Origin of the sequence: Pseudomonas sp. NPDC089554 (genome assembly GCF_050280645.1) — a bacterium.
GTDB lineage: Bacteria > Pseudomonadota > Gammaproteobacteria > Pseudomonadales > Pseudomonadaceae > Aquipseudomonas.
Genome location: NZ_JBNNVR010000040.1, coordinates 1 through 42,114 on the forward strand (window position 1 = coordinate 1; position 42,114 = coordinate 42,114).

40 protein-coding genes and 2 pseudogenes are annotated in these 42,114 nt (G+C 62.2%); 21 read left to right on the top strand and 21 right to left on the bottom strand.

Annotation, left to right across the window (positions count from 1 at the left end; translation table 11 throughout):
* Positions 1–68 precede the first annotated feature (68 nt).
* From ACQKPE_RS13710 to rplM, 4 genes and pseudogenes are all read right to left on the bottom strand, one after another.
* A pseudogene (locus ACQKPE_RS13710) lies at positions 69–164 on the bottom strand (hypothetical protein); the annotation flags it as partial.
* Positions 164–757, bottom strand: coding sequence for a ubiquinol-cytochrome c reductase iron-sulfur subunit (petA, locus tag ACQKPE_RS13715; RefSeq protein ID WP_427666608.1), 594 nt, complete (start codon positions 755–757; stop codon positions 164–166). The gene petA and the pseudogene ACQKPE_RS13710, both read right to left, overlap by 1 nt.
* A gap of 268 nt (positions 758–1,025) precedes the next feature.
* Positions 1,026–1,418, bottom strand: a complete 393-nt coding sequence (gene rpsI / locus ACQKPE_RS13720) for a 30S ribosomal protein S9 (RefSeq protein ID WP_003260797.1) — start codon at positions 1,416–1,418, stop codon at positions 1,026–1,028.
* A gap of 14 nt (positions 1,419–1,432) precedes the next feature.
* Positions 1,433–1,861: a 50S ribosomal protein L13 gene (gene rplM, locus ACQKPE_RS13725; RefSeq protein ID WP_375100755.1), complete on the bottom strand. Its 429-nt coding sequence runs from the start codon at positions 1,859–1,861 to the stop codon at positions 1,433–1,435.
* 261 nt (positions 1,862–2,122) lie between these two features.
* Between rplM and ACQKPE_RS13730 the strand changes: the two genes are divergently transcribed.
* A complete protein-coding gene (locus ACQKPE_RS13730) occupies positions 2,123–3,163 on the top strand; it encodes an NADP(H)-dependent aldo-keto reductase (protein WP_427666610.1) in 1,041 nt (346 codons plus the stop codon).
* Between the two features lie 280 nt (positions 3,164–3,443).
* Entirely contained in the window at positions 3,444–4,340 is an 897-nt protein-coding gene (locus ACQKPE_RS13735) for a GlxA family transcriptional regulator (RefSeq protein ID WP_427666668.1), read from the top strand.
* Positions 4,341–4,407: 67 nt separating this feature from the next.
* Here the strand turns inward: ACQKPE_RS13735 and zapE are convergent, their stop codons facing one another.
* The 3 genes from zapE to ACQKPE_RS13750 all read right to left on the bottom strand — a co-directional run bounded on the left by zapE (position 4,408) and on the right by ACQKPE_RS13750 (position 7,604).
* Entirely contained in the window at positions 4,408–5,502 is a 1,095-nt protein-coding gene (zapE, locus tag ACQKPE_RS13740; protein ID WP_427666612.1) for a cell division protein ZapE, read from the bottom strand.
* Between the two features lie 91 nt (positions 5,503–5,593).
* Positions 5,594–6,943 carry a tryptophan--tRNA ligase gene (locus tag ACQKPE_RS13745; protein WP_427666614.1) on the bottom strand — a complete coding sequence of 450 codons (1,350 nt, stop codon included), beginning with the start codon at positions 6,941–6,943 and terminating at the stop codon, positions 5,594–5,596.
* Positions 6,944–6,968: 25 nt separating this feature from the next.
* On the bottom strand, positions 6,969–7,604 hold the full coding sequence (locus tag ACQKPE_RS13750; RefSeq protein ID WP_427666616.1) for an alpha/beta hydrolase: 636 nt from the start codon (positions 7,602–7,604) through the stop codon (positions 6,969–6,971).
* A 139-nt stretch (positions 7,605–7,743) separates the two neighbouring features.
* Between ACQKPE_RS13750 and ACQKPE_RS13755 the strand changes: the two genes are divergently transcribed.
* Positions 7,744–8,181, top strand: coding sequence for a YhcB family protein (locus tag ACQKPE_RS13755; protein ID WP_427666618.1), 438 nt, complete (start codon positions 7,744–7,746; stop codon positions 8,179–8,181).
* 190 nt (positions 8,182–8,371) lie between these two features.
* On the opposite strand, the gene ACQKPE_RS13760 is transcribed toward ACQKPE_RS13755, so the two are convergent.
* Both ACQKPE_RS13760 and ACQKPE_RS13765 read right to left on the bottom strand, forming a co-directional pair.
* Positions 8,372–8,764, bottom strand: a complete 393-nt coding sequence (locus tag ACQKPE_RS13760; RefSeq protein WP_427666620.1) for a tail fiber domain-containing protein — start codon at positions 8,762–8,764, stop codon at positions 8,372–8,374.
* 153 nt (positions 8,765–8,917) lie between these two features.
* Positions 8,918–10,111 carry a methionine gamma-lyase gene (locus tag ACQKPE_RS13765; protein ID WP_427666622.1) on the bottom strand — a complete coding sequence of 398 codons (1,194 nt, stop codon included), beginning with the start codon at positions 10,109–10,111 and terminating at the stop codon, positions 8,918–8,920.
* 127 nt (positions 10,112–10,238) lie between these two features.
* Between ACQKPE_RS13765 and ACQKPE_RS13770 the strand changes: the two genes are divergently transcribed.
* The 5 genes from ACQKPE_RS13770 to ACQKPE_RS13790 all read left to right on the top strand — a co-directional run bounded on the left by ACQKPE_RS13770 (position 10,239) and on the right by ACQKPE_RS13790 (position 12,446).
* The gene (locus ACQKPE_RS13770; protein ID WP_427666670.1) at positions 10,239–10,718 is read left to right on the top strand and encodes an Lrp/AsnC family transcriptional regulator; all 480 of its coding nucleotides are present in this window, start codon (positions 10,239–10,241) and stop codon (positions 10,716–10,718) included.
* Between the two features lie 113 nt (positions 10,719–10,831).
* Positions 10,832–11,200, top strand: a complete 369-nt coding sequence (locus ACQKPE_RS13775) for a hypothetical protein (protein WP_427666623.1) — start codon at positions 10,832–10,834, stop codon at positions 11,198–11,200.
* Positions 11,201–11,257: 57 nt separating this feature from the next.
* Positions 11,258–11,578, top strand: a complete 321-nt coding sequence (locus ACQKPE_RS13780; RefSeq protein WP_427666624.1) for an S-type pyocin — start codon at positions 11,258–11,260, stop codon at positions 11,576–11,578.
* Complete coding sequence (locus tag ACQKPE_RS13785; RefSeq protein ID WP_427666626.1) at positions 11,575–11,859, top strand: bacteriocin immunity protein; 285 nt, start codon at positions 11,575–11,577, stop codon at positions 11,857–11,859. Before ACQKPE_RS13780 ends, ACQKPE_RS13785 begins: the two co-directional genes overlap by 4 nt.
* The gene (locus ACQKPE_RS13790) at positions 11,856–12,446 is read left to right on the top strand and encodes a DUF6088 family protein (RefSeq protein ID WP_427666628.1); all 591 of its coding nucleotides are present in this window, start codon (positions 11,856–11,858) and stop codon (positions 12,444–12,446) included. The genes ACQKPE_RS13785 and ACQKPE_RS13790 overlap by 4 nt, the downstream gene beginning before the upstream one ends.
* Before the next feature lie 92 nt (positions 12,447–12,538).
* Here the strand turns inward: ACQKPE_RS13790 and cysN are convergent, their stop codons facing one another.
* The 3 genes from cysN to ACQKPE_RS13805 all read right to left on the bottom strand — a co-directional run bounded on the left by cysN (position 12,539) and on the right by ACQKPE_RS13805 (position 16,290).
* Positions 12,539–14,440, bottom strand: a complete 1,902-nt coding sequence (gene cysN, locus ACQKPE_RS13795; protein WP_427666630.1) for a sulfate adenylyltransferase subunit CysN — start codon at positions 14,438–14,440, stop codon at positions 12,539–12,541.
* A 15-nt stretch (positions 14,441–14,455) separates the two neighbouring features.
* Complete coding sequence (gene cysD / locus ACQKPE_RS13800) at positions 14,456–15,373, bottom strand: sulfate adenylyltransferase subunit CysD (protein WP_009408193.1); 918 nt, start codon at positions 15,371–15,373, stop codon at positions 14,456–14,458.
* A 158-nt stretch (positions 15,374–15,531) separates the two neighbouring features.
* Positions 15,532–16,290, bottom strand: a complete 759-nt coding sequence (locus ACQKPE_RS13805; protein WP_427666632.1) for a Nif3-like dinuclear metal center hexameric protein — start codon at positions 16,288–16,290, stop codon at positions 15,532–15,534.
* Positions 16,291–16,530: 240 nt separating this feature from the next.
* Here ACQKPE_RS13805 and algW point away from each other — a divergent pair, with 240 nt between their 5' ends.
* The gene (algW, locus tag ACQKPE_RS13810) at positions 16,531–17,691 is read left to right on the top strand and encodes a Do family serine endopeptidase AlgW (RefSeq protein ID WP_427666634.1); all 1,161 of its coding nucleotides are present in this window, start codon (positions 16,531–16,533) and stop codon (positions 17,689–17,691) included.
* Between the two features lie 135 nt (positions 17,692–17,826).
* Here the strand turns inward: algW and ACQKPE_RS13815 are convergent, their stop codons facing one another.
* From ACQKPE_RS13815 to ACQKPE_RS13830, 4 genes are all read right to left on the bottom strand, one after another.
* A complete protein-coding gene (locus ACQKPE_RS13815) occupies positions 17,827–18,591 on the bottom strand; it encodes an amino acid ABC transporter ATP-binding protein (protein ID WP_375100740.1) in 765 nt (254 codons plus the stop codon).
* A gap of 10 nt (positions 18,592–18,601) precedes the next feature.
* Positions 18,602–19,699 (bottom strand): amino acid ABC transporter permease, encoded by a 1,098-nt coding sequence (locus ACQKPE_RS13820; RefSeq protein WP_427666636.1) that lies wholly within the window; start codon positions 19,697–19,699, stop codon positions 18,602–18,604.
* Between the two features lie 10 nt (positions 19,700–19,709).
* Positions 19,710–20,888 (bottom strand): amino acid ABC transporter permease, encoded by a 1,179-nt coding sequence (locus tag ACQKPE_RS13825; RefSeq protein ID WP_427666637.1) that lies wholly within the window; start codon positions 20,886–20,888, stop codon positions 19,710–19,712.
* 69 nt (positions 20,889–20,957) lie between these two features.
* Complete coding sequence (locus ACQKPE_RS13830; RefSeq protein WP_427666638.1) at positions 20,958–21,986, bottom strand: amino acid ABC transporter substrate-binding protein; 1,029 nt, start codon at positions 21,984–21,986, stop codon at positions 20,958–20,960.
* Positions 21,987–22,323: 337 nt separating this feature from the next.
* Between ACQKPE_RS13830 and ACQKPE_RS13835 the strand changes: the two genes are divergently transcribed.
* Positions 22,324–22,980, top strand: coding sequence for an alpha/beta hydrolase (locus ACQKPE_RS13835; RefSeq protein ID WP_427666640.1), 657 nt, complete (start codon positions 22,324–22,326; stop codon positions 22,978–22,980).
* A gap of 101 nt (positions 22,981–23,081) precedes the next feature.
* Positions 23,082–24,536: an ATP-dependent RNA helicase RhlB gene (gene rhlB / locus ACQKPE_RS13840; protein ID WP_427666642.1), complete on the top strand. Its 1,455-nt coding sequence runs from the start codon at positions 23,082–23,084 to the stop codon at positions 24,534–24,536.
* A gap of 49 nt (positions 24,537–24,585) precedes the next feature.
* On the opposite strand, the gene moaE is transcribed toward rhlB, so the two are convergent.
* From moaE to ACQKPE_RS13865, 5 genes are all read right to left on the bottom strand, one after another.
* Entirely contained in the window at positions 24,586–25,032 is a 447-nt protein-coding gene (gene moaE / locus ACQKPE_RS13845; protein ID WP_427666644.1) for a molybdopterin synthase catalytic subunit MoaE, read from the bottom strand.
* A gap of 2 nt (positions 25,033–25,034) precedes the next feature.
* Positions 25,035–25,280: a MoaD/ThiS family protein gene (locus ACQKPE_RS13850; protein ID WP_427666645.1), complete on the bottom strand. Its 246-nt coding sequence runs from the start codon at positions 25,278–25,280 to the stop codon at positions 25,035–25,037.
* Entirely contained in the window at positions 25,277–25,750 is a 474-nt protein-coding gene (gene moaC, locus ACQKPE_RS13855) for a cyclic pyranopterin monophosphate synthase MoaC (protein WP_427666647.1), read from the bottom strand. The genes ACQKPE_RS13850 and moaC overlap by 4 nt, the downstream gene beginning before the upstream one ends.
* A gap of 117 nt (positions 25,751–25,867) precedes the next feature.
* A complete protein-coding gene (locus ACQKPE_RS13860; protein WP_427666649.1) occupies positions 25,868–27,262 on the bottom strand; it encodes a PhoH family protein in 1,395 nt (464 codons plus the stop codon).
* A gap of 305 nt (positions 27,263–27,567) precedes the next feature.
* On the bottom strand, positions 27,568–28,683 hold the full coding sequence (locus ACQKPE_RS13865; protein ID WP_427666651.1) for a polysaccharide deacetylase family protein: 1,116 nt from the start codon (positions 28,681–28,683) through the stop codon (positions 27,568–27,570).
* A 121-nt stretch (positions 28,684–28,804) separates the two neighbouring features.
* Here ACQKPE_RS13865 and yaaA point away from each other — a divergent pair, with 121 nt between their 5' ends.
* From yaaA to ACQKPE_RS13915, 10 genes and pseudogenes are all read left to right on the top strand, one after another.
* Positions 28,805–29,584, top strand: coding sequence for a peroxide stress protein YaaA (gene yaaA / locus ACQKPE_RS13870; protein ID WP_427666653.1), 780 nt, complete (start codon positions 28,805–28,807; stop codon positions 29,582–29,584).
* Positions 29,585–30,396: 812 nt separating this feature from the next.
* Positions 30,397–31,713: a nucleotide sugar dehydrogenase gene (locus ACQKPE_RS13875; RefSeq protein WP_427666655.1), complete on the top strand. Its 1,317-nt coding sequence runs from the start codon at positions 30,397–30,399 to the stop codon at positions 31,711–31,713.
* Between the two features lie 61 nt (positions 31,714–31,774).
* Positions 31,775–33,256 carry a glycosyltransferase family 2 protein gene (locus tag ACQKPE_RS13880; RefSeq protein ID WP_427666657.1) on the top strand — a complete coding sequence of 494 codons (1,482 nt, stop codon included), beginning with the start codon at positions 31,775–31,777 and terminating at the stop codon, positions 33,254–33,256.
* A gap of 38 nt (positions 33,257–33,294) precedes the next feature.
* On the top strand, positions 33,295–34,461 hold the full coding sequence (locus tag ACQKPE_RS13885) for a PilZ domain-containing protein (RefSeq protein ID WP_427666659.1): 1,167 nt from the start codon (positions 33,295–33,297) through the stop codon (positions 34,459–34,461).
* A 12-nt stretch (positions 34,462–34,473) separates the two neighbouring features.
* Complete coding sequence (gene algK, locus ACQKPE_RS13890) at positions 34,474–35,901, top strand: alginate biosynthesis TPR repeat lipoprotein AlgK (RefSeq protein ID WP_427666661.1); 1,428 nt, start codon at positions 34,474–34,476, stop codon at positions 35,899–35,901.
* Positions 35,898–37,376 carry an alginate export family protein gene (locus ACQKPE_RS13895; protein WP_427666663.1) on the top strand — a complete coding sequence of 493 codons (1,479 nt, stop codon included), beginning with the start codon at positions 35,898–35,900 and terminating at the stop codon, positions 37,374–37,376. The genes algK and ACQKPE_RS13895 overlap by 4 nt, the downstream gene beginning before the upstream one ends.
* Before the next feature lie 10 nt (positions 37,377–37,386).
* Positions 37,387–38,946, top strand: coding sequence for a mannuronan 5-epimerase AlgG (gene algG / locus ACQKPE_RS13900; protein WP_427666664.1), 1,560 nt, complete (start codon positions 37,387–37,389; stop codon positions 38,944–38,946).
* Positions 38,947–38,959: 13 nt separating this feature from the next.
* Positions 38,960–40,402, top strand: coding sequence for an alginate O-acetyltransferase (locus ACQKPE_RS13905; protein WP_427666665.1), 1,443 nt, complete (start codon positions 38,960–38,962; stop codon positions 40,400–40,402).
* 7 nt (positions 40,403–40,409) lie between these two features.
* A complete protein-coding gene (locus ACQKPE_RS13910) occupies positions 40,410–41,513 on the top strand; it encodes a mannuronate-specific alginate lyase (RefSeq protein ID WP_427666667.1) in 1,104 nt (367 codons plus the stop codon).
* Positions 41,514–41,689: 176 nt separating this feature from the next.
* Positions 41,690–42,114 (top strand): annotated as a pseudogene (locus ACQKPE_RS13915) (MBOAT family O-acyltransferase); the annotation flags it as partial.

A 42,114-nucleotide genomic window follows, 5' to 3' on the forward strand; every position in this document is an offset into this window, starting at 1 on the left:
GCCTGTACCAGCGTGCTCACTGTTGCCTTGGGCAGTCTCATGTTTTCCGCTGCACGTGTGAACCCGCCATTGAAGTTCTTGGGCGCGTAATACTTGCTCAGGTGGTCTTCCCACATCTTGGTGGCGGGGAAGCGAGCATCAATCCAGTCCATGAACTTGCTCATCATGCGTTCTCCTGGTCGACGCCAACGACGATGATCTCGTCCGACTCGTACGAGTGCGGCGGCACGGGCAGGTTGAGAGGGGCAGGCTGCGATTTGTAGACACGGCCGGCAAGGTCGTAATGGGAGCCATGGCAAGGGCAGAAATAGCCCCCCACCCACTTCGGCCCGAGGTCAGCCGGTGCGACTTCCGGGCGGAAGGTCGGCGAGCAACCCAGGTGGGTGCACAGGCCAACGAGAATAAGAATTTCCGGCTTGATCGAGCGCACCTGCGGGTCGACATAGGTGGGCTGCACCGATGCCTTGGACTCAGGATCGGACAGGTCGCCAGCGATCTTCTTCAGGTTATCGAGGATCTCCTGCGTTCGTCGCACGATGAACACCGGCTGGCCGCGCCATTCGGCGACCATCTGCTGGCCAGGCTCGACCTTGGCGATATTGACCTTCACCGGTGCCCCTGCGGCTTTCGCCTTGGCACTGGGGAACCATGACCCCACGAACGGTACCGCAGCCCCCACTGCCCCCGCAGCCCCCACCACGGATGTGGCAGCTACAAGGAAGCGGCGCCGGCCTGCGTTGACGCCGTCATTGCTCATTCAGTCCTCTCCCATCAGCTTTCTTCTGGCCTGTTGAATCAGGCATCTACTTAGGTAATGTCTGTGGCGCTAAAAATTGGCCGCCATGGTAAGAAACAAATCCACACAATGACAAGGTGATTACCCCCTACCTGGGCTGTAACCCTCGCTTTGCTTGATCTGTGTCTATACCGGGCGTCGCCGTCGACATGCTGACAGGTTAGTTCAAGACATAAAAAAAGCCCGGTTCCAAAAAGGAACCGGGCTTTTTTCGACTGCCGAAGCGGTATTAACGCTTGGAGTACTGAGGACGCTTACGCGCTTTACGCAGACCCACTTTCTTACGCTCGACTTCACGAGCGTCGCGGGTGACGTAGCCAGCACGACGCAGGGCGCCACGCAGGGTTTCGTCGTATTCCATCAGGGCGCGGGTGATACCGTGACGGATCGCACCGGCCTGACCGCTGACACCACCACCGGAAACGGTGACGTAGATGTCGAACTTCTCGACGGTTTCGGTCAGCTCGAGCGGCTGACGAACAACCATGCGAGCGGTTTCACGACCGAAGAACACGTCCAGAGAACGGTTGTTGATGGAGATGTTACCAGTGCCCGGACGCAGGAATACGCGAGCGGTTGCGGTCTTGCGACGGCCAGTGCCGTAATTTTGAGTCGCCGACATAATGAACTATCCCGTTAGATCTTCAGTTCTTGAGGCTGCTGAGCAGTGTGAGGGTGGGTAGCACCCGCGTACACTTTCAGCTTGCGGTACATGTCGCGACCCAGCGGGTTCTTCGGCAGCATGCCTTTGACCGCGGTCTCGATGACGCGCTCAGGGGCCTTGTCGATCAGCTTCTCGAAGCTGATTTCCTTGATGCCACCTGGGAAGCCGGAGTGGGAGTAGTACATTTTGTCCGAAGACTTGGCGCCAGTAACACGAACCTGCTCGGCGTTGATGACGACGATGTAGTCGCCGGTGTCAACGTGAGGGGTGTATTCAGCTTTGTGCTTGCCACGCAGGCGACGAGCGATTTCGGTAGCCAGACGACCCAGGGTCTGACCAGCGGCGTCAACTACGTACCAGTCGCGCTTTACTGTTTCCGGTTTAGCAGTAAAAGTTTTCATTCTCTAAAGCCTCAGAGGCCGCCCAGCGAAAAATAGACGGCGAATCTTACTGGATAGTGCACAGCTTGCCAAGGGCAAGCGCGCAGCCTCGCATTGGGCGCTAAGTGGGGGCTCGGGTCGGCGCGACCAATGTTCGACAAGGTTCCTCCTGCATGGTGGTGCATCACTTCCGCCACACGGAGAGGGGCAGGATTATCCAGATTGCGCAAAGAATTTCAACCTGCTTTTATGATCTTCTTTAGCCAGCAGGAAGCCTTTGCAATGGAATACCGCACGCTTGGCCGTACCGATCTCGCTGTCAGCGCCCTGTGCCTGGGCACCATGACCTGGGGCGAGCAGAACACCCAGGCCCAGGCCTTCGAGCAGATTGCCTTGGCCAAGGCCCGCGGTATCAACTTCATCGACACCGCTGAAATGTACCCCTCGCCGCCCCGCCCGGAGAGCTACGGCGCCGCCGAGCGCATCATCGGCAACTGGTTCGCCGCCAATGGCGACCGCGACGACTGGGTGCTCGCCAGCAAGGTTGCAGGCCCCGGCAACGGCATCAGCCATATCCGCGACGGCCAGCTCAAGCACAACCGCCAGCATATCGTCGCGGCGCTGGACGCAAGCCTTGCGCGCCTGCAGACCGACCGCATCGACCTTTACCAATTGCACTGGCCCGAGCGCAGCACCAATTTCTTCGGCAAGCTCGGCTACCAGCACCTGCCCAACGACCTGTTCACGCCATTGGAAGAAACCCTGGAAGTGCTCGACGAACAGGTGCGTGCCGGCAAGGTCCGCCATGTCGGCCTGTCCAACGAAACCCCGTGGGGCACCATGAAGTTCCTGCAACTGGCCGAAGCGCGCGGTTGGCCGCGGGCGGTGTCGATCCAGAACCCCTATAACCTGCTCAACCGCAGCTTCGAGGTAGGCTTGGCGGAAGTCGCCATTCGCGAACAATGCGGGCTGCTGGCCTACTCGCCACTGGCCTTCGGCATGCTCTCGGGCAAGTACGAGAACGGCGCCCGCCCAGAACATACCCGCCTGACCCTGTTCAGCCGCTTTGCCCGCTACTCCAACCCACAGACCGTGGCCGCCTGTAGCCGCTATGTACAACTGGCCCGCGAGCACGGCCTGGACCCGGCGCAAATGGCCCTGGCCTTCGTTACTCGTCGGCCGTTCGTGACCAGCAACATCATTGGCGCGACCGACCTTGCGCAGTTGCAGGCCAACCTGGACAGCCTCAAGCTGCAACTGGGCGATGAGTTACTGGCTGCGATCGAGGCGATTCATCAAGGGCAACCGAATCCGGCGCCTTGAGCCAACATCTTCGTCAACCTTTTCGCGGGCAAGCCCGCTCCTACAAGGTTCTGCGAGACCTGTAGGAGCGGGCTTGCCCGCGAATGGAATCGCCGCGACGTCCGGGCTAGACACAATCGCCAAAAAATAAGACGATCCAGCCGGTACCTGACCTTTCTACCTTATAAGAACAATGACAATGATGTTTACCCAACCCTCCGCGTCGTTGCGGCGCGTCAGCATCCTGGCCATCAACAAGGTGTTCGCCTCGACCCTGATGCAGGCCAAGGATTTCTTCCACCTGGCCAGCCTGCGCTACAGCAAGCAGCTGGGCCTGGGCTTGCAGCCAATGTTCGAGATCCACCTGGTCAGCCCTGACGGCCAACCCGTGGACAGTTTCAGCGACGTACAGCTTCCGGTCGATGGGGGCCTGGACGCCGCTGACGTGATCATCCTCCCGGCGTTCTGGGAAGACTTCGACAACCTCTTGCAACGCTACCCGCAAGTACTGCCCTGGCTGCGCGAACAGCACGCCCGTGGCGCGGTGCTGTGCGGCGAGGCCAGCGGCGTGTTCTGGTTGGCCGAAGCAGGCTTGCTGGACGGCAAGGAAGCGACCACCTACTGGCGCTTCTTCAACAGTTTCGCCGAACGCTTCCCCAAGGTGCGCCTGAACCAGGACAAGCACCTGACCGACGCCGACAACCTGTATTGCGCCGGCGGCACCACCTCGGCCTGCGACCTGTACATCTACCTGATCGAGCGTTTCTGCGGCGCCAACGTGGCCCGGGCCGTGGCCCGCGACATCCTCTACGAAGTGCAACGCAACTACACCCCGGGCCGCATGGGCTTCGGCGGGCAGAAGCTGCACCAGGACCTGATCATCCTGCAAATCCAGCACTGGCTGGAGGAGCACTTCGCCGACAAGTTCCGCTTCGAGGACGTGGCGCGCAACCACGGCATGAGCATTCGCAACTTCATGCGGCGCTTCCAGAGCGCCACCGGCGACAAGCCCCTGCACTACCTGCAACGGCTGAGGATCGAGACGGCAAAGGGCTTGCTCTCGAGCACGCGCAAGAGCATCAAGACCATCAGCTACGAGGTGGGCTACGACGACGCGAGCTTCTTCGCCCGCTTGTTCCGCCAGCACACGGAACTGTCACCGAACCAGTATCGGCAGCAGTTCATGCAAGAAGCCTGAAGGCCTTCAGCGAACCAAACGAAAAAGCCAGAGCAACTGCTCTGGCTTTTTTCTTTAGAACCCGCCCTCAAGGCTTGTGCGCGCGCGCCAGGAACTCGTGGGATTGCATCTCCAGCAAGCGGCTCAGCGTGCGCTGGAACTCGAAGCTCAGGCGCCCGCCGGTGTACAGGTCCTTGAGCTCCACCTCGGCCGAGATGATCAGTTTGACGTTGCGGTCGTAGAACTCATCCACCATGTTGATGAAACGACGCGCGATGTCATCGGTGGCCACGCCCATCTGCTCGACGTTGCTCAGCAGCACGGCATGGAAGATCTTGCCCAGCTCGATGTAGTCGTTCTGGCTGCGCGGCCCGTCGCACAGGGCGCGGAAGTCGAACCAGGCGACGTCATCGCAGGTGCGCAGGGCATGGATCGGGCGGTTCTCGATCATCAGCACATCGTTTTCGACGGCGGCGGTGCACTCTGGCGTCAACGCCTTGAAGCTGGCCCGCATGCTCTGCTGGGCGGCGTCATTGAGCGGGAAGTGGAACAGCTCGGCCTGCTCCAGGTGACGCAGGCGGTAGTCCACGCCGCTGTCGACGTTCACCACGTCGGTGTACTGCTTGATCATGGCGATGGCCGGCAGGAAGCGCGCACGTTGCAGGCCGTCCTTGTACAGGCCGTCTGGCACGATGTTGGAAGTGGCCACCAGCGATACGCCGTTCTTGAACAGCTCTTCCATCAAGGTGCCGAGGATCATCGCGTCGGTGATGTCCGAGACGAAGAACTCGTCGAAGCAGATCACCCGGGCTTCCTGGGAGAAGCGCTTGGCGATGATGGTCAGCGGGTTCTTCTCGCCCTTGAGGGTTTTCATTTCCTCGTGCACACGCTTCATGAAGCGGTGGAAGTGGGTGCGCATCTTCTCCTGGAACGGCAGCGCCTCGTAGAAGGTGTCCACCAGGTAGGTCTTGCCCCGGCCTACCCCGCCCCAAAAATACAGGCCCTTGACCGGGGTCTGCTCTTTCTTGCCGAACAGCTTGCCGAACACGCCCGGCTTGTTGTTCTGCGCCGCGACCAGGTCGTCGTACAGACGCTGAAGATGACGCACCGCCGTTTCCTGCGCCGCGTCATGGAAGAAGTCTGGGCGTTTGAGATCTGCTTGATATCGTTCTAGGGGCGTCATGATTCGTTAGCGAGGCAACAAAAAACGGGCCGTCACTTTAGCGACAGGCCCGCATAATGGCAATGATGCATACGGCCAATGGCCTGCTCATTTAGTCCTGCTGTGGCTCCAACGCCGCACGCAGGCCCTGGATCGCCGCGTCACGAGCGCCTTCATCGGCAAACTGCGGGCCATCGGCGACCTGCTCGCCGGCCAGCCACAGGGAGAAGCCCAGGCCTTCGACGCGAATATCGGCATCACCGCCCTGCTGCAACTGCTTGCTCACCGCACCAGCGCTCTTGCCATCGGCGAAGCTGCGCGACAGCAGCAATTGCTCGCCATCGGCGGCCAGCAGGCGGAAACGGAAGCTGCCGTCGTCGTCGCGGAAACTGACGAAACGCGCACTCTTGGCCGCCTTCTTCTTGGTCTCGGCGCCCGTCTGCACAATGCTGCGGAACGACCGCAGGCCCACCGCCTCGCGCAGTTGCTCGAGGAACGGGCTGGCGGTTTTGCGGGCCTTGGCAGCCCCCGCCAGAAGGATGTCTTCCAGGTCCGCCGGACATGCGATCAACTGGTGGTAGCGCTCACGCGCCTCGCCCAGTTGGCCGTCGAGCAGTTGGAACAGGCGCTGCTTGGCCTCGCCCCAACCCATGCCCTGCATCAGTTCGTCGCGGAACTCGCCGGCCTGCGCCGGGGTAGAGAACGCCTGGAACAGGGTGAACAGGTGCGAGTTGTCGGCATCCTTCGGCTCGCCCGGGGCGCGCGAGTCGGTGACGATGCGCGAGATCGCATCTTTCATGTCCTTGGCGCTGGAGAACAACGGAATGGTGTTGTCGTAGCTCTTGGACATCTTGCGGCCGTCCAGGCCTGGCAGCGTAGCCACGGTCTCCTCGATGGCCGCTTCCGGCAGTACGAAGAACTCCTTGCCCTGGCCGAACAGGTGGTTGAAGCGCTGGGCGATGTCGCGGGCCATTTCCACGTGCTGGATCTGGTCGCGGCCGACCGGCACCTTGTGGGCGTTGAACATCAGGATGTCCGCCGCCATCAGTACCGGGTAGCTGAACAGGCCCATGGTCACGCCGGCGTCCGGGTCTTCGCCGTTTTCCAGGTTCTTGTCCACCGAGGCCTTGTAGGCGTGGGCGCGATTGAGCAGGCCCTTGCCGGCGACGCAGGTCAGCAGCCAGGTAAGCTCGGGAATTTCCGGGATATCGGACTGGCGGTAGAAGGTCACCTTCTCCGGGTCCAGGCCACCGGCCAGCCAGGTGGCGGCGATTTCCAGGCGCGAGCGCTGGATGCGCAGCGGGTCGTCGCACTTGATCAGCGCGTGGTAGTCGGCCAGGAAATAGAACGAGTCGGCGCCCGGTTGCTGGCTGGCGAGGATCGCCGGGCGAATGGCGCCGGCGTAGTTGCCCAGGTGCGGGGTGCCGGTGGTAGTGATACCGGTGAGGATACGCGTGGTCATGGGTGTTCGCTTATTCAGGCTTGGCTCAGTTCGTTAGGCGTGGCAGCAGCAGATCCTTCAGGTCGGTCAGCTTGCCATGGAAGAAGTGTCCGCATTCTGCCACTTTCAGCAGCTCATGGGGGCGCGTGAGCGCGTCGGACCAATCGTAAACCAGCTGCGGCGCCACCACTTCGTCGGTATCTGGCTGCACCACGGTCAAGGTGCAGCGCTCGGGCAACGGGAATTCAGCGCTCAGGCGCATCACCGCCGGGGCGATCATGAACAGCTGTTGCAGCTCGACACCACCAGCCTCCAGGCGTCCGGCCAGGCTGGCGGCGACGAAGCCACCGAAAGAGAAGCCCATCACGGTCAGCGCAAGCCCGGGATGCGTTGCCCGCAACCAGGCCATGGCGGCTTCGGCATCGGCCACTTCACCGGCGCCCATGTCATGGCTGCCGGTGCTCTGGCCAACGCCACGGTAATTGAAACGCAGGGTGATGTAGCCTGCGTCGCGGGCGGTGCGTTGCAAGGTCGAAACCACCTTGTTGAGCATGGTGCCGCCCTGGACCGGGTTGGGGTGGCAGATCAGCACGGCACCGCGGGGCTCGGCCACATCCAGGTACAAGGCTTCCAGTTGGCCGACAGGGCCATCGATGAACAAGGGGGTTTCACGAATAAGCAAGGCACAACTCCGTGACCTCGGAAGGGGTCGACTCGTCTAGCTGAGGTATTCTGTTCTGAAATATTTGCGATTGTTCGCGGTATACAGCGCAGGTCTGAGCCGTTAACGTAAAGCAAAGCCGTTTATAGAGGAAGGACTCGTGGAACACTCGCTCCTTGTTTGGTTGCTGCCGACCCTGGCCCTGGTCGTTGGTGTCGCCGTTGGTTTCGCGCTGGCCCGCCTGCTGCCCAACGCTGCCCCCAGCAGCACGCAACGCCAGCTGGACGACATCCAGCAGCGTTTCGACAACTACCAGAACGAAGTGGTCACCCACTTCAACAGTACTGCTGCGCTGGTGAAGAAACTCACCCAGAGCTACCAGGACGTCCAGGACCACCTGGCCGATGGCGCCAACCGCCTGGCACTGGACGAGCTGACCCGCCAGCGCCTGCTCGCGTCCTTGCACTCGGACGCCGCACAAGGCCCGCGTGACCGCCTGACGCCACCGAAGGACACCGCCGAAGTGCCACGCGACTACGCGCCCAAGGCGCCAAACTCGCCGGGCATGCTCGACGAAAGCTACGGGCTCAAGCGTTGAAACGCTGAACACCGACAAGGCCTCGCAAGGGGCCTTTTTTGTGGGCGCTATTGGCCCTTCGAGGTTGCAAGGCCATGGAAAAACAAAACGCCCGATGCAATGCACCGGGCGTTTTCAGGCTTTGCGGCCGACCTGACAGATGCGGGCTACTTCAGATGCAATTACCTGTAGTCGACGCCGACACTCTGGATCATTTAGCCGAAGCGCGGGCCTTTTCCAGCTCCTCGATACGCTGGTTCAGCTCGCGGATCGATTCGATCAGTGGGGCGGCCAGCTTATCGTAGTCGACCGTCAGGGCCTCGCCCTTGCCATTTGGCAGAGGCATCGGTTGAACCAATTGCGGATAGACCGCCTGTACATCCTGGGCGATCAGGCCGATGTCCTTTTTCTGGGTTTCTTTCCAGGTGAACTCTACGCCCTTCAGTTGCAGCAGTTGCGAAGTCGCGTTCTGCAGTTGAACTGGCGACTCCTTCAGGTTCGCATCGCTGAACGGGCAGCAATCTTTCTGAGCCATGGCGGCACCACTGGCAGTTACGGCAGCGAGGGCCAGGGCGAACTGAGGGATCATTTTGTTTAGTTTCATGACTCATGCCTATTAAGGTGAAATGGCGGTACGAGGAAAGATTCCCGCCCGAACCACTAGGCTAAGTGGCACGTCCTACGCCTCAAATACGAATAGTCACCTCCAGCAGAGCGAAAATGCCCAAAAAAGTAGGAGCAATTCGTATATCAAAGGCTATAGATGCTTAAGCGCTTGTTCGACATCAGCGACGAGGTCCTCGATATCCTCCAGCCCCACCGACAGCCGCACCAGCCCCTCGGAAATACCATGGTGCGCCCGCTCCTGCGCGGTGTAGCTGGAATGGGTCATGCTGGCCGGGTGTTGCGCCAGCGACTCGGTGTCCCCCAGGCTCACCGCACGGGCAAACAGTTCAAGAGCGTTCATGAAGCGTCGACCAGCCTCGAGCCCGCCCTTGAGTTCGAACGCGATCATTCCTCCCGGCTGGCGCATCTGTCGCTGGGCCAGCTCGTATTGGGGAAATGACGATAGTCCTGGGTAATGGATCAACTCGACCTGCGGCTGCCGAGCCAGGAATTCGGCCACCTGCTGGGCGTTGACGCAATGCCGGTCCATGCGCAGGGCCAGGGTCTTCATGCCGCGCATCAGCAACGAAGCATCGTGGGGTGAAAGCACTGCGCCAGTCATGTCCTTGAGCCCTTCCAGGCGGATGCGCTCGATCAACGCCCGCCGCCCCACTACCAGGCCGGCCGTGATGTCGCCATGGCCAGACAGGTACTTGGTGGCCGAATGCACGACAAGGTCCGCGCCCAGCTCCAATGGACGCTGCAAGTAGGGGGTGCAATAGGTGTTATCGACCACCGGGGTCAGGTGGTACTCACGCGCCATGTCAGCCACTGCGGCGATGTCCACCAGCTGCATGTTGGGGTTGGCCGGGCTTTCGAAGTAGATCATCCGGGTCTTCTTGCCGATGGCCGCCTTGAGCGCCGCCAGGTCGTTGAGGTCGACATGCCGGACCTTCACGCCGAACTGGCCGATACCGTGGTGCAGGTAGGCGAAGGTACAGCCGTACAGGGTATTGCCGACGATCAGTTCGTCGCCGGGGCGCAAAAGAGTCCAGAGCGTGGAAGTGATGGCACCCATGCCAGAGGCCAGGGCCAAGCCCGCCTCGCCCCCTTCCAGCGAGGCCATGCGCTGTTCCAGCAAGGCCAAGGTCGGGTTGGAAATTCGGCTGTAGAAATGCCCGCCCTGCTCGCCGGCAAAACACGCGGCGCCGTACTCGACCGTGGGGAAAGCATAGGTGGCGGTTTGGTACACCGGTGGCACCAAGGCCCCGCCGTGGGTTTGCGGGTCGTAGCCATGATGGATGGCCCGCGTTGAAAAACCGGTCTCGTGCTTGGCGCCAGGCATGACAACAGCCTCCTTGTTGTTTGTTCTAAGCTTATGCCTGCACGCACCCGAAATTTTTCCAATTTGGCCCACGCCAATTGCAGGATTTAAAACAAAAACAACAATTCCACCCATACAAGGGCAAACCATGCCAGCGCCACTCGACCGCACCGACCGCGCCCTGCTCGCTGCCCTGCAGGACAACGCCCGCCTTACCGTCGCCGAACTGGCCGACCAGGTATCACTGACCACCTCGCCGTGCTGGAGGCGGGTCAAGTTGCTGGAAGAGAACGGCTACATCACCGGCTACCAGGCCACCCTCTCGCCCAAGTCCCTAGGGTTCGGGGTGACAGCGTTCGTCAGCATCATGATGGAGTCGCACAACAAGGATGCCGCGCGAGCGTTCGAGCAGCGGCTGATGAACATTCCCGAGATCGTTGCCTGCCATAACATTTCGGGGCGGTATGACTTTTTGCTGGAGGTGTTGGCGCGGGACTTGGAGTCGTTTGGTGAGTTTGCCAGGGAGGTGTTGCAGACATTGCCCGGGGTGAAGGAGATTTATTCGAGTTTTTCTTATAAGGCAGTGAAAGAACGACGAATAATTCCAGTGGGCGGAAAACACATCTAGGAGACTTCTCACTCGGCACATCGCCACCTCCCACGCCAACGACAGAGGCAGATGACTTAGAAATCAAAGCGAATTTGACAAATTAACCATGTAGCTATCAGGAGGACGACTACATGGCTAAGCAAGGAACTTTATACACCGAGAACTCATACGTTTACCCAACAGATCCCGTTCCATCAGGCGGCACCCTCTATCTAACGGAAGGCCTTCACATCAGTGCCAATCCTGAAAATCGAAAACCCTTGCCACCTATTGATTCGTTAGGCGGTGGCGGTTTTGGCTTTGGAGGCTGGGGGCTTAATAGCGAGCAACCTCGTGGGACGGGGAGCCCAAATTCAAAAATTGGTAAAGAGCTGGCATGGCGAAGGGTATATCTTTGTAGAGTCGTTTACCGGCAGCCGGCACAGAAAAATCCTACAAAAATAACGAAATCAACTTACTGGAGCATAGGCAAGCAGGAAGTATCTCCTAGTGAGAATTGATGGGACCATATATTCATCGACTGTCAAAAACCCATCTCACCAAGGAAAGGTTGACTTATGGCTGCTCCTATACCCGCACATATCGCTGCAAAACTCGCAGGCCGAAGATTCAAAACCTTCAGCCACTTCTGTACAACGCTCTGGATGACCATCGCCGAAGACCCCGTCCTTTCCCAGCAATTCATCCCCGCGCAACTGAACAGGATCAAGAAAGGTTGGCCTCCCCGAGCCCCATTCAAAGACACCTTCGAGGGCATACGCTCCTATGAAATCTGCCATCTCACCCCTCCCGAACTCGGTGGCGAAGTTTATGACATAGACAACATGCGGATCATGAGTCTGATGCAATACACCCTGTCTTCGGAGATAAGCGAATGATCGATCTAAAACGCACTTTCACCGACTACACCGCTGATGAATTCAAGTCACTGGTAACTGTATTGACTGGTGCCAGCGGGTCTTCAGCCGAACAAGACCAACTGTTGGAGCACTTCATAGAATTGACCTGCCATCCATCGGGCTCGGACCTTATCTATCACCCGGCCTCCGGACGCCAGGAAACATCCGAGCAAATTCTCGAGCGGATCACCCAATGGCGTGAATCCATGACCCTGCAATGTTTCCCATCACCCAACTCCCCTATCGGAACCCGTGCATGAAATCGCTCCCCGAACTCATCATCGAACGCAGCCTGGCGCTGCCTGAAGGTGATGTACTGGCGCCGAAGGAGTTTCTCGGCATGGGCAGTCGTTTTGCAGTAGACCAGGCATTCTCCCGCCTGACCAAGGCAGGCAAGCTACAGCGCATCTGTCGCGGCCTCTACATTCGTCCCATCAGCAACAGCGGTAGCGAGCGCTCTCCAGCCCCTGAGACGGTCGTGCAGGCACTGGCTCGGAAAAGTAACGAAACCATCGTGCCGAACGGCGCACACGCGGCAAACGTCCTGGGCTTGACCCAACACACACCACTCCAGCAAGTCTTCCTCACCAATGGCCAATCACGAACCCTGAAAATCGGCCAGGCGAAAATACAGCTCCAGCACGCCCCTCACTGGATGCTGGCCACCTCGACTACCGGAGATGCCGCAAGGGCGTTCGCCTGGCTCGGCAAGCAGCAGGCAACCACCACCGCGCGTAACTTGCGCCAACGCCTGCCAGAACAACAGTGGCAGCAGCTTCTGGCCAGTTGCATCGCCCTACCCTCCTGGATAGCAGCCGCTCTAGGCAACGAGGCACTCAATGACTGATGCGTACAGGCATGTCACTGAACACGAACCCCTGAACAACAAAAAACCCGCCAGGCTTGCGCCATGGCGGGTTTTGTCATGCATGCCTTCGCTTAGATAGCGCCACGCTGACGCAACACATCCAACACCTGCTTCACACCCTCATCAACGCTGACCGACTGGGTATCAATCACCAGGTCCGCATCCAGCGGCACGTCATACGGGAAGCTTTCGCCTGGGATGTTATCGCCACCAGCGGCATACAACCCTTGCGGGTCACGCTCGCGGCAGGCAATCGGCGAGGCCTGGACATACACGGTAACCAAACGCTCCTTGCCGATCAGCGCCTTGGCCTGCTCACGGCCTTCGGCATCCGGAGCAACGAACGCGGCCAAGGTCAGCATGCCGGCTTCGTTGAACTGGCGCGCCACATGGGCGGCGCGACGCCAGTTCTCGGTACGGCCGGCGCGGTCCTGGGGCAGGCCCTTGTTCAGGTCGTGGCGCAGGTTCTGGCCATCGAGCACGTACACCGCACGGCCCATGTCGAACAGCTTGCGCTCAACGGCGTAGGCCAGTGTGCTCTTGCCAGCGCCGGACAGACCGCTGAACAGCACGGTGGCCGGTTGCTGGCCGAAGCGCAGGGCACGCTCCTCGGTAGATACGTGAGCCAGTTTGCCATGCTGGCCGGTACCGCCATGGGGCAGTACGGGCGGGGCGATGATCATGCCGGCGCCCACGGTGCCGTTGGTCAGGCGGTCGATGACGATGAACGCGCCGGTGGTGCGATTGCTGTCGTAGCCGTCCAGGGCGATGGCGGCGTCCAAGGCCACCTTCACACGGCCGATCTCGTTCAATTGCAACGCACTGGCAGCGCCCTGCTCCAGGGTGTTCACATCGACCTTGTGGGTGATGCTGGCGATGGAGCCCGGCACGTAGCTGGTGGCGCGCTTGATGTCGTACTTCTTGCCCGGAAGCATCGGCTCCTCGGCCATCCATACCAGCATGGCGTCGAACTGGTCGGCCACCTGCGGCACGTTGTCGGCATGCACCAGCAGGTCGCCGCGGGAGATGTCGATCTCGTCTTCCATGGTCAGGGTCACGGCCTGGCCGGGGCCCGCGCTCTCCAGCTCGCCCTCGAAGGTGACGATGGACTTGACCCGGCTGCTCTTGCCCGACGGCAGCACCACCACCTCATCGCCCTTGTGCACCACGCCACTGGCGAGGGTGCCGGCGAAGCCGCGGAAGTTCAGGTTCGGACGGTTCACGTACTGCACCGGGAAGCGCAGGTCGGTGACGTTGCGGTCGGCCGACACTTCCACGGTTTCGAGGATCTCCATCAGCGCAGGGCCCGTGTACCACGGCGAACGCTCGCTGCGGTTGACCACGTTGTCGCCCTTGAGCGCCGACATGGGCACGAAGTGCAGGCTCGATGGCTTGAGGTTGATGGCATCGGCGAACGTCTGGTAGTCGGCCTTGATCGACTCGAAGACCTGCTCGTCGAAGCCTTTGAGGTCCATCTTGTTGACCGCGACGACAATGTGCTTGATGCCCAGCAAGGATGCGATATAGCTGTGCCGGCGGGTCTGGGTCTGCACGCCGTAGCGGGCGTCGACCAGGATGATCGCCAGGTCGCAGGTGGACGCGCCGGTGGCCATGTTGCGGGTGTACTGCTCGTGGCCCGGGGTGTCGGCGATGATGAACTTGCGCTTGGCGGTGGAGAAATAGCGGTAGGCGACATCGATGGTGATGCCCTGCTCGCGCTCGGCCTGCAGGCCGTCGACCAGCAACGCCAGGTCGACTTCTTCGCCTGTGGTGCCGACCTTCTTCGAGTCGCGGGTGATGGCCTCGAGGTGGTCCTCGTAGATCATCTTGGAATCGTGCAGCAGGCGCCCGATCAGGGTGCTCTTGCCATCATCCACGTTGCCGCAAGTGAGGAAACGCAGCAGTTCTTTACGCTCGTGCTGAGCCAGATAAGCGAGGATGTCTTCGCTGATCAAATCGGATTGGTGCGACATGGAGTAACCCTGAAATTAGAAGTAGCCCTGACGTTTCTTGTCTTCCATGGAGCCTGCGCCATCATGGTCGATGACCCGGCCCTGACGCTCGGAAGTACGCGTCAGAAGCATTTCCTGGATGATGTCGGTCAGCGTTTCGGCTTCGGACTCGACAGCGCCCGTCAACGGGTAGCAGCCCAGGGTACGGAAACGCACCTTCTTCTTGACGATACGGGCCTTTTCCTCGTCGCTGAGGTGCTCGAGAATGCGATCGTCGTCGATCATGATCAGGGTGCCGTTCTTCTCGATCACCTCACGCTCGGCCGCGAAGTACAGCGGCACGATCGGGATGCCTTCGAGGTAGATGTACTGCCAGATATCCAGCTCGGTCCAGTTCGACAGCGGGAACACGCGAATCGACTCGCCCTTGTTGACCTTGCCGTTGTAGACGTTCCACAGCTCCGGGCGCTGGTTCTTCGGGTCCCAGCGGTGCTTGCTGTCGCGGAACGAATACACGCGTTCCTTGGCCCGCGACTTCTCTTCGTCGCGGCGCGCGCCACCGAAGGCGGCGTCGAAACCATGCTTGTCCAGCGCCTGCTTCAGACCCTGGGTCTTCATGATGTCGGTGTGCTTGGAGCTGCCATGGGTGAAGGGGTTGATGCCCTGCGCCACACCCTCGGGGTTGACGTGGGTGATCAGTTCCAGGCCCATCTCCTCGACCATCTTGTCGCGGAAGCGATACATTTCCTGGAATTTCCACTGGGTGTCGACATGCATCACCGGAAACGGCAGCTTGCCTGGGAAGAAGGCCTTGCGCGCCAGGTGCAGCATCACGGCGGAGTCCTTGCCGATCGAGTACAGCATCACCGGGTTGTCGAACTCGGCGGCCACCTCGCGGATGATGTGGATACTCTCCGCCTCCAGCTGTTTCAAGTGCGTCAGTTTGTCGACCATGGCTACTCACGAAAAACGATCTTATGGACGGCCAGCGGGCCGTGTTCGAGCGAGCCACTTTATCACAGCACCTGATTCTATTTAGGCGGCGGGCTAGATCGAAACGGTCTATGGATATGACTGGGGGTTTGGCCATGGCAGGCCACCGCCAAGCCAGATCAGATCGGGTTCGGGCAATCGATGAACAGGTGCTCGACGGCAAAACGCTTGGCCAGGTAGTCACCCAGCGCCTGCACGCCATAGCGCTCGGTGGCGTGGTGCCCAGCGGCGATGAAGCTCACGCCATTCTCGCGGGCGCTGTGGAAGGTCTGCTCGGATGCTTCGCCACTGATGAACAGGTCGACGCCCGCCGCGATGGCGTTGTCGATGTAACCCTGACCACCGCCAGTGCACCAGCCGACCCGGCGGATCATGCCCTCGCCTTCCACCACCAGTGGCTCACGCCCCATCACTTCGCGCACGCGGCGGGCGAAATCACTGGCCGACATCGACTCGGCCAACGACCCGACCAGGCCGACCACGCGCGGGTTGTCCGGGTCCAGCGGCCCTTCGACGATGATGTCCAGCTGGCGCGCCAGCTGCACGTTGTTGCCCACCTCAGGGTGCACGTCCAGCGGCAGGTGGAAGGCCAGGAGGCTGATGTCGTGCTTGAGCAGGGTCTTGATGCGGCGTTGCTTGATGCCGGTGATGCACGGACTCTCGCCCTTCCAGAAATAACCGTGGTGCACCAGCACCAGGTCGGCCTCGGCCTCCACCGCCGCGTCCAGCAGCGCCTGGCTGGCGGTGACGCCGGTGACGATGCGGCTCACCTGCGGACGCCCCTCGACCTGCAGGCCGTTGGGGCAGTAATCCTGGATCTTGTTGCTGGACAAGTAGCGCTCGGCTTCCTCGACCAGCTTGCTCAGGGCGACGGCCATTGAAAATCTCCTCGAATTCGGCACTTGCGTGGGCTCAAGGCCCCGTATAATGAGCGCCATTATGGGCTGTCACCCGGTTCGGGGGAACCGGCACGACGCCACGCGGGGGCCCTGCAAGGCCGCAGACAAGCGCTTACACCTTTGCAACAGACACCGCATAGGCACAGGTTGTATGATCGCGCGCGCTTCCCCCCTCGCACAACGCTGACAGGCCCCCGCCCCACTCCCAGGATTCGTTCGATGCTCAAGGTTCTGCGTTACTTTGGCTGGCCCCTGCTTACCGGTGTACTGATCGCCCTATTGGTGATTCAGCGCTTCCCTCAATGGGTCGGCCTGCCCAGCCAGGACGTCAACCTGCAGCAGGCACCGCAGAGCTCGCGCATCGTCCAGGGCCCGGTGTCCTATGCCGACGCCGTGACCCTCGCGGCTCCGGCAGTGGCCAACCTGTACACCACCAAGGTGGTGAACAAGAGCGCCCACCCACTGTTCGAAGACCCGCAGTTCCGGCGCTTCTTCGGCGACAACCTGCCCAAGCAGCGGCGCTGGGAGTCAAGCCTGGGTTCGGCGGTGATCATGAGCCCGGAAGGCTACCTGCTGACCAACAACCACGTCACCAGCGGTGCCGACCAGATCGTCGTGGCCCTCAAGGACGGCCGCGAAACCCTGGCGCGGGTCATCGGCAGCGACCCGGAAACCGACCTGGCGGTGCTGAAGATCGACCTGAAGAACCTCCCGGCCATCACCATCGGTCGCTCCGACACCATCCACATCGGCGACGTCGCCCTGGCCATCGGCAACCCGTTCGGCGTCGGCCAGACCGTGACCATGGGCATCATCAGCGCCACCGGGCGCAACCAGCTGGGCCTGAACAACTACGAAGACTTCATCCAGACCGACGCCGCGATCAACCCGGGCAACTCCGGTGGCGCGCTGGTAGATGCCAACGGCAACCTGATCGGCATCAACACCGCAATCTTCTCCAAGTCCGGCGGTTCCCAAGGCATTGGTTTCGCGATCCCGGCGAAACTGGCGTTGGAGGTGATGAAGTCGATCGTCGAGCACGGCCAGGTGATTCGTGGCTGGCTGGGCATCGAAGTGCAGCCGTTGAGCCAGGAGCTGGCCGAGTCGTTCGGCATGCAGGGGCGCCCAGGCATCGTCGTGGCGGGCATCTTCCGCGATGGTCCGGCGCAGCGCGCAGGCTTGCAGTTGGGCGATGTGATCATGAGCATCAATGGCGAGCCGGCTGGAGATGGCCGTCGCTCGATGAACCAGGTGGCGCGGATCAAGCCCACCGAGAAGGTGGCTATCGAAGTGATGCGTAATGGGAAACAGCTGAAGCTGGTGGCCGAAGTGGGGCTGCGACCGCCGCCTGCACCGGTGGCCAACAAGGAAGACAAGTAAGGCAGGCAACCGGAGCGGCCTTGTGTCGCGAAAAAGGCCGCAAAGCGGCCTCGAAGAATTCTGCGGCGAAGCTGAAACCACAGGCTCATCGCAACAAAAAGGCCGCTCCCACAGGATGGGAGCGGCCTTTTTGTTTTAGTGCAGGATCTGGCTCAGGAACAGCTTGGTGCGGTCACTTTGCGGACGGTCGAAGAAGTCGTCCGGCGAGGCCTGCTCGACGATTTCACCCTTGTCCATGAAGATCACCCGGTTCGCCACGGTGCGGGCAAAGCCCATCTCGTGGGTTACGCAGAGCATGGTCATGCCGTCTTCGGCCAGGCTGACCATGGTGTCGAGCACTTCCTTCACCATTTCCGGGTCGAGCGCCGAGGTTGGTTCGTCGAACAGCATGATCTTCGGTTTCATGCACAGCGCACGGGCAATTGCCACACGCTGCTGCTGACCACCGGACAACTGGCCTGGGTACTTGTGCGCCTGCTCGGGAATACGCACGCGCTCCAGGAAGTGCATGGCGATTTCCTCGGCCTTGCGCTTGGGCATCTTGCGCACCCACATCGGTGCCAGGGTGCAGTTCTCCAGGATGGTCAGGTGCGGGAACAGGTTGAAGTGCTGGAACACCATGCCCACCTCGCGGCGGATCGCCTCTATCTGCTTGAGGTCGTTGGTCAGCTCCACGCCATCGACCACGATACGCCCTTGCTGGTGCTCTTCCAGGCGGTTCAGGCAACGGATGGTGGTGGACTTGCCCGAGCCGGACGGCCCGCACAATACGATACGCTCGCCCTGGCGCACGTTCAGGTTGATGTCCTTGAGCACGTGGAACTGGCCGTACCACTTGTTGACGCCCTGCATCTGGATGATGCCTTCGGGGCCTGCAGGCTGCTTGATCGCTTCACTCATTTCGAAACTCCTAACGCTTGTGGCCAGTGTCCAGCTTGCGCTCCAGGTGCATGGAGTAGCGGGACATACCGAAACAGAAAATCCAGAACACCAGGGCCGCGAACACGTAGCCCTCGGTCGCCATGCCCAGCCAGGCCGGGTCGGCAGCGGCTTGCTTGACGCTGTTGAGCAGGTCGAACAGGCCGATGATGATCACAAGGCTGGTGTCCTTGAACAGTGCGATGAAGGTGTTGACGATGCCAGGAATCACCATCTTCAACGCCTGGGGCAGGATCACCAGGCCCATCGAGCGCCAGTAGCCCAGGCCCATGGCCGCAGCAGCTTCGTACTGGCCCTTGGGAATGGCCTGCAGGCCGCCACGCACCACCTCGGCGATATACGCCGACTGGAACAGGATCACGCCGATCATCGCCCGCAGCAGCTTGTCGAAGCTCATGCCTTCAGGCAGGAACAGCGGCAGCATCACCGAGGACATGAACAGCACGGTGATCAGCGGCACGCCACGCCAGAACTCGATGAAGGTCACGCAGACCACCTTCACCGCCGGCATGTTCGAACGCCGCCCCAATGCCAGCAGGATGCCTAGCGGCAGGGCGCCGACGATACCCACGGTGGCGATCACCAGGGTCAGCATCAGGCCGCCCCACTGGCTGGTCGGCACGGTCGCCAGGCCGAAGTGACCGCCATGCAGCAGGGTGTAGGCCAGGATCGGGTACAGCACCAGGAAGCCCAGGCCGTACACCGCTTTGCGCGGGAAGCGGTTGATGAACAGCGGCGCGGCGCCGAGCACGGCCAGCCACACGGTGAGGTCTACGCGCCAGCGCAGTTCGGTCGGGTAGTAGCCGTACATGAACTGGCCGAAACGCTGCTGCACGAACACCCAGCAGGCGCCTTCCTTGGTGCAGTCGGACAGGGTGGTGCCGGACCAGTTGGCGTCGATGATCGACCACTGCAACAGCGGCGGCAGGATCAGCCACACCAGGTACACCGCGAACAGCGTCAGCAGGGTGTTGAGCCAGCTGGAGAACAGGTTCGCCCGCATCCAGGCGAGCACGCCAACGGTCTTCACCGGTGGCGGCATGTCGGGTTTGAAAACATGGGACGTCATGCGCGTATCCTCACCGCTCGATCAGCGCGATGCGCTTGTTGTACCAGTTCATCAGCAAGGAAATGCTGATGCTGATAGCGAGATAAACACTCATGGTGATCGCGATCACCTCGATGGCCTGGCCGGTCTGGTTGAGCACGGTACCGGCGAACAGCGAGACCATCTCCGGGTAACCGATACCGGCTGCCAGGGAGGAGTTCTTCGCCAGGTTCAGGTACTGGCTGGTCAGCGGCGGGATGATCACCCGCAGGGCCTGGGGAATGATCACCTTGCGCAGGGTCGGGCCCTCGCGCAGGCCGAGCGAACGGGCCGCTTCGGTCTGGCCGTGGCTGACCGACTTGATGCCGGAACGCACGATTTCGGCGATGAACGCCGCGGTGTAGATGGTCAGTGCCAGGGTCAGGGCCAGCAGCTCGGGAATCAGCACCCAGCCACCGACGAAGTTGAAGCCCTTGAGCTCAGGCACCGTCCAGTGCACGGGGCTGCCGAACAGCAGCGCACACACGGTAGGAATGCCGATGAACATGGCAAGGCCAACCCAGAACTTGTGGAACGGCACGCCGGTTTCATCGAAGCGCTTGTTGGCGTATCGCACCATCAGCGCGATGCCGACGATTGCCAGTACCACAGACACCACGAATGGCCAGAAGCCCTCGGCGGCGGAGGCGCCGGGCATGTTCAGGCCACGGTTGCTGATGAAGAACATGTCGTCGATGTTGATGCTGCCGCGTGGGCCGGGCAACGTCAGGAACACCGCGAAGTACCAGAAGAGGATTTGCAGCAGCGGCGGAATGTTGCGGAACACTTCCACATACACGGTCGCCAGCTTGTTGATCATCCAGTTGGACGACAGCCGGGCCACGCCGATGATGAAGCCGAGCAGGGTTGCCAGGACGATACCGATGAAGGTCACCAGCAAGGTATTGAGCAAGCCGATGACGAACACTCGCGCATAGCTGTTCGACTCCACGTAGGGAATCAGGTGCTGGGCGATGCCGAAGCCTGCGCTGCGCTCGAGGAAGTCGAAGCCGGAGGTGATGCCCCGGTGTTGCAGGTTGGTCTGGGTGTTATGGAACAGGTACCAGCCCAGACCGACCACGAACACCACCGTGATGATCTGGAACAACCACGCGCGCACACGTGGATCGCTCAGGGAAAACCCCTTACGTGCGCCGATTTGATTTTGCATGAAATGCCCCGGAAAAAAAGGGAGTGGAACGACCTGCGGCGGCCGGATGCCGCCGCAGGGGTGCAGCTATCAGCGCACCGGTGGTGCGTACTGGATGCCGCCGTTGTTCCACAGGGCGTTCAAGCCACGGTCGATCTGCAGCGGGGTGCTCTTGCCGAGGTTGCGCTCGAACATCTCACCGTAGTTGCCGACCTGCTTGACGATCTGCACTACCCAATCCTTCGGCAGTTTCAGGTCCTTGCCGTATTCGCCGTCAGCGCCGAGCAGACGAGCGTTGTCCGGGTTCTTGGTGGACTTGGCTTCAGCCTCGACGTTCTTCGAGGTGATGCCAGCCTCTTCGGCGTTCAGCATGGCGAACAGGGTCCACTTGACGATGGCGAACCACTCTTCGTCGCCTTTACGAACCACTGGGCCCAGAGGCTCCTTGGAGATGGTTTCAGGCAGTACGACGTAGTCGGTCGGCGCGGCCAGCTTGGAGCGCTGGGCGAACAGCTGCGACTTGTCCGAGGTCAGCACGTCGCAACGGCCCGATTCCAGCGACTTAGCGCTCTCGTCGGAGGTGTCGAAGGTGATCGGGGTGTACTTCAGGCCATTGGCGCGGAAGTAGTCGGACACGTTCAGCTCGGTGGTGGTACCGGCCTGGATGCACACGGTGGCGCCGTCCAGTTCCTTGGCGCTGGCAACGCCCAGCTTCTTGTTCACCAGGAAGCCGATGCCGTCGTAGTAGGTCACGCCGGCGAATACCAGGCCCATGCCCGAGTCACGGGAGCTGGTCCAGGTGGTGTTACGCGACAGCACGTCGACTTCGCCCGATTGCAGCGCGGTGAAGCGCTCCTTGGCGTTCAGCTGGCTGAACTTGACCTTGGTGGCATCGCCGAAGACGGCAGCTGCGACCGCACGGCAGACGTCAGCGTCGATACCGACGATGGTGCCCTTGGCATCCGGAACCGAGAAGCCCGGCAGGCCATCACTCACGCCGCACTGTACGAAGCCTTTTTTCTGTACTGCATCGAGGGTAGCGCCTGCTTGTGCTACACCGACGGAGCCCAGGGCGGCGGCAGCGGTCAGAGCCGCCAGAGTGGTTTTCAACATCTTCATCTACAACCTCCAAATCGCTCTTGTTGTACCGAGCCGGAATTGCACCGCACCCTTATGAGGCGCATCCGACCCTTGTTGGCTTGTTTTTGGGTCAATTGGCGCAATGAGCTGTTCTATGACAGCCTGTCTATCAGCAGAAGGGTGTTACCGTTAAGGAGTCTTCCCGTCGCCTGCCAGGACATATAGCAATCCGCGTACCACAGTGGCCTGATTAAGCGTTAAAGCATTCGTCAAGTAGGTAAAGTTGCAGCGTTGCGACATCTTCTTGTGACATCACCCTGCTATCGCCTTTTTTTGATGCACGCCCTTGGCGCGCGCGCACACTTTCGGAGCAGTCATGACCCACCCATTGATTCTCGAGCCCCAGACCACCGCTGACGCCTGTGTGATCTGGCTGCACGGCCTGGGCGCCGACCGTTACGACTTCCTGCCGGTGGCCGAATTCATGCAGGAACGCTTGAGCAGTACACGTTTCGTGATGCCACAGGCCCCCACTCGTGCGGTAACGATCAATGGCGGCTATGCGATGCCCAGCTGGTACGACATCAAGGCCATGACGCCGGCCCGGGCCATCGACGAGGCGCAACTGGAGGAATCGGCCGAACAGGTCATCGGCCTGATAAAGGCCGAACAGGCCAAGGGCATCTGCCTGTCGCGCATCATCCTGGCCGGGTTCTCCCAAGGCGGCGCGGTGGTGCTGCACACCGCCTATATAAAGTGGCAGGAAGCACTGGGCGGGGTGATCGCCCTGTCGACCTACGCCCCGACCTTCAGCGACAACCACCAGCTCAGCGCCTGCCAGCAACGTACCCCGGCCCTGTGCCTGCATGGCGTGCATGACCCGGTGGTGATCCCGTCGATGGGCCGCACCGCCTTCGAACACCTGAACACCTGGGGGGTCGCCGCGCGCTGGCACGAATACCCCATGGAGCACGAGGTGGTAGTGGAAGAGCTGAGCGATATCCACGACTGGCTGAGCAAGCAACTGCAATAAGCCGAGTCTGCTTGTAGTTGTGGGCGCTTTCCGCTACGCCGCGCCTGAATCTTGCATTACACTGCCCGGCGTACATTCCTTAACCAGTTGACGAGACGATCGTGCTCAAGGCACTCAAGAAAATATTCGGCAAGGGAGACGCCGCGCCTCAGGCCGTCGAGCCCGCCACCTCCGTGATTGCGCCCGCGCAGCCTGCGCCCTCGAAGCCCAGACCGCCCCGCAAGCCCAAGCCTGCCAGCGAAGCGCGGGCCGAGCAGCCCCCCCAGGCCGAGCCGCGCAGCGAACAGCCACCTCGGGAAAAGCCGCGCCGCGCGCCCAAACCCAAGCCCCAGGCCAGCCTGTGGAAGCTCGAGGATTTTGTGGTCGAACCCCAGGAAGGCAAGGCCCGCTTCCATGACTTCAAGCTCTCCAACGAGCTGATGCATGCCATCCACGACCTCGGTTTCCCTTACTGCACGCCGATCCAGGCCCAAGTGATGGGGTATACCCTGCGCGGCCAGGATGCCATCGGCCGAGCCCAGACCGGCACCGGCAAGACCGCTGCGTTCCTGATCTCGATCATTTCCCAGTTGCAGCAGGTGCCGCCGCCCAAGGAGCGCTACATGGGCGAACCAAGGGCACTGATCATCGCCCCCACCCGTGAGCTGGTGGTACAGATCGCCAAGGACGCCGCAGCCCTGACCAAGTACAGCGGCCTGAACGTGATGACCTTCGTCGGCGGCATGGACTTCGACAAGCAGCTCAAGGCCCTGGAGTCGCGCCACTGCGACATCCTGGTCGCCACCCCGGGCCGCCTGCTGGACTTCCACCAGCGCGGTGAAGTGCACCTGGACATGGTCGAGGTGATGGTGCTGGACGAAGCCGACCGCATGCTCGACATGGGCTTCATCCCCCAGGTACGCCAGATCATCCGCCAGACCCCACCCAAGAGCGAGCGCCAGACCCTGCTGTTCTCGGCCACCTTCACCGACGATGTGATGAACCTGGCCAAGCAGTGGACCACCAACCCGGCCATCGTCGAGATCGAGCCGGAGAACGTGGCCAGCGAAACGGTCGAGCAGCACGTGTATGCGGTGGCCGGCAGCGACAAGTACAAGCTGCTGTACAACCTGGTGACCCAGAACAAGTGGGAACGGGTGATGGTGTTCGCCAACCGCAAGGACGAAGTGCGGCGCATCGAGGAAAGGCTAGTGCGCGACGGCATCAACGCTGCGCAACTGTCGGGCGACGTGCCGCAGCACAAGCGCATTCGTACCCTGGAGAACTTCCGTGAAGGGCGTATCACCGTGCTGGTGGCGACCGACGTGGCAGGCCGCGGCATCCATATCGACGGCATCAGCCATGTGATCAACTTCACCCTGCCGGAAGACCCGGACGACTACGTGCACCGCATCGGCCGTACTGGGCGGGCGGGCACCAGCGGCGTGTCGATCAGCTTTGCGGGCGAGGATGACTCGTACCAGCTGCCAGCGATCGAGGAACTGCTGGGTCGCAAGATCAAGTGCGAGATGCCGCCGGACGAGCTGTTGAAGCCGGTGCCGCGCAAGCAGCATTGACGCATGCCTGTTTGGGCCGCCCTGCGGCCCAACTCACCTTTGGACCACCCTACCAGCGCCCCGCCGCCTCCTGGTCGCTCTGCCTGCCTTCCACCCAGCGCGGCCCCGCCTCGGTGTTTTCCTTCTTCCAGAACGGCGCCCGGGTCTTCAAGTAATCCATGATGAAGTTGCAGGCATCGAACGCCGCCTGCCGATGAGCGCTGGCCACGCCGACGAACACGATCGGCTCCCCCGGCTCCAGCGCACCAATACGATGCACCACCTCGACCTTGAGCAACAGCCAGCGCTGCTCGGCCTCGACCACGATCTTGGCCAATGCCTTTTCGGTCATGCCCGGGTAGTGCTCGAGGAACATCCCCGCCACTTCATGGCCGTCGTTGAAGTCGCGCACATAACCGACGAAGCCGACCACCGCACCCACCCCGACATTGGCGGCATGCATCGCATTCACCTCGAAACCTGGGTCGAACGCCTGCTGCTGAACGCGCACGCCCATGCTCAACCCCCGGTCACCGGCGGGAAGAACGCGACCTCATCGCCCTCCTCCACCGGCTCGTCGAGCTTGCACAGCTCTTCATTGCGCGCGCACATCAGGTTCTGCTCGGCCAGCACCTGGTAGTCCCCCCCCTTGGCGACCAACGCCCGACGCACATCGTCGAGCACGCTGAAATCACCTTCGAGGCGCTCGCTGTCGAGCCCCAGCAGTTCGCGATAACGCGCGAAGTACAGTGCCTTGACCTTCATGGCGCCACCGCCTTGAAGTCGCCGCTCTTGCCACCGGTCTTCTCCAGCAGGCGCACCTGCTCGATCACCATGCCCTTGTCGACGGCCTTGCACATGTCGTAGATCGTCAGCGCCGCGACGCTGGCGGCGGTCAGCGCCTCCATTTCCACGCCGGTCTGCCCGGCCAGCTTGCAGCGGGCAAGGATATGCACCACGTCATCGCCCTCGCCAGCCAGCTCCACCTTGACGCTGGTGAGCATCAGCGGGTGGCACAGCGGGATCAGGTCGCTGGTCTTCTTCGCCGCCTGGATACCGGCGATACGCGCCACCGCGAACACGTCACCCTTGGGGTGTTCGCCGTCGACGATCATGCGCAAGGTCTGCGGCAACATGCGCACCCGCGCCTCGGCCACCGCTTCGCGCGCGGTCACGGCCTTTTCAGTGACGTCGACCATGTTGGCGCGCCCCTGGGAATCGAGATGAGTCAGCACTGCTTTGCTCCTGGGTAGGGAGCCATGAGTGTAAACCTGGTGGTCAGCTTTCCGTAGCGAAAAAACCGACACGAACCGGTGAACAAGCCGGGCGGCGAACCGCCCGGCATCGGCAGGCTACATATGCGACTCGGCGTACTCGGCCAGCACCGAGCGTGGCACACCTTGCAGGGTGATGTGCACGCCGTGGGGGAAGTCCTTGAAGCGCTCGGAGAGGTAGGTCAGGCCGGAGCTGGTGGCGGACAGGTAAGGGGTGTCGATCTGCGCCAGGTTGCCCAGGCAGACCACCTTGGAGCCGGAACCTGCACGGGTGATGATGGTTTTCATCTGGTGCGGGGTGAGGTTCTGGCATTCGTCGATCAGGATCAGGCTCTGCTGGAAGCTGCGACCGCGAATGTAGTTCAGCGACTTGAACTGCAACGGTACCCTTTCGAGGATGTACTCGACGCTGCCATGGGTGCTTTCGTCATCCATGTGCAAGGCTTCGAGGTTGTCGGTGATTGCCCCCAGCCAAGGCTCCATTTTCTCCGCCTCGGTGCCCGGCAGGAAGCCGATCTCCTGGTCCAGCCCCTGCACGCTGCGGGTGGCGATGATGCGCCGGTAGCGCTTGCTGACCATGGTCTGCTCGATGGCTGCGGCCAGCGCCAGGATGGTCTTGCCCGAGCCCGCCGCGCCGGTCAGGTTGACCAGGTGGATATCTGGGTCGAGCAGCGCGAACAGCGCCAGGCTCTGGTGGATGTCGCGTGGCTTCAGGCCCCAGGCCTCCTGGTGCAGCAGCGGCTCCTGGTGCAGGTCGAGCAGCAGCAGCTCGTTCTCGCGCACGCCCTTGACCCAACCAACGAAGCCTTGCTCATCGATGATGAACTCATTGATGTGCACCGCAGGCAGGTTGTCGCTCAGTTGCACCCGGTGCCAGGTACGGCCCCGCTCCTGGCGCGTGTCGACCTTGCTCACGCGGTCCCAGAAGGAGCCGGTGACCGAGTGGTAGCCCTTGGAAAGCAGCGAGACGTCATCGACCAGCTGGTCGGTGCTGTAGTCCTCGGCGGCGATCCCGCAGGCCCGCGCCTTCAGGCGCATGTTGATGTCCTTGGTGACCAGCACGACGTCCAGGTCAGCCCGCCTGGCGCGCAGCTCCAGCAGTTGGTTGATGATGATGTTGTCGTTGAGGTCTTCCGGCAGCAGCCGGTTGGGTTCGTTGCGCGGGCTCATCAGGATCGACAGGAAACCCTTGGGCCCGCTCTTGCCACGCTGGATCGGCACGCCCTGTTCGACGTCATGGGGCGAGGCGTCGCCCAGGGTCTGGTCGATCAGGCGGATGGCCTGGCGACATTCGGCGGCGATGGTGTGTTTACCGGTCTTGAGCTTGTCGAGTTCCTCCAGCACCGTCATCGGTATGGCGACGTGGTGCTCCTCGAAGTTGAGCAAAGCGTTGGGGTCGTGAATCAGGACATTGGTATCGAGCACATACAGGATTGGCTGGGTGGAGGAAGGGTTGCGTCCTTGGTCATCCATACTCGGTCACCTTATGTGAAAGCTACACGGCGCGTACTGCTGCGCCGCAGAGTGACCGCCGTTCTCCCCGTATCCGCGTCGTTACGGGCGGGGAGCGCACCTGGCAAGGAGGGCCTGGATGACGCCACCTGTGCTGCAGGAATCGGCTGTCTGGCTTCTTCATACCGCAAAAAGCATGACGGAAAAAAGACTTTTTACGCTCAGGTGAAGTTTATTTTTCCGATTGACGAAACCCTCTTGGCGACGGGGTGACAGAGGTCTACAGTCAGTAGTGGACCCCAGCCATTCGCCCCTCCTGCGCCGCCCTACAAGCGGGCGCGCGCATACTCCTGGCAATCCTCCCAGCCAATGCCACTCTGTCCGGTGTGCTGCAACAGCCACTCCAGCGCGGGTTGCGCCTTGGGCAGGCCATCGTGGAACTGGATCACGCCCTTGCGCCACAACAGCATCAGGGTCAGCACCCGCTGGGCCGACTGCTCGGCCGTCAGCGTGCCGTCGTCTTCTGCATCTATATCCCACAGCGAAACCTGCAGCCCTTGCGCCGCCATGAAGGCCTCGCCGTCGGCGCGACGCTGGCCGTAGGGCGGGCGGAACAGCGGCACGTACTGCTCCGGCAACAGCGCCTGCAACTGCGCCTGGCTACGGCGCAGCGAATCCTGCCAACCCTGCCACTGGGCGTGGGAGCGGTATTCCCAGCCCTGGGTGCCCACGCACTGCCCGGCGTACAACGCATCCACCGGCCCGGCGTCACGCCGCTGCTGCAAGCGCGTACCGAGCACGAAGAAGGTGCTGGAGAGCTTCTGCCTTCGCAGGTACTCGGCGATCGCGTCGGTGCTGGCAGCCGAGGGGCCACCGGCGAACGTCAGCAGGAACATCCGATCGTTCAGTTCATCGCCACTGCGCTCGCGCGTCGACAGACGCTCCACCTCGCTACTGGTTTGTGGAAACAGTGCCGCCTTGCGCAGTTGTTCGTTCAAGTAACGTACGTGGAACTGGTGGCTGGGCTCAATCCACCCTGTATAAAACGTGCCGACATCCGCTGCGAACGTGGCGGCTTTCATACGCAAATCAGCCATCGATTCCACCGGGTAGCAGAACGACGCATCCTGCTCGCAACTGCGCTGCGCCTGCTGGTACCCCTCCCACAACCGCTGCCACATCCGCGCACGCACGGCACGCACCGTCGACAGGTTGATCTGCCGCATTTGCAGGCGCGCGGTCAGTGCCTGCTGGTCGAGCATTTCGCTTTCGTGCAGCACCTGGGCGAACGACAGGATCTCCGCCCGCGAGGCAACATCGAACAGCGCCGGGCTGTCGAGCTGCTCAGGCCAGTGGCTGCGGTCGAAGCTGGCAATGGCAGGCGGGGCGGCATGGGCCGCCAGGCTGAACAAACCGGCCAGCAGGGCAAAGGCGATGCGCACGTTGGGCTCTCCCGATGAACAGACGCGCACTATAGCCGATGGTTTGTAGCTATCGTCGGCATAGTTTGGCCTTGGCCCCCGCGCCCCGTAGAATCCCCCGACGATTCCAGGAGCCGACCCGATGCTGACGGTGATATCCCCCGCCAAGACCCTCGACTATGACACCCCGCCGGTAACCCCGCGCTTCACCCAGCCTCAGTACCTGGACGACTCGCTGGTACTGATCACCCAGCTGCGGGAAATGTCGCCCGCGCAGATCGCCGAGCTGATGCACCTGTCCGACAAGCTCGCGGGCCTGAATGCGGCGCGCTTCGGCAGCTGGACCCCGGATTTCACCCCGGCCAACGCCAAACAGGCGCTGCTGGCGTTCAAAGGTGACGTCTACACCGGCCTCGACGCCCAGAGCCTGGGCGAGGACGACTTCAGCTACGCCCAGGACCACCTGCGCATGCTCTCGGGCCTTTACGGCCTGCTGCGCCCGCTGGACCTGATGCAGCCCTACCGCCTGGAAATGGGCACCAAGCTGGCCAACGCCCGCGGCAAGGACCTGTACGCCTTCTGGGGCACGCGCATCAGCGAATGGCTGAACCAGGCCCTGGCGGCCCAGGGTGACGACATCCTGCTCAACCTGGCCAGCAACGAGTACTTCAGTGCAGTGAAGAAAAGCGCCCTGAAGGCCCGGGTAATCGATGTCGATTTCAAGGACCAGAAGAACGGCCAGTACAAGATCATCAGCTTCTACGCCAAGAAAGCCCGCGGGCTGATGAGCCGCTTCGTGATCCAGGAGCGCATCGCCGACCCCGAGCGCCTCAAGCAGTTCGACGTGCAGGGCTACTACTACAGCCCGGAGCAGTCCAAGCCGGATCACTTGGTATTCCTGCGCGATCATCCGCTCGGCTGATCGACACATCACCTGTAGGAGCGGGCTTGCCCGCGAAGAATTCACCGCGGTGAATGGCCAGGGCTTCGCCCTGGTTCGCGGGCAAGCCCGCTCCTACAGCCCCCGCAAAAGCCAAAATTACGACGCCAATAATTCGACGAACCTGGCTTTATCGCGAAACGCCATAAGACCGTTCGTAGTTTTTTGACGAATTTTGAAAAATATTTTGGCGTGATGGCATAAAAATATCGCCTTGCATTTTCGCCCTTTATATATCGGGGTGAAACCGCTCCGTGCCATCAGTTTGAAAGTATTTATCACTGAAAAAATATTTAGAAATCTTTCATCCCCGGTGAACTGAGCCAGGAACTTCTGCTAGCGGGCATCGCTCATAGCACCCGTAACGATTCTTGAATGTGCGACGTGAGAGATGACTTACAGATGACAAACAGGCAGGTATCCACCGCCTGCCCATTAAACTTCGACAGCCACTTCGGTATCCCCGAACGGCCTGTCCATGAAGGAGAGACGCGCCCCTAAATATCGTCCTAGTGGTTGATTTCAAAGGGTTTATCCAATTGAAAGAACAAGCACAGCAACGCGCCAAGTAGCGTGATGCATTAAAGACGGCTGCATTTCAGGGCACGCCTTTTAATTATTGGTTTTTGACTGCCATCTTTGAGAGCACAACTTTGTGCGCTCCGGATTCGTTCATGCCTGCGTTCGGTGAAGTGTGCTTTCGCCACGGCACTGTGCGCCCAAAAACAGCTGGTAAATCAACCCGGTCCGGTTCTTCGGAAGAATCGGCGTGATAAACACACGAGGTGAATGCGATGCGTATCAGCATCTTTGGTTTGGGTTACGTCGGTGCAGTCTGTGCAGGTTGCCTGTCGGCACGAGGCCATGAAGTGATTGGTGTGGATGTGTCCACCACCAAGATCGACCTGATCAACCAGGGCAAGTCGCCCATCGTCGAACCCGGCCTCGAAGCGCTGCTGCAACAGGGCATCGCCAATGGCCGCCTGCGTGGCACCACCGACTTCGCCGAGGCCATCCGCGCCAGCGACGTGTCGATGATCTGCGTCGGCACCCCGAGCAAGAAGAACGGCGACCTGGGCCTGGAGTACATCGAGTCGGTGTGCCGCGAAATCGGCTACGTGCTGCGCGACACCGACCGCCGCCACACCGTCGTGGTACGCAGCACCGTGCTGCCAGGCACCGTGAAGAACGTGGTCATTCCAATCCTCGAAGACTGCTCGGGCAAGAAGGCCGGCGTCGACTTCGGCGTGGCGGTCAACCCCGAGTTCCTGCGCGAAAGCACTGCGATCAAGGACTACGACCACCCGCCGATGACCGTCATCGGTGAACTGGACACCGCCAGCGGCGACGTGCTGCAGGCAATCTACGAAGAACTCGACGCCCCGGTCATCCGCAAGCCCGTCGAAGTGGCCGAGATGATCAAGTACACCTGCAACGTGTGGCACGCCACCAAGGTCACCTTCGCCAACGAGATCGGCAACATCGCCAAGGCCGTCGGCGTCGATGGCCGCGAAGTGATGGACGTGGTCTGCCAGGACAAGGTGCTCAACCTGTCGCAGTACTACATGCGCCCAGGCTTCGCCTTCGGCGGCTCGTGCCTGCCCAAGGACGTGCGCGCCCTCACCTACCGCGCCGCCAGCCTCGACGTGAAGGCACCGCTGCTCGACTCGCTGATGCGCAGCAACGAATCGCAGGTGCAGAACGCCTTCGACATCATCGAAGGCCACGACAAGCGCAAGGTCGCGCTGCTGGGCCTGTCGTTCAAGGCCGGCACCGACGACCTGCGTGAAAGCCCGCTGGTGGAACTGGCCGAGCGCCTGATCGGCAAGGGCTACCAGCTGGAGATCTACGACCAGAACGTCGAGTACGCCCGCGTACACGGCGCCAACAAGGACTACATCGAGTCGAAGATCCCCCACGTCTCCTCCTTGCTCAGCGCCGACTTCCACCAGGTGGTCGACAACGCCGAGATCATCGTCCTGGGCAACCGCGACGAGCAGTTCCGCGCCCTCGCCCAGCAGGCGCCGGACGGCAAGCAGGTGATCGACCTGGTCGGCTTCATGAGCAAGCCCACCAGCACCACCAGCCGCACCGAAGGCATCTGCTGGTAAGCCAGCCTGACGCGGGGCCGCACGGCCCCGCACTTCCTGATTCTTGCGACGGATGCTGAACATGCAAAGGCTCCAGACAGTGCTGTTGCAGTGCGCCGGTTGGCTGACCTACATGAGCCTGCTCATGCTGATCGCCCTGGCCCTGCCCAGCGACATCTTCGACTCGCAGTCGAAGCACTTCATCTTCCTGGTCGGTGCTGTCGGCATCTGGCGCTACTCCATGGGCGCCACCCATTTCATCCGCGGCATGATCTTCCTGTACGGCGTGTACCCCTACCTGCGCAACAAGGTGCGCAAGCTGGGCAAGGCGGCAGACCCGTCGCACGTGTACCTGATGGTCACCAGCTTTCGCATCGAGGCGCTGACCACCGCCCAGGTGTACAGCTCGGTGATTCGCGAGGCGATCGCCTGCGGCTACCCCACCACCGTGGTCTGCTCGCTGGTGGAGATGTCCGATGAGCTGCTGGTGAAAAGCCTGTGGGCCAAGTACAACCCGCCCGAGCACGTCACCCTGGACATCGTGCGCATCGCCGGTACCGGCAAGCGTGACGGCCTGGCCTATGGTTTCCGCGCCATCTCGCGGATGCTGCCGGACGAGAACGCCGTGGTAGCGGTGATCGACGGCGACACCGTGCTGGAAGAAGGCGTGGTCCGCAAGACCGTGCCGTGGTTCAAGCTCTACCCCAACGTCGGTGGCCTGACCACCAACGAATTCTGCGAAGTGCGCGGCAGCTACGTGATGAGCGAGTGGCACAAGCTGCGCTTCGCCCAGCGCCACATCAACATGTGCTCCATGGCCCTGTCCAAGCGCGTGCTGACCATGACCGGGCGCATGTCGATGTTCCGCGCAAGCGTGGTGACCAACCCCGAGTTCATCGCCGACGTGGAAAGCGACTCGCTGATGCACTGGCGCCTGGGCCGCTTCAAGTTCCTCACCGGCGACGACAAGTCCAGCTGGTTCAGCCTGATGCGCCTGGGCTACGACACCTTCTACGTGCCCGATGCCGCGATCAACACGGTCGAGCACCCGCCGGAGAAGAGTTTCGTCAAGGCCAGCCGCAAGCTGATGTACCGCTGGTACGGCAACAACCTGCGGCAGAACTCCCGCGCGCTGGGGCTGGGCATCAAGCGCCTGGGCCTGTTCACCACCATCGTGCTGCTCGACCAACGCGTGTCGATGTGGACCAGCCTGCTGGGCCTGACCGTGGCGATCATCGCCAGCTTCAAGTTCGGCATGGGCTTCTTGCTGGCCTACCTGCTGTGGATCGGCATCACCCGGCTGATCCTCACCATCATGCTGTTGTGCTCGGGCCACAACGTCGGCCCTGCCTACCCGCTGATCCTCTATTACAACCAGATCGTTGGCGCGGTGATGAAGATCTACGTGTTCTTCCGCCTCGACAAACAGTCCTGGACTCGCCAGCCCACTGCCCTCAAACGTGACCTCGCAAGCTTTCAACAATGGTTCAACACCTGGTCTTCTCGGACCATGACCTTCTCGGCCGCCAGCATCTTCGTGGCTGTGCTGTTCATGGTCGTTTGAGCCCAACCCGGAACGGATCCAACAGGAAAAACATCACCATGAATACCGCCGTGAACGTCAACGTTGTGCATGAGTCCGAAGCCCAGCGCCAGCACGCCCGGGTGCGCATCCCAGCCAAGCTGCGTTTCCTCGACGAGGACCGCCAGCCCCATGATGTGAAAGTCGACGACCTCTCCGCCGGTGGCCTGTCGTTCCATGCCAAGAAGGCCCTGCCGGTCGGCGAAGTGGTGCGCGGCCGCCTGCAGTTCGTGGTCGACAACCTGGGTCTGTCGATGGACGTCGAGTTCCTGGTGCGGGTCAGCAACCCGGAAACCGGCCGCACCGGTGCCGAGTTCCAGAACCTCGAACCGCGCGACATCGCCACCCTGCGCCACATCATCACTGCGCACCTTTCCGGCGAGCTGATCAGCGTGGGCGATGTGCTCAGCACCTTGCAGCGCGAGAACTTCACCAAGGCGCGCAAGCAGAAGGACGCAGGCTCCGGCCAGTCGGCATTCGCCCGCCTGCGTGCAGTGACCGTGAGCCTGGGTGTGTTCGTGGTCGGTATCGCCGCCTTCGGCTTCGTCGCCAAGTCGCTGTACGGCCTGTACTTCGTCAGCCATGCCGAAGCCGGCGTGGTCGCGGTGCCCACCAGCAACGTCACCATGCCCCGCGACGGCAGTGTGCAGAGCCTGGTGCAAGTTGGCGCGCAGGTGACCAAGGGCGCGCCGCTGGCGACCTTCGACACCAGCATGCTCGACCTGCTCAAAGGCCACCTGGACGACTCGCAGCTGGAACCGGCCAAGGTCGAGGAACTGTTCGGCAAGCAACTCTCCGGCACCCTCACCAGCCCCTGCGACTGCGTGGTCGGACGCCAGCTGGTAGACGACGGCCAGTACGCCAGCAAGGGCCAGCCAGTGTTCCAGCTGATCCCGCGTACCACCAACCCGATGGTCGAGGCGCGCTTCAGCTACCGCCAGTTCGACGAGGTCAAGCCAGGTACCCGGGTCAACTTCCAGGTCGCCGGCGAAGACGCAGTACGCACCGGGCAGATCGTCAGCAGCACCAGCCTGGACAACGACAACCTGGCCGCCGACCTGCGCGTGCAGATCAAGCCTGACGAAAGCCTGCCGGCAGAACTGGCCGGGCGCCCGGCATCGGTCAACAGCGACCGTGGCCCGTCGCTGAACTGGCTGATCGACAAAGCCGTGGCCCGTGGCCTCTAAGGAGACCGGACGATGATCGCCAACAAGCACACCGCCGCCCTAGGGCTCTGTGCCCTGGCCGCCGCCATCACCCTGGCCGGTTGCGCCGGCCTGCCCGACCAGCGCCTGGCCAACGAAGCCTTGAAGCGTGGCGACACCGCCACCGCCGAGGCCAACTACCGCGCCCTGGCCGACTTGGGCTACAGCGAAGCCCAGGTGGGCCTGGCCGATATCCAGGTGGCCACCCGCGACCCGGCCCAGCTCAAGCAGGCCGAGGCCACCTACCGTGAAGCGGCGGCCACCTCGTCGCGTGCCCAGGCGCGCCTTGGCCGCTTGCTGGTGGCCAAGCCCGACAGCACCCAGGCCGAACGCGAAGAAGCCGAGACCCTGCTCAAGCTCGCCGCCAAGCAGGGCGAAGGCAACACCCTGATCCCCCTGGCGATGCTCTACCTGCAATATCCGCAGAGCTTCCCCAAGGTCAATGCGCAGCAGCAGATCGACCAGTGGCGCGCCGCCGGCAACCCCGAGGCGGGCCTGGCCCAGGTACTGCTGTACCGCACCCAGGGCACCTACGACCAGAACCTGGGCGAGGTGGAGAAGATCTGCAAGGCCGCACTGACCACCACCGATATCTGCTACGTCGAGCTAGCCACCGTCTACCAGAAGCGCGCCCAGCCCGACCAGCAGGCCGCCCTGCTCGAGCAGCTCAAGTCCGCCTATGCCCGTGGCACGGTGCCGGCCACCCGGGTCGACAGCGTCGCCCGCGTGCTGGCCGACCGCAGCCTCGGCCAGACCGACGAGAAAACCGCCAAGGACCTGCTCGAACAGGTCGCCCCGGCCAACCCAGCCTCCTGGGTCAGCCTGGCGCAACTGCTGTACGACTTCCCCGAGCTGGGCGACACCGACCAGCTACTGGCCTATATCGACAAGGGCCGCGAAGCCGAGCTGCCGCGCGCCGAGCTGTTGCTGGGCCGCCTGTACTACGAAGGCAAGACCCTGCCCGCCGACGCCAAGAAGGCCGAACAGCACCTGGACGCCGCCGCCGATGCCGGCGAAATCAGCGCCCACTACTACCTCGGCCAGCTGTACCGCCGTGGCTACCTGGGCAACGTCGAGCCGCAGAAGGCCGTCGACCACCTGCTCAGCGCCGCCCGTGGTGGCCAGCTCAGCGCCGACTACGCCCTGGCCCAGCTGTACAGCGAAGGCCATGGCATCCGCCAGAACACCGGCAACGCCTGGGTGTTCGCGCAGCTGGCGCAGGTCAACCCGACCCCGCAGTCCAGCGAGCTGCTGCAACAGCTCGACCAGCAACTCACGCCACAGCAGCGCAGCCAAGCCCAGCAGTTGCTGGCGCAGGAGCGCCGCGCGCGCGCCGGGATGATCCAGGGCAATGGCAGCATCCTGGCCCTGGAAGCCCTGCAAGACGATGAAGAAGCCGTAGACGCCGAGGATTCGCTATGACGCTAAACCCCTTCGTGAAAGCCGGTATTGGCCTGGGCTTCGCCCTGCTGTGGGCCTGTCCGACCCTGGCGCAGGAAACCGCGACGAAGAACTTCGGCCTGGACATCAAGATCACCGGCCAGTCCGAAGACGACCGCGACCTGGGCACCCGCTCCGGCGGCGACGTCAGCGGCCTGGGCCTGGACCTGCGCCCCTGGGTATACGGCGAGCGTGGCAACTGGAACGCCTATGCCATGGGCCAGGCGGTGGCCGCCACCGACATCATCGAGACCGACACCCTGCGCCAGTCCGACGACGGCAGCACCATCGACAATGGCGACGACAGCCGCAAGCCGGACAAAAGCTACCTGGCCATGCGCGAGTTCTGGGTCGGCTACCAAGGCCTGACCCCCTACCCGGGCGAGTACCTGCGCTTCGGTCGCCAGCGCCTGCGCAGCGACGACGGCATGTGGCGCGACACCAACATCGAGGCGCTGAACTGGACCTTCGACACCACCCTGCTCAAGGCCGACCTGGGCGTGGCCCAGCGCTTCAGCGAGTACCGCACCGACCTCACCGAACTGGCCCCCGAAGACGAAGACCGCACCCACGTCTACGGCAACGTCGCCACCCAGTGGACGCCTGGGCATTGGCTCGGCCTGCGCGCCCACCACACCCATGACAGCGGTAGCCTGAAGAACCCCGGCGAAACCGTCGACGCCCTCGACAAGACCCGCACCGGCGACCTCACCTGGCTGGGCCTTGAAGCCAACAGCGACGCCTACAACTGGCGCAATAACCATACCGTCAACTACTGGGGCAGCGTGACCTGGCTGACCGGCGACCGCGACCGCCTCACCAGCCAGACCGTGGGCAACGAACAAGTCGCCGTCGGCAAACAGAGCGGCGACGTCAATGCCTGGGCCACCGACCTCGGCGTGCGCCTGCGCCTGAACCCGCAGTGGCAAGTCGGCGCGGCCTACGCCCGCGGCAGTGGCGGCGGTGGCGACGACGGCTCGAGCAACTTCGAGCAGACCGGCCTTGAGAGCAACCGCTCCAACTTCACCGGCACCCGCTCTCGCGTGCACCGCTTCGGCGAAGCCTTCCGAGGCGAGCTGGGCAACCTGCAGGCGGCCACCCTGTTCGCCTCGTGGCAGCTGCGCGAGGACTACGACGCCAGCTTCGTCTACCACAAGTTCTGGCGTGTCGACGGCAACCAGAACATCGGCTCCAGCGGCATCAACGCGGTGGTCAACGACGATGGCATCAACCGTCCGCTGATCAACGGCGAGAAAGACCTGGGCCAGGAAATGGACGTGGTCGTCACCAAGTACTTCAAGCAAGGCCTGCTGCCGGCCTCGCTGAGCCAATCGATCGACGAGCCATCGGCACTGGTACGCCTGCGCGCCGGGGTGTTCAAGCCGGGCGATGCCTATGGCAACGAGGCCGACTCGTACATGCACCGCGCCTTCGTCGACGTGATCTGGCGCTACTGAGGCCCACACCATGAACCTGCACCCGAACCTTCGTCACAGCCTGCTCGCCAGCGCCCTGCTGCTGGCCGGCGGCCTGGCCACCGCCGCCGAGCCGCCCGCCACCACCAAGGACCTGCAGCACGCCAAGACCTACACCATCTCAAGCCCGCCGGCCGAGCCGCTGCACCTGGACCCGCCGAAGCTGCCCGACCTGAGCGGCTACACCGCTGAAGCCGTGCAGAAGAAGATCGACCGCTCACGCAAGGGCAAGGTCAGCGTACGCCGCATGCTCCAGGAGCAGAACCTCAAGGAGTTCATCGGCGGCGACAACAAGGGCGCCGAGTGGGTCAAACGCCAGCACGGCATTCCCCAGGCGATCTTCGTCGACAACGGGCATGTGGACTTCGTCGAACTGAGCAAGCAGGTGCCCAAGCAGTACCTGCGTGAAACTGCCCCCGGCGTGTACCTGGCGCGCCTGCCGATCGTGGTCGGCGAAAAGGGCGTGCTGGAGATCAACGGCAAGGTCAAGGAGTTGCGCCTGTCCGAGGAAAGCGGCTCGTTCCTGGTCAACGACGGCAAGCTGTTCGTTACCGACACCCGGGTGATCGGCTGGCGCGAGCAGGCCAACGGCCCGGCCACCTTCCGCAAGCCCGACGAGTTCCGCCCGTTCCTGCTCAGCTGGGGCGGCACCGAGACCTACATCGTCAACAGCACCATGGCCAACTTCGGCTACGCCAAGTCCAAGTCGTATGGCGTGAGCATCTCCCAGTACACGCCGAACATGGTCAAGCAGATGGGCCGTGGCGAGCCGACCGGCTGGATCATCGGCTCGGAATTCGCCGACATGTGGTACGGCTTCTACTGCTACGAAACCCAGGACTTCGTGATCAAGGACTCGACCTACCGCGACAACATCGTCTACGGCATCGACCCCCACGACCGCTCGCACCGTTTGATCATCGCCGGCAACACCGTGTTCGGCACCAAGAAGAAGCACGGCATCATCGTCTCGCGCGAGGTCAACGACAGCTGGATCTTCAACAACAAGAGCTATGACAACAAGCTCTCGGGCGTGGTGATCGACCGTAACAGCGTCAACAACCTGATCGCCTACAACGAGATCTACCGCAACCACACCGACGGCATCACCTTGTACGAGAGCGGTAACAACCTGATCTGGGGCAACAAGGTCATCAACAACCGTCGCCACGGCATCCGCGTGCGCAACAGCGTGAACATCCGCCTGTACGAGAACGTCGCCATGGCCAACGGCCTGGTCGGGGTGTACGGGCATATCAAGGACCTCAGCAACACCGACCGCGACATTGCCCTGGACCCGTTCGACGCCGAGGTGTCGCTGATCATCGTCGGCGGCGAGTTGTCGGCCAACGGCTCTGCCCCGCTGTCGATCGACGCGCCACTGTCGGTGGAGCTGTACAAGGTCGCCATGCTCGCCCCGACCAAATCCAGCGGCCTGAGCCTCAACGGCGTGCTTGGCGATCGCCAGGCGGAAATTCTCGACCTGCTGGTGCGCCAGCAGAAGCCCGTGCTGATCGACCCGGTCGAAACCCAAGCCGAAATGATCGACTAAGGAAGCCCCGACCATGACCCCACACCTGATGAAACTGCTCGGCCTGTCCGCCGCCCTCCTGGCCATCAGCCAGGGCGTGCGCGCCGAAGACGTGCAGCCGCCGAGCTTCACCGCCGAGCCTTGCTGCCAGCTGTGCCCGGCCGCCCACGACGCCAGCCGCTACACCACCCGCTACCAGCAGAACTTCACCACCCTGGTGCAAGCCCAGGGCGACTGGCTGTTCCGTACCCAGGAAGACCTGCGCACCGAGTTCGACACCACCGCGCTGGGCTACAAGCGCCTGCAACAAGTGCACGACGCCTTCAAGAAACGCGGCGTGGAACTGGTGGTGGTTTACCAGCCGACCCGCGGCCTGGTGAACCGCAACATGCTCAACCCCCAGGAAAAGGCCGCGTTCAACTACCAAAAGGCCCTGGGCAACTACCAGGCCATGCTCCAGCGCTTCGCCAAGATGGGCTACAACGTGCCCGACCTCTCGCCGCTGACCAACGAGCAACTGGCCGCCGCCGACCAGGGCAAGGACTTCTACTTCCGCGGCGACCAGCACTGGACGCCCTATGGCGCCGAGCGCGCCGCGAAGATCGTGGCCGAAACCGTGCACGGCATGCCAGCGTTCGAGGGCATTGCCCGCAAGGAATTCGAAACCCACAAGTCTGGGCGCATGGGCAAGACCGGCACCCTGCACAACGTCGCCGGCCAACTGTGCAATACCAGCTATGCGGTGCAGTACATGGACCAGTTCGCCACCGAGCCCAAGGGCGCAGCGGGCGGCGACGACCTGTTCGGCGATGGCGGCAACGCGCAGATCACCCTCGTGGGCACCAGCCACAGCGGCAAGAACTACAACTTCTCGGGCTTCTTGCAGCAGTACATCGGCGCCGACGTGCTCAACGTCGCCTTCCCCGGTGGCGGCCTGGAAGGCTCGATGATCCAGTACCTGGGTAGCGAGGAGTTCCAGAACAACCCACCGAAGATCCTTATCTGGGAGTTCTCGCCGCTGTATCGCCTGGACCAGGAAACCATCTGGCGGCAGATCCTCGCCCTGCTCGACGACGGCTGCGAAGGCCGCCCGGCGCAGATGACCGCCAGCACCACGCTCAAGCCGGGCATCAACGAACTGATGATCAACGGCAAGGGTGGGGTCATCAAGGACCTGACCAACCGCAACCACCAGATCGACATCAAGTTCGAAGACACCTCGGTCAAGGTGCTGCAAGCCAAGCTCTGGTACCTGAACGGGCGCCACGAAAACATCAAGATCGAGAAACCGGAAACCTCCGAGACCGATGGGCGCTTTGTCTTCCAGATGCGCGAAGACGAGGACTGGGCCAGCCAGAACCTGCTGGCGCTGGAAGTACAGGGCCCGGAAAGCGGCACCCAGAAGGTCGAGGCCAAGCTCTGCAAACGCAACAACTTCGCCGGCGATGCGCGTAACACCGCACAAGTCGGCCAGTGAGGCGACCATGACTGTATTAGCACGCAAGACCGCACCCGCCCTGCTCGCCCTCGCCCTGTTCGGCGGGGCGGCGCAGGCCGCGCTGGTGCCGCCCCAGGGCTACTACGCCGGAATCGAAAAGCTCAAGACCGGCGAGGGTAACTTCAGCTGCGAGGCTGCCCCCAAGCCTTACACCGGCTCGCTGCAATTTCGCAGCAAGTACGAAGGCTCGGACAAGGCCCGGGCGACGCTCAACGTCGCCTCGGAAAAAGCCTTCCGCGACTCCACCGCCGACATCACTACCCTCGAGCGCGGCGTGAGCAAGATGGTCGGCCAGTACCTGCGCGACGGCCGCCCGGCCCAGCTCGACTGCGTGCTGACCTGGCTCGACACCTGGGCCAAGGCCGATGCGTTGTTGTCCACCGACTACAACCACACCGGCAAGTCGATGCGCAAATGGGCGCTGGGCAGCATGAGCGGCGCGTGGCTGCGCCTGAAGTTCTCCAACTCACAACCCCTGGCCGCGCACCAGGCCGAGGCCGAAGCCATCGAGAAATGGTTCGCCCGCCTGGCCGAGCAAACCGTGCGCGACTGGAGCGACCTGCCGCTGGAGAAAATCAACAACCACAGCTACTGGGCCGCCTGGTCGGTGATGGCCACCGCCGTGGCCACCGACCGACGCGACCTGTTCGACTGGGCGGTGAAGGAATACCGGGTAGGCGTGAACCAGGTCGACGACCAAGGCTTCCTGCCCAACGAGATCAAGCGCAAGCAACGCGCCCTGGCCTACCACAACTACGCCCTGCCGCCGCTGGCGATGATCGCAAGCTTCGCCCAGGTGAATGGCGTGGACCTGCGCAAGGACAACAACTTCGCCCTGCAACGCCTGGGCGAAGGCGTGCTGGCCGGCGCCCGCGACCCCAGCCAGTTCGCCCGCCGCGCCGGGCAGAAGCAAGACATGGACGACCTCAAGGTCGACAGCAAGTACGCCTGGCTGGAGCCGTGGTGCGCGCTGTACCAATGCGTGGGCGACACCCAGCAACGCAAGCATGAGATGCAGCCGTTCAACAGCTTCCGGTTGGGCGGCGACGTGACCCGGGTGTACGACCCAAACGTGCAAAGCAAGAAATAGAAAACCCTGTAGGAGCGGGCTTGCCCGCGAATGCGTCAGCAGGTTCAGCACCGTTGCCCAGTCGGGCGCATTCGCGGGCAAGCCCGCTCCCACAGGGACCGAGGTGACCTTCCATGTTTCATGGGGGGTTTGGGGGGCGCTGTGCCCTGGATGCTGTACTAACAAGGAGAACCGGGATGGTCTTCTCGTCCAACGTGTTCCTGTTCCTGTTCCTGCCGGTTTTCCTCGGCTTGTACTACATAAGCGGGAACCGCTATCGCAACCTGCTGTTGCTGATCGCCAGCTACATCTTCTACGCCTGGTGGCGGGTGGACTTCCTCGCCCTGTTCGCCGGCGTCACCCTGTGGAACTACTGGATCGGCCTGAAAGTCGGCGCCGCCGGCGTGCGCACCAAGCCTGCCCAGCGCTGGCTGCTGCTGGGCGTGGGCGTTGACCTGGCGATCCTGGGCTACTTCAAGTACGCCAACTTCGGCGTCGACAGCATGAACGCGATCATCACCTCGTTCGGCCTGGACCCGTTCATCCTCACCCACGTGCTGCTGCCGATCGGCATCTCGTTCTACATCTTCGAGTCGATCAGCTACATCATCGACGTGTACCG

Coding starts and splice junctions, on each gene's coding strand:
- petA (WP_427666608.1), bottom strand. CDS start 757: ATGAGCAATGACGGCGTCAACGCAGGCCGGCGCCGCTTCCTTGTAGCT.
- rpsI (WP_003260797.1), bottom strand. CDS start 1,418: ATGTCGGCGACTCAAAATTACGGCACTGGCCGTCGCAAGACCGCAACC.
- rplM (WP_375100755.1), bottom strand. CDS start 1,861: ATGAAAACTTTTACTGCTAAACCGGAAACAGTAAAGCGCGACTGGTAC.
- ACQKPE_RS13730 (WP_427666610.1), top strand. CDS start 2,123: ATGGAATACCGCACGCTTGGCCGTACCGATCTCGCTGTCAGCGCCCTG.
- zapE (WP_427666612.1), bottom strand. CDS start 5,502: ATGACGCCCCTAGAACGATATCAAGCAGATCTCAAACGCCCAGACTTC.
- ACQKPE_RS13745 (WP_427666614.1), bottom strand. CDS start 6,943: ATGACCACGCGTATCCTCACCGGTATCACTACCACCGGCACCCCGCAC.
- ACQKPE_RS13760 (WP_427666620.1), bottom strand. CDS start 8,764: ATGAAACTAAACAAAATGATCCCTCAGTTCGCCCTGGCCCTCGCTGCC.
- ACQKPE_RS13765 (WP_427666622.1), bottom strand. CDS start 10,111: ATGCCTGGCGCCAAGCACGAGACCGGTTTTTCAACGCGGGCCATCCAT.
- ACQKPE_RS13770 (WP_427666670.1), top strand. CDS start 10,239: ATGCCAGCGCCACTCGACCGCACCGACCGCGCCCTGCTCGCTGCCCTG.
- ACQKPE_RS13775 (WP_427666623.1), top strand. CDS start 10,832: ATGGCTAAGCAAGGAACTTTATACACCGAGAACTCATACGTTTACCCA.
- ACQKPE_RS13780 (WP_427666624.1), top strand. CDS start 11,258: ATGGCTGCTCCTATACCCGCACATATCGCTGCAAAACTCGCAGGCCGA.
- ACQKPE_RS13785 (WP_427666626.1), top strand. CDS start 11,575: ATGATCGATCTAAAACGCACTTTCACCGACTACACCGCTGATGAATTC.
- ACQKPE_RS13790 (WP_427666628.1), top strand. CDS start 11,856: ATGAAATCGCTCCCCGAACTCATCATCGAACGCAGCCTGGCGCTGCCT.
- cysN (WP_427666630.1), bottom strand. CDS start 14,440: ATGTCGCACCAATCCGATTTGATCAGCGAAGACATCCTCGCTTATCTG.
- cysD (WP_009408193.1), bottom strand. CDS start 15,373: ATGGTCGACAAACTGACGCACTTGAAACAGCTGGAGGCGGAGAGTATC.
- ACQKPE_RS13805 (WP_427666632.1), bottom strand. CDS start 16,290: ATGGCCGTCGCCCTGAGCAAGCTGGTCGAGGAAGCCGAGCGCTACTTG.
- algW (WP_427666634.1), top strand. CDS start 16,531: ATGCTCAAGGTTCTGCGTTACTTTGGCTGGCCCCTGCTTACCGGTGTA.
- ACQKPE_RS13815 (WP_375100740.1), bottom strand. CDS start 18,591: ATGAGTGAAGCGATCAAGCAGCCTGCAGGCCCCGAAGGCATCATCCAG.
- ACQKPE_RS13820 (WP_427666636.1), bottom strand. CDS start 19,699: ATGACGTCCCATGTTTTCAAACCCGACATGCCGCCACCGGTGAAGACC.
- ACQKPE_RS13825 (WP_427666637.1), bottom strand. CDS start 20,888: ATGCAAAATCAAATCGGCGCACGTAAGGGGTTTTCCCTGAGCGATCCA.
- ACQKPE_RS13830 (WP_427666638.1), bottom strand. CDS start 21,986: ATGAAGATGTTGAAAACCACTCTGGCGGCTCTGACCGCTGCCGCCGCC.
- ACQKPE_RS13835 (WP_427666640.1), top strand. CDS start 22,324: ATGACCCACCCATTGATTCTCGAGCCCCAGACCACCGCTGACGCCTGT.
- moaE (WP_427666644.1), bottom strand. CDS start 25,032: ATGGGCGTGCGCGTTCAGCAGCAGGCGTTCGACCCAGGTTTCGAGGTG.
- ACQKPE_RS13850 (WP_427666645.1), bottom strand. CDS start 25,280: ATGAAGGTCAAGGCACTGTACTTCGCGCGTTATCGCGAACTGCTGGGG.
- ACQKPE_RS13860 (WP_427666649.1), bottom strand. CDS start 27,262: ATGGATGACCAAGGACGCAACCCTTCCTCCACCCAGCCAATCCTGTAT.
- yaaA (WP_427666653.1), top strand. CDS start 28,805: ATGCTGACGGTGATATCCCCCGCCAAGACCCTCGACTATGACACCCCG.
- ACQKPE_RS13875 (WP_427666655.1), top strand. CDS start 30,397: ATGCGTATCAGCATCTTTGGTTTGGGTTACGTCGGTGCAGTCTGTGCA.
- ACQKPE_RS13880 (WP_427666657.1), top strand. CDS start 31,775: ATGCAAAGGCTCCAGACAGTGCTGTTGCAGTGCGCCGGTTGGCTGACC.
- ACQKPE_RS13885 (WP_427666659.1), top strand. CDS start 33,295: ATGAATACCGCCGTGAACGTCAACGTTGTGCATGAGTCCGAAGCCCAG.
- algK (WP_427666661.1), top strand. CDS start 34,474: ATGATCGCCAACAAGCACACCGCCGCCCTAGGGCTCTGTGCCCTGGCC.
- ACQKPE_RS13895 (WP_427666663.1), top strand. CDS start 35,898: ATGACGCTAAACCCCTTCGTGAAAGCCGGTATTGGCCTGGGCTTCGCC.
- algG (WP_427666664.1), top strand. CDS start 37,387: ATGAACCTGCACCCGAACCTTCGTCACAGCCTGCTCGCCAGCGCCCTG.
- ACQKPE_RS13905 (WP_427666665.1), top strand. CDS start 38,960: ATGACCCCACACCTGATGAAACTGCTCGGCCTGTCCGCCGCCCTCCTG.
- ACQKPE_RS13910 (WP_427666667.1), top strand. CDS start 40,410: ATGACTGTATTAGCACGCAAGACCGCACCCGCCCTGCTCGCCCTCGCC.